Annotated in this window: 58 protein-coding genes and 1 other annotated feature (2 of these 59 cut by a window edge); of the genes, 36 read left to right on the forward strand and 22 right to left on the reverse strand. The window is 41.6% G+C overall.

The window, feature by feature from the left end:
* Positions 1 to 198, reverse strand: the 5' portion of a protein-coding gene (locus tag JJ692_RS07530; RefSeq protein ID WP_024424875.1) for an NCS2 family permease. Its footprint begins 1,101 nt before the window's first position; only the first 198 of its 1,299 coding nucleotides appear in the window; the start codon lies at positions 196 to 198; its stop codon lies off the left edge, out of view.
* Between the two features lie 94 nt (positions 199 to 292).
* Here JJ692_RS07530 and pepV point away from each other — a divergent pair, with 94 nt between their 5' ends.
* Complete coding sequence (pepV, locus tag JJ692_RS07535) at positions 293 to 1,693, forward strand: dipeptidase PepV (RefSeq protein ID WP_206534379.1); 1,401 nt, start codon at positions 293 to 295, stop codon at positions 1,691 to 1,693.
* Positions 1,694 to 1,721: 28 nt separating this feature from the next.
* Complete coding sequence (locus tag JJ692_RS07540) at positions 1,722 to 2,348, forward strand: Type 1 glutamine amidotransferase-like domain-containing protein (RefSeq protein WP_073207043.1); 627 nt, start codon at positions 1,722 to 1,724, stop codon at positions 2,346 to 2,348.
* 48 nt (positions 2,349 to 2,396) lie between these two features.
* Here the strand turns inward: JJ692_RS07540 and cysK are convergent, their stop codons facing one another.
* Complete coding sequence (cysK, locus tag JJ692_RS07545) at positions 2,397 to 3,326, reverse strand: cysteine synthase A (protein ID WP_073207040.1); 930 nt, start codon at positions 3,324 to 3,326, stop codon at positions 2,397 to 2,399.
* Between the two features lie 94 nt (positions 3,327 to 3,420).
* Here cysK and thpR point away from each other — a divergent pair, with 94 nt between their 5' ends.
* The 4 genes from thpR to JJ692_RS07565 all read left to right on the forward strand — a co-directional run bounded on the left by thpR (position 3,421) and on the right by JJ692_RS07565 (position 6,996).
* Positions 3,421 to 3,972, forward strand: a complete 552-nt coding sequence (thpR, locus tag JJ692_RS07550) for an RNA 2',3'-cyclic phosphodiesterase (protein WP_073207037.1) — start codon at positions 3,421 to 3,423, stop codon at positions 3,970 to 3,972.
* 25 nt (positions 3,973 to 3,997) lie between these two features.
* Positions 3,998 to 4,933: a hypothetical protein gene (locus tag JJ692_RS07555; RefSeq protein ID WP_044332394.1), complete on the forward strand. Its 936-nt coding sequence runs from the start codon at positions 3,998 to 4,000 to the stop codon at positions 4,931 to 4,933.
* Positions 4,934 to 4,981: 48 nt separating this feature from the next.
* Complete coding sequence (locus JJ692_RS07560) at positions 4,982 to 5,911, forward strand: YegS/Rv2252/BmrU family lipid kinase (RefSeq protein ID WP_073207035.1); 930 nt, start codon at positions 4,982 to 4,984, stop codon at positions 5,909 to 5,911.
* 284 nt (positions 5,912 to 6,195) lie between these two features.
* A complete protein-coding gene (locus JJ692_RS07565) occupies positions 6,196 to 6,996 on the forward strand; it encodes a phosphotransferase family protein (RefSeq protein WP_024424868.1) in 801 nt (266 codons plus the stop codon).
* On the opposite strand, the gene JJ692_RS07570 is transcribed toward JJ692_RS07565, so the two are convergent.
* Complete coding sequence (locus JJ692_RS07570; protein ID WP_025092409.1) at positions 6,993 to 7,268, reverse strand: YtzH-like family protein; 276 nt, start codon at positions 7,266 to 7,268, stop codon at positions 6,993 to 6,995. The genes JJ692_RS07565 and JJ692_RS07570 overlap by 4 nt on opposite strands.
* 188 nt (positions 7,269 to 7,456) lie before the next feature.
* Between JJ692_RS07570 and trmB the strand changes: the two genes are divergently transcribed.
* The 3 genes from trmB to JJ692_RS07585 all read left to right on the forward strand — a co-directional run bounded on the left by trmB (position 7,457) and on the right by JJ692_RS07585 (position 10,835).
* Positions 7,457 to 8,098 carry a tRNA (guanosine(46)-N7)-methyltransferase TrmB gene (gene trmB, locus JJ692_RS07575; protein ID WP_025092410.1) on the forward strand — a complete coding sequence of 214 codons (642 nt, stop codon included), beginning with the start codon at positions 7,457 to 7,459 and terminating at the stop codon, positions 8,096 to 8,098.
* A 116-nt stretch (positions 8,099 to 8,214) separates the two neighbouring features.
* Positions 8,215 to 9,063 (forward strand): YtnP family quorum-quenching lactonase, encoded by an 849-nt coding sequence (locus JJ692_RS07580; protein ID WP_073207031.1) that lies wholly within the window; start codon positions 8,215 to 8,217, stop codon positions 9,061 to 9,063.
* 74 nt (positions 9,064 to 9,137) lie between these two features.
* Positions 9,138 to 10,835, forward strand: a complete 1,698-nt coding sequence (locus JJ692_RS07585; protein WP_073207028.1) for an NAD-dependent malic enzyme — start codon at positions 9,138 to 9,140, stop codon at positions 10,833 to 10,835.
* 41 nt (positions 10,836 to 10,876) lie between these two features.
* On the opposite strand, the gene JJ692_RS07590 is transcribed toward JJ692_RS07585, so the two are convergent.
* Positions 10,877 to 11,191: a PepSY domain-containing protein gene (locus tag JJ692_RS07590; RefSeq protein ID WP_003217759.1), complete on the reverse strand. Its 315-nt coding sequence runs from the start codon at positions 11,189 to 11,191 to the stop codon at positions 10,877 to 10,879.
* Positions 11,192 to 11,390: 199 nt separating this feature from the next.
* Between JJ692_RS07590 and JJ692_RS07595 the strand changes: the two genes are divergently transcribed.
* Positions 11,391 to 12,464 (forward strand): M42 family metallopeptidase, encoded by a 1,074-nt coding sequence (locus JJ692_RS07595; protein WP_024424863.1) that lies wholly within the window; start codon positions 11,391 to 11,393, stop codon positions 12,462 to 12,464.
* Between the two features lie 250 nt (positions 12,465 to 12,714).
* On the opposite strand, the gene JJ692_RS07600 is transcribed toward JJ692_RS07595, so the two are convergent.
* On the reverse strand, positions 12,715 to 13,161 hold the full coding sequence (locus JJ692_RS07600; RefSeq protein ID WP_024426182.1) for a YtoQ family protein: 447 nt from the start codon (positions 13,159 to 13,161) through the stop codon (positions 12,715 to 12,717).
* 200 nt (positions 13,162 to 13,361) lie between these two features.
* Between JJ692_RS07600 and JJ692_RS07605 the strand changes: the two genes are divergently transcribed.
* The 11 genes from JJ692_RS07605 to ccpA all read left to right on the forward strand — a co-directional run bounded on the left by JJ692_RS07605 (position 13,362) and on the right by ccpA (position 24,931).
* Entirely contained in the window at positions 13,362 to 14,390 is a 1,029-nt protein-coding gene (locus JJ692_RS07605; protein ID WP_044332407.1) for a PTS sugar transporter subunit IIC, read from the forward strand.
* Entirely contained in the window at positions 14,377 to 14,697 is a 321-nt protein-coding gene (locus JJ692_RS07610) for a thioredoxin family protein (RefSeq protein WP_024424860.1), read from the forward strand. Before JJ692_RS07605 ends, JJ692_RS07610 begins: the two co-directional genes overlap by 14 nt.
* 20 nt (positions 14,698 to 14,717) lie before the next feature.
* Positions 14,718 to 15,530, forward strand: a complete 813-nt coding sequence (locus tag JJ692_RS07615) for a DUF1444 domain-containing protein (RefSeq protein WP_024426180.1) — start codon at positions 14,718 to 14,720, stop codon at positions 15,528 to 15,530.
* Between the two features lie 16 nt (positions 15,531 to 15,546).
* Positions 15,547 to 16,152: a YtpR family tRNA-binding protein gene (gene ytpR / locus JJ692_RS07620; protein WP_206534380.1), complete on the forward strand. Its 606-nt coding sequence runs from the start codon at positions 15,547 to 15,549 to the stop codon at positions 16,150 to 16,152.
* Between the two features lie 196 nt (positions 16,153 to 16,348).
* The gene (locus JJ692_RS07625) at positions 16,349 to 19,081 is read left to right on the forward strand and encodes a DNA translocase FtsK (RefSeq protein WP_080780802.1); all 2,733 of its coding nucleotides are present in this window, start codon (positions 16,349 to 16,351) and stop codon (positions 19,079 to 19,081) included.
* A gap of 302 nt (positions 19,082 to 19,383) precedes the next feature.
* Positions 19,384 to 20,682 (forward strand): UDP-N-acetylmuramate--L-alanine ligase, encoded by a 1,299-nt coding sequence (gene murC, locus JJ692_RS07630; protein ID WP_025092288.1) that lies wholly within the window; start codon positions 19,384 to 19,386, stop codon positions 20,680 to 20,682.
* Between the two features lie 222 nt (positions 20,683 to 20,904).
* The gene (locus JJ692_RS07635; RefSeq protein ID WP_012010919.1) at positions 20,905 to 21,324 is read left to right on the forward strand and encodes a DUF948 domain-containing protein; all 420 of its coding nucleotides are present in this window, start codon (positions 20,905 to 20,907) and stop codon (positions 21,322 to 21,324) included.
* Positions 21,325 to 21,350: 26 nt separating this feature from the next.
* Positions 21,351 to 21,821: a YtxH domain-containing protein gene (locus JJ692_RS07640; protein WP_060697648.1), complete on the forward strand. Its 471-nt coding sequence runs from the start codon at positions 21,351 to 21,353 to the stop codon at positions 21,819 to 21,821.
* Positions 21,822 to 21,854: 33 nt separating this feature from the next.
* Positions 21,855 to 22,178 (forward strand): bacillithiol system redox-active protein YtxJ, encoded by a 324-nt coding sequence (ytxJ, locus tag JJ692_RS07645; RefSeq protein ID WP_206534381.1) that lies wholly within the window; start codon positions 21,855 to 21,857, stop codon positions 22,176 to 22,178.
* 222 nt (positions 22,179 to 22,400) lie between these two features.
* The gene (locus JJ692_RS07650) at positions 22,401 to 23,477 is read left to right on the forward strand and encodes a bifunctional 3-deoxy-7-phosphoheptulonate synthase/chorismate mutase (RefSeq protein WP_034279528.1); all 1,077 of its coding nucleotides are present in this window, start codon (positions 22,401 to 22,403) and stop codon (positions 23,475 to 23,477) included.
* A gap of 452 nt (positions 23,478 to 23,929) precedes the next feature.
* Positions 23,930 to 24,931 carry a catabolite control protein A gene (ccpA, locus tag JJ692_RS07655; protein ID WP_024424851.1) on the forward strand — a complete coding sequence of 334 codons (1,002 nt, stop codon included), beginning with the start codon at positions 23,930 to 23,932 and terminating at the stop codon, positions 24,929 to 24,931.
* 45 nt (positions 24,932 to 24,976) lie between these two features.
* Here ccpA and JJ692_RS07660 read toward each other — a convergent pair whose 3' ends face one another.
* Genes JJ692_RS07660 through JJ692_RS07670 form a run of 3 tightly spaced genes read right to left on the reverse strand, consistent with a single transcriptional unit; the run spans position 24,977 to position 27,447 of the window.
* Positions 24,977 to 26,137 carry an acetoin utilization protein AcuC gene (locus tag JJ692_RS07660; RefSeq protein WP_149126376.1) on the reverse strand — a complete coding sequence of 387 codons (1,161 nt, stop codon included), beginning with the start codon at positions 26,135 to 26,137 and terminating at the stop codon, positions 24,977 to 24,979.
* The gene (locus JJ692_RS07665) at positions 26,134 to 26,775 is read right to left on the reverse strand and encodes a CBS and ACT domain-containing protein (RefSeq protein WP_024424849.1); all 642 of its coding nucleotides are present in this window, start codon (positions 26,773 to 26,775) and stop codon (positions 26,134 to 26,136) included. The genes JJ692_RS07660 and JJ692_RS07665 overlap by 4 nt, the downstream gene beginning before the upstream one ends.
* A 39-nt stretch (positions 26,776 to 26,814) precedes the next feature.
* Positions 26,815 to 27,447 (reverse strand): GNAT family N-acetyltransferase, encoded by a 633-nt coding sequence (locus JJ692_RS07670; protein WP_024424848.1) that lies wholly within the window; start codon positions 27,445 to 27,447, stop codon positions 26,815 to 26,817.
* Positions 27,448 to 27,602: 155 nt separating this feature from the next.
* Between JJ692_RS07670 and acsA the strand changes: the two genes are divergently transcribed.
* A complete protein-coding gene (acsA, locus tag JJ692_RS07675) occupies positions 27,603 to 29,327 on the forward strand; it encodes an acetate--CoA ligase (protein ID WP_024424847.1) in 1,725 nt (574 codons plus the stop codon).
* A gap of 58 nt (positions 29,328 to 29,385) precedes the next feature.
* Positions 29,386 to 29,617 (forward strand) — a binding site (T-box leader).
* 52 nt (positions 29,618 to 29,669) lie between these two features.
* Positions 29,670 to 30,938, forward strand: a complete 1,269-nt coding sequence (gene tyrS / locus JJ692_RS07680; protein ID WP_025092286.1) for a tyrosine--tRNA ligase — start codon at positions 29,670 to 29,672, stop codon at positions 30,936 to 30,938.
* 83 nt (positions 30,939 to 31,021) lie between these two features.
* On the opposite strand, the gene JJ692_RS07685 is transcribed toward tyrS, so the two are convergent.
* The gene (locus JJ692_RS07685; protein ID WP_122631869.1) at positions 31,022 to 31,378 is read right to left on the reverse strand and encodes an antibiotic biosynthesis monooxygenase family protein; all 357 of its coding nucleotides are present in this window, start codon (positions 31,376 to 31,378) and stop codon (positions 31,022 to 31,024) included.
* Positions 31,379 to 31,585: 207 nt separating this feature from the next.
* Here JJ692_RS07685 and JJ692_RS07690 point away from each other — a divergent pair, with 207 nt between their 5' ends.
* The 3 genes from JJ692_RS07690 to JJ692_RS07700 all read left to right on the forward strand — a co-directional run bounded on the left by JJ692_RS07690 (position 31,586) and on the right by JJ692_RS07700 (position 34,127).
* Positions 31,586 to 32,227 carry an esterase/lipase family protein gene (locus tag JJ692_RS07690; RefSeq protein WP_024424844.1) on the forward strand — a complete coding sequence of 214 codons (642 nt, stop codon included), beginning with the start codon at positions 31,586 to 31,588 and terminating at the stop codon, positions 32,225 to 32,227.
* A gap of 397 nt (positions 32,228 to 32,624) precedes the next feature.
* A complete protein-coding gene (locus JJ692_RS07695) occupies positions 32,625 to 33,173 on the forward strand; it encodes a hypothetical protein (RefSeq protein ID WP_024424843.1) in 549 nt (182 codons plus the stop codon).
* 387 nt (positions 33,174 to 33,560) lie between these two features.
* Positions 33,561 to 34,127, forward strand: coding sequence for a cysteine hydrolase family protein (locus JJ692_RS07700; protein ID WP_103132354.1), 567 nt, complete (start codon positions 33,561 to 33,563; stop codon positions 34,125 to 34,127).
* 26 nt (positions 34,128 to 34,153) lie between these two features.
* Here the strand turns inward: JJ692_RS07700 and JJ692_RS07705 are convergent, their stop codons facing one another.
* From JJ692_RS07705 to JJ692_RS07715, 3 genes are all read right to left on the reverse strand, one after another.
* Positions 34,154 to 34,714 carry a hypothetical protein gene (locus JJ692_RS07705; RefSeq protein WP_206534382.1) on the reverse strand — a complete coding sequence of 187 codons (561 nt, stop codon included), beginning with the start codon at positions 34,712 to 34,714 and terminating at the stop codon, positions 34,154 to 34,156.
* Positions 34,715 to 35,011: 297 nt separating this feature from the next.
* A complete protein-coding gene (gene rpsD / locus JJ692_RS07710; RefSeq protein ID WP_024424838.1) occupies positions 35,012 to 35,614 on the reverse strand; it encodes a 30S ribosomal protein S4 in 603 nt (200 codons plus the stop codon).
* Between the two features lie 303 nt (positions 35,615 to 35,917).
* A complete protein-coding gene (locus JJ692_RS07715; protein WP_024424837.1) occupies positions 35,918 to 36,415 on the reverse strand; it encodes a GAF domain-containing protein in 498 nt (165 codons plus the stop codon).
* 126 nt (positions 36,416 to 36,541) lie between these two features.
* On the opposite strand from JJ692_RS07715, the gene refZ reads away from it, so the two are divergent.
* On the forward strand, positions 36,542 to 37,207 hold the full coding sequence (gene refZ / locus JJ692_RS07720) for a forespore capture DNA-binding protein RefZ (protein WP_034624245.1): 666 nt from the start codon (positions 36,542 to 36,544) through the stop codon (positions 37,205 to 37,207).
* On the opposite strand, the gene hisJ is transcribed toward refZ, so the two are convergent.
* On the reverse strand, positions 37,177 to 37,992 hold the full coding sequence (gene hisJ / locus JJ692_RS07725; RefSeq protein ID WP_206534383.1) for a histidinol-phosphatase HisJ: 816 nt from the start codon (positions 37,990 to 37,992) through the stop codon (positions 37,177 to 37,179). The two genes, refZ and hisJ, sit on opposite strands and share 31 nt — an antisense overlap.
* Positions 37,993 to 38,332: 340 nt before the next feature.
* Here hisJ and ezrA point away from each other — a divergent pair, with 340 nt between their 5' ends.
* Complete coding sequence (gene ezrA / locus JJ692_RS07730; protein ID WP_206534384.1) at positions 38,333 to 40,036, forward strand: septation ring formation regulator EzrA; 1,704 nt, start codon at positions 38,333 to 38,335, stop codon at positions 40,034 to 40,036.
* 40 nt (positions 40,037 to 40,076) lie between these two features.
* Here ezrA and brnQ (JJ692_RS07735) read toward each other — a convergent pair whose 3' ends face one another.
* Positions 40,077 to 41,420 carry a branched-chain amino acid transport system II carrier protein gene (brnQ, locus tag JJ692_RS07735; protein WP_073206996.1) on the reverse strand — a complete coding sequence of 448 codons (1,344 nt, stop codon included), beginning with the start codon at positions 41,418 to 41,420 and terminating at the stop codon, positions 40,077 to 40,079.
* Positions 41,421 to 41,634: 214 nt separating this feature from the next.
* Positions 41,635 to 42,978: a branched-chain amino acid transport system II carrier protein gene (gene brnQ, locus JJ692_RS07740; protein WP_024424832.1), complete on the reverse strand. Its 1,344-nt coding sequence runs from the start codon at positions 42,976 to 42,978 to the stop codon at positions 41,635 to 41,637.
* Positions 42,979 to 43,184: 206 nt separating this feature from the next.
* Between brnQ (JJ692_RS07740) and JJ692_RS07745 the strand changes: the two genes are divergently transcribed.
* The 8 genes from JJ692_RS07745 to JJ692_RS07780 all read left to right on the forward strand — a co-directional run bounded on the left by JJ692_RS07745 (position 43,185) and on the right by JJ692_RS07780 (position 51,121).
* The gene (locus JJ692_RS07745) at positions 43,185 to 44,327 is read left to right on the forward strand and encodes a cysteine desulfurase family protein (protein WP_044335693.1); all 1,143 of its coding nucleotides are present in this window, start codon (positions 43,185 to 43,187) and stop codon (positions 44,325 to 44,327) included.
* Positions 44,328 to 44,331: 4 nt separating this feature from the next.
* Positions 44,332 to 45,537, forward strand: a complete 1,206-nt coding sequence (gene thiI / locus JJ692_RS07750; protein WP_206534385.1) for a tRNA uracil 4-sulfurtransferase ThiI — start codon at positions 44,332 to 44,334, stop codon at positions 45,535 to 45,537.
* Positions 45,538 to 45,626: 89 nt separating this feature from the next.
* A complete protein-coding gene (locus JJ692_RS07755; RefSeq protein ID WP_024424829.1) occupies positions 45,627 to 45,839 on the forward strand; it encodes an alpha/beta-type small acid-soluble spore protein in 213 nt (70 codons plus the stop codon).
* A gap of 226 nt (positions 45,840 to 46,065) precedes the next feature.
* The gene (mbcS, locus tag JJ692_RS07760; protein ID WP_206534386.1) at positions 46,066 to 47,646 is read left to right on the forward strand and encodes an acyl-CoA synthetase MbcS; all 1,581 of its coding nucleotides are present in this window, start codon (positions 46,066 to 46,068) and stop codon (positions 47,644 to 47,646) included.
* Between the two features lie 132 nt (positions 47,647 to 47,778).
* Positions 47,779 to 48,393, forward strand: a complete 615-nt coding sequence (locus JJ692_RS07765; protein ID WP_034624225.1) for a LysE/ArgO family amino acid transporter — start codon at positions 47,779 to 47,781, stop codon at positions 48,391 to 48,393.
* Positions 48,394 to 48,646: 253 nt separating this feature from the next.
* Entirely contained in the window at positions 48,647 to 49,399 is a 753-nt protein-coding gene (locus JJ692_RS07770) for a hypothetical protein (RefSeq protein ID WP_044334904.1), read from the forward strand.
* Between the two features lie 16 nt (positions 49,400 to 49,415).
* Positions 49,416 to 49,592 (forward strand): hypothetical protein, encoded by a 177-nt coding sequence (locus JJ692_RS07775; protein WP_166644691.1) that lies wholly within the window; start codon positions 49,416 to 49,418, stop codon positions 49,590 to 49,592.
* A gap of 176 nt (positions 49,593 to 49,768) precedes the next feature.
* On the forward strand, positions 49,769 to 51,121 hold the full coding sequence (locus JJ692_RS07780; RefSeq protein ID WP_044334905.1) for an amidohydrolase family protein: 1,353 nt from the start codon (positions 49,769 to 49,771) through the stop codon (positions 51,119 to 51,121).
* Positions 51,122 to 51,159: 38 nt separating this feature from the next.
* Here JJ692_RS07780 and JJ692_RS07785 read toward each other — a convergent pair whose 3' ends face one another.
* From JJ692_RS07785 to JJ692_RS07815, 7 genes are all read right to left on the reverse strand, one after another.
* Positions 51,160 to 53,097, reverse strand: coding sequence for an ABC transporter permease (locus tag JJ692_RS07785; protein WP_206534387.1), 1,938 nt, complete (start codon positions 53,095 to 53,097; stop codon positions 51,160 to 51,162).
* Positions 53,087 to 53,848 carry an ABC transporter ATP-binding protein gene (locus JJ692_RS07790; protein WP_024426158.1) on the reverse strand — a complete coding sequence of 254 codons (762 nt, stop codon included), beginning with the start codon at positions 53,846 to 53,848 and terminating at the stop codon, positions 53,087 to 53,089. Before JJ692_RS07790 ends, JJ692_RS07785 begins: the two co-directional genes overlap by 11 nt.
* Positions 53,849 to 53,953: 105 nt before the next feature.
* Positions 53,954 to 54,958, reverse strand: coding sequence for a sensor histidine kinase (locus JJ692_RS07795; protein WP_073206979.1), 1,005 nt, complete (start codon positions 54,956 to 54,958; stop codon positions 53,954 to 53,956).
* Positions 54,958 to 55,647, reverse strand: coding sequence for a response regulator transcription factor (locus tag JJ692_RS07800; protein WP_056768201.1), 690 nt, complete (start codon positions 55,645 to 55,647; stop codon positions 54,958 to 54,960). Before JJ692_RS07800 ends, JJ692_RS07795 begins: the two co-directional genes overlap by 1 nt.
* 109 nt (positions 55,648 to 55,756) lie before the next feature.
* Complete coding sequence (locus tag JJ692_RS07805) at positions 55,757 to 56,677, reverse strand: iron-hydroxamate ABC transporter substrate-binding protein (RefSeq protein ID WP_024424819.1); 921 nt, start codon at positions 56,675 to 56,677, stop codon at positions 55,757 to 55,759.
* Between the two features lie 196 nt (positions 56,678 to 56,873).
* Positions 56,874 to 57,473, reverse strand: a complete 600-nt coding sequence (locus tag JJ692_RS07810) for a response regulator transcription factor (protein WP_024424818.1) — start codon at positions 57,471 to 57,473, stop codon at positions 56,874 to 56,876.
* Positions 57,470 to 57,671, reverse strand: the final stretch of a protein-coding gene (locus tag JJ692_RS07815; protein WP_024424817.1) for a sensor histidine kinase. 935 nt of this gene lie beyond the right edge of the window; only the last 202 of its 1,137 coding nucleotides appear in the window; the start codon falls outside the window, past its right edge — the gene reads right to left on this strand; its stop codon occupies positions 57,470 to 57,472. Before JJ692_RS07815 ends, JJ692_RS07810 begins: the two co-directional genes overlap by 4 nt.

The raw sequence follows: 57,671 nt of genomic DNA on the forward strand, positions 1-57,671 counted from the left end.
ATTTGCAAATAGTGCCATCCAGAGCGTACCGACAACAGCAGCGATGATTGTTGCAGTAAAGACTTGGTCAAAAGGAATACCTGCTTTTGAAAGAATTCCCGGGTTGACGGCAACAATATAGACCATAGTAAAGAATGTCGTCATACCAGCGATTATTTCTTTCTTTATGTTGGTTTGATTTTCTTTTAACTGAAACATAAAATCCTCCATTTACGAACATTATTACAAAACAATTAATATAATATTCGTTTTAAGGGTGGATTGCAACCTTTTTTCAAGGAGGAATGGAAAAATGAATTGGGAAGCTGAAGTAATACGAAAAAAAGACGACTTGATTCAGGACACACAATCTTTTTTACAAATTGAAAGTGTCCTTGATGAAGAAGGCGGCAAAGAAGGAAAGCCATTTGGTGAAAAAGTCGATGATGCCCTCAAGTATATGCTGAAAAAAGGGGAAGACGAAGGCTTCACAGTCAAGAATGTCGATGGCTATGCGGGTCATATTGAATATGGGGAAGGCGAAGACATTGTAGGTGTGCTGTGCCATGTGGATGTGGTGCCTGCTGGTGATGGCTGGACAACCCCGCCATTTTCAGCTGACATCAGAGAAAATAAAATCTTTGCACGCGGGGCTATTGATGACAAAGGCCCAACCATGGCGGCATTTTATGCGCTGAAGATCTTAAAAGATACTGGTTTGCAGCTGTCGAAAAAAATTCGAATGATCATTGGAACAGATGAAGAAAGCGATTGGCGCTGTGTGGACCATTATTTCAAGCATGAGACGATGCCGCAAATCGGATTTGCACCAGACGCCGATTTTCCGATTATTCATGCGGAAAAAGGGATTATTGATGCCACCCTGTCATTTACATATCAACAAACAGCGAATCATCAGCGCTATACGCTGAAGCAATTTACATCGGGTATGAGGCTCAATATGGTGCCAGATGAGGCAGCTGCTACTGTGACTGCTGCACAGGAACACGATGCTGAATTAATAAAAACAGCTTTCGAAGCCTATCTTGCTGATCATCAATTATCTGGTGAAGTAAAAAGCGCAGCGGATGGACTGCATTTTACATTAAAAGGGGTATCTGTTCATGCCATGGAGCCGGCGCATGGGACAAATGCGGGCATTCATATGGCGAATTTCTTATGCGGACACGAATTAGATGAGCAGGGACTTGCCTTTACTTCCCAAATCAACGCTTTATTTGATCAGGATACAAGAGGACAAAAGCTGGGAATTGCTTGCAAAGATGAGATTAGTGGAGATTTGACGTTAAATGTTGGGACAATCCGCTATAAACAGAATGAGGAAGCAAAGCTAGGGTTAAATGTCCGCTATCCAGTGACAGCAGACGGCAAGGACGTCAAAAAAGGAATTGAAAGCATCAAAGGGGCGGTCCTTCTAAAATTCGAAGACAGTCCTCCGCATCACGTCTCAAAAGATCATCCGCTTGTGAAAACCTTGCAGCGGGTATATGAGGAACAAACGGGAGATCCTGCAACCCTTATTGCCATTGGGGGAGGAACGTATGCGAGATCTTTAGAAGCAGGCGTTGCCTTCGGACCTTTATTTCCTGGCAGACCTGACTGCGCCCATCAAAAGGATGAATATATTGAAATTGATGACTTACTAAGAGCAACAGCTCTTTACGCACAAGCCATGTATGAATTAGCAAAATAGAAATTGGAAAAGAGAAGAGGGATTCACAGTGAAAAAAATGTTCTTATGCTCTTCATTCAAAGACAGCTATTCTCTCTTATCTGACTTTGCGGGTGAATCTTTAAAAGGAAAGCGTGTGACTTTCTTTCCAACGGCAAGTGCTGTAGAAGAAGTCACGCACTATATAGAGGCAGCGAAGGAAGCCTTTCAGCAATTAGGGATGCAGATTGAGACTGTGCAGATAGATGAACAGTCCGCTGAAGAGATCGCACAGATGATCAAACAAAATGATGTGATCTACGTTTCAGGAGGCAACACTTTTTATTTATTGCAGGAGTTAAGAAAGCATCGTCTCGATGACGTGTTGAAAGAAGAAATCCACAACGGCAAGCTGTACATCGGAGAATCTGCGGGGAGTATCATCATGGCGCCAAGCATTGAATACATCTCCCTGATGGATGAACAAAAGAAGGCGCCGGAGCTTTCATCATTTCAAGGTGCCAATGAAATAAGCTGCTATCCGGTACCGCATATGCATAATGCCTATTTAGGCGAGGCTGCGCAGCAAATCACAGAGAAGTATCAGCAGACGCTCGATTTATGTCCGCTTACTGATGAACAGGCTTTACTGATCAGAGGGGAACAGGCTGAGGTGAAATCAGTCAAAATATCTTAACCGTGAAATGAAGAAAAAGGAACAGGGATTCATCGCCCTGTTCCTTTTTTAATCTTGAAAAACATCACTTGATAAGTATCGTTCGCCCGTATCTGCTGTCATACAGATCACAATTTGATCTGCCGGCAATTGCTTGGCTGTTTCAATGGCTGCATAGCAAGCCGCCCCAGAGGATGGGCCTACTAAAATTCCTTCAAGCTTAGCAAGCTGCCGTGTGATGTGATAAGCATCTTCGTCACTTACTTGCACGATGTCATCATAGACGTGCTCGTTTAAAATATGGGGGATAAATCCTGGGCTTGTGCCAACGAGTTTATGCTTCCCAGGTTTCCCGCCAGATAAGACAGGGGAACCCTTCGGCTCTGCCACACGGATGGTTAAATGAGGGAATGCCTTTTTTAATTCCTCTCCAGTTCCTGTAATAGTACCGCCAGTTCCAGCAGTTGCGACAAAGGCTCCAAGGGGCTGTCCAAGTTGTTTCACAGCTTCCATAATTTCGACTGCTGTTGTGCCTCTATGTGCATCTGGGTTCGCTCTATTGTCAAACTGCATGGGAATAAAGCTATGAGGAATTTGAGCAGCCAGTTCCTCAGCCTTTCGGATGCAGCCTGGCATTTTTTCTTCTCCTGGGGTTAAGACGACCTGCGCCCCGTATGCCTTCAAAATATTGATTCTTTCCTTTGTCATCGTATCAGGCATGACAAGGATGGCTTTGTAGCCTCTTGCGGCAGCATTCATGGCTAAACCAATCCCTGTATTCCCGCTCGTAGGCTCAATAATGGTTGCTCCTTTTGTGAGCTTCCCTTGTTTTTCTGCTTCGATGAGCATATTGTAAGCCGCGCGGTCTTTTACACTTCCGCTGGGATTAAATGATTCTAGCTTTAAGTAAACAGCCGCCGCATTTTCTGGCTGAAGCCGCTGTAATTTAACAAGCGGTGTATCGCCAATCAGCTCCGCTATATTTTGTGCAACTTTCATCAGATGACACCCTTTCTTCTCATTCCGCATTTCTTTAGTTATACTATCATCAATGGGGATTCGTAAAGTTTGTTAAAAAAGGACAGGTGATATTGTGTCAGAAAACCGTCATTATTTTATAGGGATTCACATCCCTGAACAACTTGCGCATCAAATCAAACAAGACATTGATCAAAGGAGCGGCCTGTTCTTTCAAAAATGGACAGCACCACATGATTATCATGTGACCCTTATCTTTTTAGGCGCCATTCCAGAAGAGCGTTTAAAAAAGATCATCCAGCTGCTTGACATCCTTTCAAATGAAGCGTCTGCATTTCCACTAGAGCTGAATGAGGTAGGGCAGTTTGGTGCGAAGGAACGCCCGAGAGTCTTTTTTGCAAAGCCTCAGGAAAGTGAGCCGCTCATGCATTTAAGAGAAAAGGTAAAGGAAGCCGTCTTGGCAGCAGGACACCCTGTTGAAAAGAGACCGTTTCATCCGCATATGACGATTGCGCGCAAATGGAATGCGGATGACCCTTATGAAAAGCAAGCACCTTTACGCAAAGAGCCATATGTGATGGAGGTTTCTCGTATCACTTTATTTGAAATACGTCCGAAGGAAACCCCTCGTTATCACGCAATCAGACAATTTACACTACATAAATGATTCTAGAAGTTGGAGTGAGCAGCAGATGGCGCAAATAATCAAAATTCAAGATTATATATCACGATATGAACAAGACCCGCATCACTATATCAATCAATTCAATCGGTTGAAAAAACAAAGATGGGACGAGTTAAAAAAGGCTTCAAAAGAGGAGGCGCAGCAACCGTTTGATCAAATTCTTCAACAAGCGCCAGAACAAGAGGAAGAAAAGAGAAAGAAATTCTCCTTAAAGAGAAAGCAAAAAGAAGCCGATATGAAAAAGGAACGGGACCTGAGTCTTTTTAACGAGCCGACAGATATAGAGCAAGGGGTTTTCAGAAACGTTCCTACCGATGAAACAAAGCTGATTCACTTTTTTAAGGATCATCTCTTTGAAGTGCAATTAAAATGGGCGAGTTCAACGATTTCACATATTTCAACCGTTTCCCATCATATTCGGTATGATGAAAAGCTGCGGATGCTTGCAAGGCAGCTTCCGGATTCTTATTTTGTGATGTACAAGCCGGTGCTGCTCATTCAAAAAGCTGAGATGGAATTATGTCCGATACTCATCACGCCGCTCGAAGTGATCTGTTTATCCTTCTTAGAGGCCGAGCCAGACAGCGTCTATATTGGAACGAAGGAACGTTTTTGGGAAAAACGGGCGACTGGGAAAGCTGTACAGTCTGTCTTGAATCCTTGTGCAAGCCTTTTGCGCTCTGGCACCGTCGTGTCAAAGATCTTACAGCAAAGTGGTGTAGACCTTCCTGTGAAAAAAATCCTCATCAGCCGAACCTCTTATATTGATTTACCTGAAGTTCCATATGGGATGGAGGTTATCGATAAGAAGAAGGCAGAAGAGTGGTTTGAAAAGCAGCGGAAAAATACGGCGCCGACAAAGCATCAGCAATTTAAGGCGACAAAGGCATTGCTTGCTTATGGTGAATCAGACAGCAAAAGAAGACAGGAATGGCTCGATTAAAGGCATGATGGAAGGTCACGAAAAATGAGACCTGAGTGGAGCTAATATATGAATGAATGGTACTTTATCGTTAATCCAGAAGCAGGACATGGAAAAGGACTCCGCACATGGAGGAGCATAGAGAAAGAATTACAAAAGGTGGAGGTCTCTTATCGATCATTTCTCACCCAGCATGAAGGCCATGCCGAAGTTTTGGCAAGACAAATCAGTGCCATGCTGGATGACAGGCTGAAGCGCTTGATTGTTATTGGCGGTGACGGCACCATTCATGAAGTACTGAATGGCTTAAAGGAAATCGATCATGTGCAGCTTAGTTTTGTCCCTGCTGGTCATTGGAATGATGCTGCGAAGGGTCTCGGTATCCATCGTCATGATGTCCTAAAAGAAGTGAGAAAGCAAAAGAGAATGCTCACCAAAACATTTTCTCTCGGCTCCTTTCAAGATCATGCCGAAAGTCCGCAATCTGTTCTCTTTCTCAATCATATCGGTGTGGGGTTTGACGCACATGTGCTGAGGAAAACGGTGCATTTTAGAGGGAAGAAGTGGCTGAAACGGCTGGGGCTTGGCTTTATCATCTACCCTCTGTCATTTCTCCATTCTCTATGGTCGTTTAAGCCGTTTGATCTTGCGCTATTTATTGAAAATGAGAAGAAAGTCTTTCGCCAAGTGTGGTTTGTGATCGTATGTAATCACCCGTATTACGGGGGAGGGCTGGAAGCAGCGCCGGAAGTGAGTGCGAGGCAGCCAGGTTTTCAAACGATGGTTGTCACAGATTTGAATCCATTCAAAGTCCTTTTGTTTCTAAGTGCGATGGTGTTTCGAAAGCACCTTGGGATGAAGGGGGTTACCCTGTTTCAGCATGAGGAAGCGTACTTAGAAGCAGATGAAAAAATCTTATTTCACGCAGATGGAGAAGTGATCGGCGCAACGCCTGTCTTTGTAAAGGCCAGTGAACGATCCTTAAAATTACGTGCTTAAATAACTTGCGGTATATCCGCAGGCAAAGAACCGTGAAAAAAGCCTTCTTTTTCGTAAGGTTCTTGTCCTGATTTTTTAGTTTTGCTTGACGAGTATAAGAAGGTAACGATAAAATCTATAGGACGGCTATTGTTTAGCATCTCATTCTCAATAGCTGTCCTTTTTGTTTTTATGATCATATAAATAAAAAAAGAAACAGCCAATTGATCCTCAATCGGCTGAATTTTGTCGACTAAAAAAGCAAGATTTAAAATATTTTAAGAAATGATGGGTTGAAAATTGATATGAACTGGTTGGGACAAATATTAGGTAGCGAATGGCACATCTCTCCGGCTGGAGGCGCTACGGGAGATGCGTACTTCGCAACACACAATGACCAAAAGCTATTTTTAAAACGCAATACGTCACCGTTTCTTGCGGTTTTGTCAGCTGAAGGCATTGTGCCGAAGCTTGTCTGGACAAAACGGATGGAAAATGGAGATGTGATTACTGCACAGCATTGGCTGAGCGGCAGAGAGCTGAAGCCAAAGGACATGAATGATCGTCCTGTAGCAGAGCAGCTAAGAAAAATTCATACATCAAAAGAATTGCTCGATATGCTGAAACGATTAGAGAAGCACTCTCTAGACCCAGAATCCATTCTGATGCATTTGAAACAGTCCATATTAAACGAGCAAATTGATTCACAAGACATTTCGCGTGCCATCCAGTATTTAGAGAAGCATGTGGAGGCTGTCCATTTTGAGGACAAGGTCGTCTGTCATTGCGATCTCAATCATAATAATTGGCTGCTGACAGATGAAAACCAGCTCTATTTGATCGATTGGGATGGGGCGATGATTGCAGACCCAGCGATTGATCTTGGACCGCTTTTATACCATTATGTTGAGGAAGAGAACTGGGAAAGCTGGCTCTCTATGTACGGCGCCCCGCTGACGGACAATTTGCGAAAGCGCATGGCGTGGTACGTGCTCGCTGAAACCGTATCGTTTGTCGTTTGGCATAAACGAAAAGGGAATGAAAAGGCGCAAAAAGAAGTGCAAGCGGAGCTAAATGCACTCTTAAAACGGTTAAACATCCATTAAGACAGTGGAATGTTCTCGACCCACTCAGACAGATGTGATTGATGCTCCTCAATATGTGCATCAATTGAACTGACAGAGGTGCCCTTTTGGCTGTAATCATAAATATCTGTTAACAGCTGACGAATGTCGGGATCCAGATCTTCTTTTGCCAGCATTAATTGAATCACGCGTCCCACCTGTTCATATTCTGCAACAGTCCCGCAGCAATCCAGCTGGTGATCGGTTAAAATATCTTTGATTAATTGAAGCTGATGTTGACGGTTTAAACCCATACAAATGCTCCTTTCCTGCGTGTCATTTATGAGGTTAAACTGTGCATTCAGCGCCCAATTTATACATGCGGCAGACCAGCTCAAGCGAAGGGCTGGTCTTTTTATATGGACATAGAAGATGCTTTCTTGCGGGTCTTTATGTTTCATGGTATCTTGATAAAATGTAAAGAAAATAGAGGTGTATCAAATTGAGAATGCGACATAAACCATGGGCTGATGATTACTTAGCTGAGAATGCTCATATTGCTTTAGCGAGTCCCGAGCAATATAGAGGGAAATGGCATGAGCTGTTTGGAAATGATCATCCAATCCATATCGAAGTTGGGACAGGAAAAGGGAGCTTTATTGCTGGAATGGGCAAGCTTCATCCTGATATCAACTATATTGGCATTGAATTATTTAAAAGTGTCATTGTGACAGCAGTAGATAAAATCAAAGAGACAGATGTTGAAAATGTAAAGCTTTTGAACATCAATGCTGAGACGCTGACAGATGTGTTTGCGGAAAATGAGATTGACCGGGTGTATTTGAATTTCTCTGATCCGTGGCCAAAAGCAAGACACGAAAAGCGCAGATTGACGTTTAAAACCTTTTTAGAGCGATATGAACATATTCTTCGTCCAGGCGGTGAATTACATTTCAAAACAGATAACCGCGGGTTATTTGAATATTCCTTAAAAAGTTTTTCTGCCTACGGTCTTCTTTTAACGTATGTCAGCCTAGATTTACATGAGGACGGCTTAGAAGGAAACGTGATGACTGAATATGAAGAGAAATTCTCGTCTATGGGACAACCGATCTATCGATCAGAAGTCAAATTCCCAGAATAACAAGTGACATCAAGCTGGCTGCAAAGAAAAATGGCAGCCAGCTTTTTTTATGAAAAGATTGGTGCATGCGATTTTTGGCTGTATTTGCTACGATAGAAAAAGGAGGGATGACAGCAATGGAGACAATGAAAATAGGTGAAATGGAACTGTTTTGGTTAAACGGGGGAGATACGCACATGGACGGCGGTGCGATGTTCGGTGTCGTGCCAAAGCCATTATGGTCAAAAAAGTACCCGGTAAATGACCGCAATCAAATTGAATTACGATGTGATCCAATTCTTATTCGGTGGAAGGGTCTTCATCTGTTAGTGGATTCCGGCATCGGATCAGGGAAGCTGACAGATAAACAAAAACGCAATTACGGCGTGACAGAGGAAACCAAATTGGAAGAATCTCTAGCGGCGCTTGGCCTGCGCCCATCAGATATTGATTACGTATTAATGACACATCTGCACTTCGATCATGCCAGCGGATTAACAAAACGTGAAGGCGATAAGCTTGTGTCTGTTTTTCAGCAGGCAAAAATCATCACCTCGAAAATCGAATGGGATGAAATGAGAGCGCCGAACATTCGCTCAAGAAATACATATTGGAAAGAAAACTGGGAGCCTGTAGCAGACCAAGTGGTCACATTTGAAGAAAGCATCGAAGTGACAGAAGGCATCGAGCTGCATCATACAGGCGGCCACAGTAATGGTCATAGCATTTTAACGTTCACAAGTGAGGGTGAAACAGCGATTCATTTAGCTGATATCATGCCAACACATGCTCATAAAAATCCACTTTGGGTTTTGGCATATGATGATTACCCAATGACCTCGATTCCAGCCAAGCAAAAGTGGCAGGCATTTGCAGAAGAAAAAAATGCGTGGTACTTGTTTTATCATGATGCCATTTATCGTGCTGTAAAATGGGACGAAGACGGGCAGATCACACACGAAATCAAAAGAGAAACAGGAAGATAAAAGATCATCTGTATGTTTTTTTCGCCTTTCACACAAAATAACGACAAAATGAACTTGTGAAAGGAAGAGTGCAGGTGAACCAATTTTATCGTGTACATGGTGATGTGATCGAAACACCATTAAGAGGGATGGAAGTCATGTCAGTCCCTTATTTAAATAAAGGGGTTGCATTTACAAAGGAAGAGCGGGAGGAGCTCGGGTTAAAGGGATTTCTTCCGCCTAAGGTCTTAACCTTAGAGGATCAGGCAAAGCGTGCATATGAGCAGTTCAAGGCACAGCCGGATGATCTAGGGAAAAATGTGTATTTAACATCACTTCATGATAGAAATGAAGTGCTTTTTTACAAATTACTTAATGAGCACTTGGCGGAAATGCTTCCGATTGTCTACACGCCGACTGTAGGAACGGCTATTCAGCGTTATAGCCATGAGTATCGAAAGCCAAGAGGGCTCTATTTATCGATTGATGATCTGGAAGGCATGGAGGAGATTTTTGCCTCTTATGGTGTCGATGAATCAATCGACTTAATCGTTGCAACTGATGCAGAAGGCATTTTAGGTATTGGAGACTGGGGCGTTGGCGGGATTGCCATTTCAGTTGGGAAACTTGCTGTTTATACAGCTGCAGCAGGCATTGATCCCAGCCGCGTGCTGGCAGTAGTGCTTGATGCCGGAACGAACCAGGAAAGTCTATTGAATGATCCGCTTTATGTTGGAAATCAGCACTCCCGCGTTCGAGGAGAGCGCTATGATCAGTTCATTGATCAATATGTCGAGCTTGCCCGCGCTACTTTCCCAAACGCCCTCCTTCACTGGGAAGACTTTGGGACAAAGAATGCCCGTGCGATATTGGAAAAATATAAGGATCGTATTTGTACATTTAACGATGACATTCAAGGGACTGGCGCCGTTTCACTTGCTGCAGTGCTAGCATGTGCAAAAGCTTCGAAAGTTCCGCTGAAAGATCACCGTATTGTCATTTTTGGAGCGGGTACGGCAGGTATTGGCATAGCCGAGCAAATCCGTGATGCGATCGTCAGAGACGGAGTCAAAGAAGAGGAGTCCTACGATCATTTCTGGTGTATTGATAAAACGGGGCTGCTCACAGATGATTCACCTGACATTCAGCCATTTCAAAAGCCGTATGCAAGACGTTCTGACGAAGTAAAGGATTATGCCCGTAATGGTCCAAAGCATTCGATTGATCTATTAGAGGTCGTCAAGCAGGCGAAACCAACGATCTTAATTGGCACCTCGACTGTCGGAGGCGCTTTTACAGAGGAAATTGTAAAAGAAATGGCGTCACACGTGGAGCGCCCTGCGATTTTACCGATGTCGAATCCGACCCCTCTTTCAGAAGCAAAGCCGCAAGATCTGATCGAGTGGACTGAAGGACGTGCCCTTGTGACAACGGGAAGTCCATTTGCTCCTGTCGAGTATGGCGGTGTCACATATGAAATTGGACAAGCGAATAATGCCCTTGTCTTCCCAGGACTTGGTCTAGGCACAATTGTGTCAAAAGCTAGGTTGATGACAGACAGTATGTTTGTTGCGAGTGCTGAAGCCATTGCAAGCATGGTCAATGTTGGGAAGCCGGGTGCAGCGATGCTGCCAAGTGTCGATCAGCTTCGAACCGTTTCAGCGACAGTGGCCGTCCGTGTGGCGCAGGCAGCAATTGATGAAGGAATAGCAGAAGAAACGCCTGATGATCTTATTCAGGCTGTGCAGGACGCTATGTGGCATCCTGTGTACAAAAAAATCAAAGCCATATAAAAAAAGCTTCGCAAGGACACGTCTTTGCGAAGCTTTCTTGATCAAGCAACAGAATCAATGACATCCACGATCATGCCAGTTTTGGCATCAATCATTACTTCATACTGTTCAAGCTCGCCAAAGGCAGAGCGGGTAATGCCAGATTTGTACACATCAATCGTTTCACCATTTACGGTATACGGTTCTGGTACAGTATAAATCCAAGAGCCATCAATAGGGCCGCGCTGTTTAAAAGCAGATTTCACAATTTTTAATGCTTTTTCAGATGAGATATACGTAGGGAAAAATACTTTCTTTGCAACAATTGCAGCGGCTACGCCAATACTCGCACCAATCAGAACATGTTTTAACTTCAACGTGCTGCACCTCCGTATTGCTGTTTTTTCCATTATACAAAACTTGTCCATTGATGTTAAGGAATCCGAATACTTGAAAGCATATTCAAAATTTCTGGAGAGATACTTGGAAAACCGAAAGAATTCTTATAGTATAAAGTGAGTGTTATTTTTATAGGAATATATATGGTCATTACATAGAAACGAGGTAAACTGTAGAATGAACGAAGAAACATTGTCGCTTTTCCGAAATTTAACAGAATTACAGGGAACTCCAGGAAATGAGCACCATGTGCGTGCTTTTATGAAAAAGGAACTTGAGAAATATTCTGATGAACTCATTCAAGACCGTCTTGGCGGAGTGTTTGGCGTACGCAAGGGGCAGGAAAACGCACCGAAAATTATGGTAGCGGGTCATATGGATGAAGTCGGATTCATGGTCTCATCGATTACGAAAAACGGGATGATTCGTTTTCAAACACTTGGCGGCTGGTGGAGTCAAGTCATGCTGGCGCAGCGTGTGGACGTCCATACCGATCACGGGCCAATTCCTGGTGTCGTCTCTAGTACACCTCCTCACCTTCTGACGCCAGAACAAAAAAGCAAACCTGTGAAGCCGTCAGATATGCTCATTGATATTGGTGCAGACAGTGAAGAAGAGGCAAAAGAGCTTGGCGTTCGTCCAGGACAGCAAATCGTTCCTGCAACGGTTTTTACCCCAATGGCGAATCCAAAAAAGATTTTAGCGAAGGCTTGGGATAACCGCTATGGCTGCGGCCTTGCAATTGAATTATTAAAAGAATTAAAAGACGAAACACTTTCATGTCAGCTGTACTCAGGAGCAACTGTTCAAGAGGAAGTTGGGCTTAGAGGGGCTGAGGTAGCTGCGAATATGATTCAGCCAGATCTTTTCTTCGCTTTAGATGCGAGTCCTGCAAACGATGTGACAGGTGACAAAACACAGTTCGGCCAGCTTGGAAAAGGTGCACTTCTGCGTATTTTTGATCGGACAATGATTACGCACCGCGGAATGAGAGACTTTGTGCTTGATACTGCTGAGACAAACAACATTCCATATCAATATTTCGTATCACCGGGTGGTACGGACGCTGGACGTGTTCATATTTCAAACCAAGGTGTGCCTTCTGCCGTCATTGGGGTTTGCGCACGCTACATTCATACAAGTCATTCTGTTTTGCATGTGGATGATTACGCAGCGGCTAAAGAGTTAATTGTCCGCCTTGTCAAAAATTGTGATCAAAGTACAGTGGATTCTATTTATCAACAAGTATAAATAGAATAGAAAAAGGCTGCTTCTTCAATGAGAGCAGCTTCAGCGTGTAGACAAACCCTCGCATTCTTTGTCAGTCCTGCGTGCCGGTGCTCACGAATGTACAATTCGCTCCGCTCCGGTACTCGTCCTTCTTAGACTGCAAAGGTTTTCTATCACGCTGAAAAGAAGACAAAGGGCTAAAATAAACATCATTTTAGCCCTTTGTCAACTATCTGAAAGGCTGCCTCTTCAATGAGAGCAGCCTTCTTTATTATTGCTGTTCAAACACATAAGATAACGCCTTGATCGCTTGGTTTACGGTTTCCACAGTGATATTTGCTTTGTTTGAGAGTTCTTTTAACGGATGGTGCAGCTCTTTTGGACGGATTAAAATAAGAGGTTTCCCTTTTGCAATCGCAGCAGATGCATCCATGGCTGTGTTCCACTGTTTATATTTCTCACCAAAGCGTGCAATGACGACATCTGCTTTGTTTAATAAAATTTCAGTACGAAAATTGTTCAAATCAGAAGCTGCATCATCTTTGAAAATGGCATTCGGCTGCTCACCTAAAATATCCTCACCGATGTTATCTGAGCGGTCATGATTCTCCATTGGACCGACAAATGTCACTGGCAGCTTCAAAGATTGGCTTTTCTCCTTGATTTCATCACGCCACTGGCTATGAATTTCTCCAGCTAAATAGACAGTTAATTGCATAACGATCTCCTCCTTTTGTACAAACTTAGTAAAGGTTTGTCCTGTTTCTTTTCATGTTACACAAGAAGTGCTTGATAAAGCAAAAAAAATATGATTATGATATTCATGGTAGAGACTATTTTTCATCGTAAGAATACTACATATAATGGGAAGGACAGGCCTCTTCGTCTTTCCTATGAGAAAGCAGGAAGACGACGTTGATGACTTATTTGAAAAGAAAGGGGATCTCCCTTTCACTAAAGGTGTATTTCATTGATGCACTTTCTTATATGGCTTTAGGTCTATTTGCTACATTAGTGGTAGGTCTGATTTTAAAAACAGCAGGCGGTCTGTTATCACTTTCTCTCATTGTGAAAATGGGAACGCTTGCTATGGGACTGATGGGACCGGCAATTGGCGTAGCAGTTGCTTATCGCTTAAATGCTTCTCCATTAATCATTTTTGCAAGTGTTGTCTCAGGTGCTGCTGGAGCAGAGCTTGGGGGTCCTGCTGGAAGCTTTGCCGCAGCATTAATTGGTGTGGAACTCGGCAAGCTGGTCAGTGGTGAGACAAGAATTGATATTATTTTAACGCCGCTTGTCACCATTATCACTGGCTTTTTCACCGCTGCTTTCATCGGACCTGGGATTGAAGCCATGATGACAGGGCTCGGCAGGCTCATTATGTGGGGGACAGACCAAAGCCCGCTGATCATGGGCATGCTGGTAGCGACCATTGTTGGACTTGCCCTCAGTTCTCCGATCTCAAGTGCTGCACTTGCGCTTATGCTTGACTTAAGCGGAACCGCTGCTGGTGCTGCAACGATTGGCTGCTGTGCTCAAATGGTTGGCTTTGCTGCTGCAGGCTTTAGAGAAAATCGCTTTGGCGGTCTTGCGGCTGTCGGCATTGGAACGTCAAAATTGCAGCTTTCGAACATTGTGAAAAATCCCCTCATCCTGATTCCGCCGACGATTGCTGGTCTGATTCTCGCGCCAATTGGTATTATTGGCTTTGGGATGGTCAATAATGCGGCAGGAGCGGGAATGGGAACGAGCGGCCTTGTTGGACAGCTCATGACCCTGACCGTCATGGGGTTTCATCCATCTGTGTTTCTGGCGATAGCTCTCTTGCATATCGTTGGCCCGGCAGTGATTAGTTTGGTAGTATCAGAATGGATGAGAAAGAAAGGCTATATACAATACGGAGATTTAACCATACAAACTGGAGGAATGAAACATGAAAAAAATTGAATCAAACGAAGAATTACAAAAAGTGATTCAAGAAGACTTAACGGTATTGCTATTTTCAGCTGACTGGTGCCCGGACTGCACATTTATTGAGCCATTCTTGCCAGAGCTTGAAGCAAACTACCCAGAATTTGAGTACTTCTATGTTGATAGAGACAAGTTCATTGACACTTGTGCAGAGTGGGAAATTTACGGCATTCCAAGCTTTTTAGTCTTTAAAAACGGACAAGAGATTAACCGCTTTGTCAGCAAAGATCGTAAGACAAAGGAAGAGATTGAAGCATTTTTAACAGATTCTCTTTCTAAATAACGAAAGGAGAGTCTAAAACGATGGCAAAAATGACATCAAGACAGCTTGCGAATGAACTCAAAAGCCGTCTAACGAACGACAGCTGGTCACACCAGTTTGACCGGGAAAAAGATACGCTTCGTATTGAAGATAAACAAACAGGCAAAGGCATCACACTAGAGCTCCCGCCAATTATTGCAAAATGGGAAGTAAAGCCTGATGAAACCATCGATGAGATCGTTTATTATGTGAAAGAAGCGCTGAGTGCGATGAAAGGCGAAGCGCAGCACATTTCAGGAAAAGAAAAGCAGATCTATCCAGTCATTCGTTCCACTTCCTTTCCTGAGGCATCAAGTGATGGAATTCCCCTCGTGTTTGATGAACATACAGCAGAAACGAGAATCTACTATGCACTTGATCTTGGAAGCACCTATCGATTAATTGATGAAAAGATGCTTCAAAAGGAAAACTGGACAAAAGAGCGAATTAGAGAAACCGCCAGCTTCAATGTCCGTTCGCTAGAAACTGTAGTGAAAATGGATGAAGTGGCAGGCAACCGGTTTTATTTCTTCCGTGCAAATGACGGATATGACGCCAGCAGACTTTTAAATGAATCGTTATTACAAGAATACGCGCAAAAAATAGAAGGACAAATGGCGATTTCTGTTCCCCATCAAGATGTATTCATCATTGCTGATGTTCGCAATGATTCAGGCTATGATATTTTAGGACAGATGTCGATGAGCTTCTTCGCCAGCGGTACGGTTCCGATTACCGCATTATCATTTTTATATGATGAGGGGAAGCTTGAACCGATCTTTATACTTGCAAAAAGCAGACCAAAACAGCAGTAGAAGGGAATTTTGAAGAATGAACGTTTTTTATAATGCAGAAGGTGTAGGCGACACACTCCTTATTTCATTGAAAGATGTGACGAGAGAAGAAGTAGGTCATGAGACGTTTGGAGATGTTGTACGAATCTTCAATCAAGAAACAAAAGAAACAACAGGCTTTAATATCTTCAATGCATCCACTTACATGAAAATTGAAGAAAACGGATCTGTCCCGCTTTCTGAAACCATTGTTCAAGATATCAATGAAATTTTAAACCGCAACGGTGTCAGTGAAACGTTGACTGTGGATCTATCACCAAAATTTGTTGTCGGCTATGTGAAGGAAAAAGAAAAGCATCCGAACGCGGATAAATTAAACATTTGCCAAGTTGATGTAGGCGATGAAACCTTACAAATCGTATGCGGTGCACCAAACGTTGACCAAGGCCAATATGTCGTGGTGGCGAAGGTCGGTGCAGTGATGCCAAACGGTATGGTCATCAAAGATGCTGAGCTTAGAGGTGTTCCATCAAGCGGCATGATCTGTTCAGCGAAAGAGTTAGATCTTCCAGACGCACCTGCTGAAAAAGGGATTCTTGTTTTAGATGGAAGCCATCAAGCTGGCGAACCCTTTAAAGCGTAACCTCCCATAAACGGACACATAGGAGCGAAGAATGTGTTATACCAAAAGTCACTAAGTACGTACTTAGTGACTTTTTTTCATCTACAGACAGCATGAACAGCAAAAAGCGGCACTTTTCTCGCTTTTCTGCATGAAAAAGCAATGGTATACTAAAAATCGCCCAAGAAAACGTAAGGGGAGTTAAAGTGAGTGATAAATGATGAGTTGGTTAGATAAATTTTTTAGTGTATTTTTAGGAGAAGAAAAGAAAGAAGAAAAAGCTGCAAGACCTGAAGAAGATCTAGCTGCACCAAAGCAGCCAGCTTTTGAACCGCATAAAGAATATAAAAAAATCGAAGATACGAAAGTGTATTATGAATATCCAAAAGGGAACTTTCGCTTTCCGCTCGTTCCAGATGAACCTCAGCGCGATGGAGTGAAGCCGGAGAGAAGACGCGCCAAACCAAGCCAGTCAAAGACCAGACAGACAACCTATCAGCCTAAACAAACGCTTCAGCCTGATATGAATAAAAAGCCATTCAAACCAGAGCAAATTCCATCACCGATCTATGGCTATCATCAGGATATGCGTCCAAAACGGGCAGATGCAAAAGAAGAAACAGCTTCAGTTCAAAGGAAAGCAGCAGAAGAAACGGCGCAGCGTGTCACACTGTTATCAGAAGAGGCAGAGCGTGAACGGAATGTCAGACAGCAAATGAACATCCCGTCAATACAGAAAGAAAAACGTATCGAGGAAATGGTTTCAGCGTCAGCAGAAGAGAGAGCAGATAAGGAGCCAGCAGTAACCCCGCATACATTACAAGAGGAACTCGCTTATCAAGATCATGTTCAATCGACGATGGAACGTTTAACTGACGAGTCTTTCATCGAGCCAGAAGAAAACGAGCCAGAAGATCATCATGAAGCTGATTTACATAAGCAGCAAGCCGAAGTCTATCAGGAGCAGCCGGTAGAGTCTGAGCCAGAACAGGCTGCCTCAAGCAATGACGAAGAAATAAAAGACGAGCCTGTCAATCAGTTTGAAGAGCATACTGAGGAAATAGAGATGTTGACCTTCGAAACACCGGAACCTTCGCAGCCAGCGATTGAAATGGAAGTAGACATTCCAGCAGAAGAAGCGGCGTTAACAGAAAACATTTCAGCAGAACCGGTGGAAGAAGTAGAAGCTGATCCAATAGAAGACAAACAAGAAGAAGCGCCAGCGGCAGCATTTGAAGAAGCTGAGCCAGTCAAACATGACCTGCCGGAAGATCAGCTGGTTCAAGAAGCTGAAATTGAAGAAGATCAAGCGGTGCCAGTAGAGCAAGTAAGAGAGGAACAAACTGCATCTGAACCGGCAGAAACGGTCATAGAACTGACAGAGCAGCAAGAACAAACGCAGGAAGTCAAGAAAGAAGAACCAAAACAGACATCTCCGCAGCCACAACGCACAAGCGGTCAAACCTCCACGGTTCCTTTTAATGTCATGATGTTAAAAAGCGACCAGCGCGTGCAAGGGCAAAAGAAAGCAGCCGATACACAAGGATATGTTTTTCCAAGTCTCGCCCTTTTAGACGTACCGCCAGCTCAAAAAGAAGAGGACGGGACATGGGTGAAAGAGCGGGCTGAGCTGCTCAATGCGACACTTAAAAATTTCAACGTAAGAGCAAGTGTGGTTCATGTCACACAGGGACCTTCTGTAACAAGGTTTGAAGTACATCCAGAACCAGGTGTCAAAGTGAACAAAATCACGAACCTGTCAGATGATATTAAACTTAGTTTGTCCGCAAAGGATATTCGAATTGAAGCCCCGATTCCAGGAAAGAACACAATCGGGATCGAAGTGCCAAACCTGCACAGTAAAATGGTGTTCTTAAGAGAAATGATCAGAAGCAGTGCGTTTAGAGACAATCCATCTCCTTTAACAGCGGCACTCGGATTAGATATTTCAGGCCAGCCTGTCGTGGTTGATCTGCAAAAAATGCCCCATGGCTTAATTGCCGGAGCCACTGGTTCAGGAAAAAGCGTCTGCATTAATACGATTTTAGTGAGCTTAATGTTTAAAGCATCACCAGATGAAGTGAAAATGCTCTTAATTGACCCTAAAATGGTTGAATTAGCGCCGTATAATCACATTCCGCATCTTGTGAGTCCCGTCATTACCGATGCCAAGACAGCAACAGCTGCTCTGAAATGGGTAGTGGATGAAATGGAAAGACGCTATGAACTATTTGCACACTCTGGCGTGAGAGAAATTAAACGATTCAATGAGCTTGTGAAAGAAAAACAAATGGGTGAAAAACTGCCTTATCTCGTCGTGGTGATCGATGAGCTGGCTGATTTAATGATGGTCGCACCAAATGAAGTCGAAGAAAGCATCTGCCGAATTGCACAGAAAGCAAGAGCATGCGGCATTCACTTATTGATTGCGACACAAAGACCTTCTGTTGATGTCATTACAGGTCTCATTAAAGCCAATATCCCAACAAGAATTGCGTTTTCTGTTTCAAGTCAGGTGGATTCAAGAACGATCATTGACATGGCAGGTGCAGAAAAGCTTCTCGGAAAAGGGGACATGCTCTTCTTAGAAAATGGCTCTGGCAAGCCGACAAGGCTTCAAGGGAACTTTGTATCAGACCGTGAGATTGATCAAGTGGTGGCACATGTGAGAAAGCAGCGCAAGCCCGTGTTCCTTTTTGAACAGGAGGAACTAATGCTGCAAGGCTCTGCGATTACAGACGAAGATGAATTGTTTATGGATGCCTGCCGTTTTGCCATCGAGCAGAATAGCGCTAGTACATCAAGTTTGCAGCGAAGATTTAGAATTGGCTACAATCGTGCAGCCAGGTTGATTGACATGATGGAGCGCGAGGGCATGATCTCTGGTGCGAAAGGCAGTAAGCCAAGAGAAGTGCTCATGACACTGAGTGACTTAGAACAGTTGATCTAAACAAACCACTTCATTTTTTTCGTAAACATGGTATGATAGCACATAGGTGCAATTTTGTAATTGGACGCTTTTCGCATGTCTGCCAGAACGCTTTTTTATGTAAAATAAGCGGAAACAGGTGTTAGAAATGGGAAAGTTGTCGGATACTAATCATAGTTAATATTGATTAGAATAGGAAGATCGGAAAAAAATCTTATTTGGAGCTGCGATCTGTGATCAGCTAGAGGCAAAAATCACAAGTTGCAAATTGAAATGAGCGTCATATACTGTAAGTCAGATAGACGTTTGTTGGAGGTACAATTATGACTGTTTATCATTTTGTTGGAATAAAAGGGACAGGTATGAGTCCACTGGCCCAAATTCTTCATGATACTGGGTATACTGTCCAAGGATCGGATATCGAAAAACATATCTTTACACAAAAAGCATTAGAAGAACGAAATATTAAAATTCTACCTTTTGACCCTGATAATATTCAGCCAGGGATGACGGTCATCGCAGGAAATGCATTCCCTGATACACACCCTGAGATTGAACGTGCCCTTTCTGAAGGGATTCCTGTCATTCGTTACCATAAATTCCTTGGAGAATACATGGATTCATTCACAAACGTTGCGATTACTGGTGCTCATGGAAAAACATCGACAACAGGACTGCTTGCTCACGTCATGCAGGCAGCCAAACCTACTTCGTACTTAATCGGTGATGGATCTGGAATGGGGAAAGAAAACAGCGAGTATTTTGTCTTTGAAGCATGCGAATACCGCAGACACTTCCTCAGCTATCATCCAGATTATGCGATCATGACCAATATTGATTTTGATCACCCTGATTATTTCTCGGATATTGATGACGTATTTGATGCGTTTCAAAACATGGCGCTTCAAGTGAAAAAAGCCATTATTGCCTGTGGTGATGATGAGCATCTGCCAAAGATTCAAGCGAAGGTACCTGTTGTGTACTACGGTTTCAACGAAGAAAATGATTTCCAAGCTCGCAATGTTGTGAAAAATACGGAAGGCACTACATTTGATGTATTTGTACGCAATACGTTTTATGATACCTTCTACATTCCTGCCTACGGAAATCATAATGTCCTCAACTCGTTAGCTGTCATTGCATTATGTCACTATGAGTCCATTGATGTAGAGCTTATCAAAGGCGCATTAACGACATTTGGCGGTGTGAAACGACGCTTTAATGAAAAAGTGGTCGGTGAGCAGGTCTTAATTGACGATTATGCACATCATCCAACTGAAATTGAAGTCACGATTGAAGCAGCTCGCCAAAAATATCCGGACCGTGATATTGTAGCTGTCTTCCAGCCTCATACGTTCACACGTACACAGCAATTCTTAAGTGAATTTGCTGACAGTCTAAAGAAAGCCGACTATGTCTACCTTTGTGATATTTTCGGTTCAGCCCGTGAAAACATTGGGAAGCTGAGCATTGAAGATTTACGAGAAAAAATCCCGCAGGCCCAATTAATTGAGGAAGAAGATACATCTGTGCTGAAAACGCACGAAGATGCGATTCTGATCTTTATGGGAGCAGGAGACATTCAGAAATATTTGCGTGCTTATGAAAAAGTTGCTGTATAAATGCTTAAAAAAGTGCCGTTTCACACGGCACTTTTTTTATTTTGAATAAAATGTGACAAAAGGGCTAAATGTGTCAACATGCGGCGCTTTTTTTCGTTCGCTGTGGACAGGAATTAGCGAATAAGTGTAGAATTATTATTCAATCGGTCATTCTAGGCGATGTTTGAATGATACAACGAGAGGGTAATGAATTGAATATGCCCGCAGCAAAGGAGGTATCAGATGATTATTATTCTATATCTAAGCGTTGCACTGATCGCAATTGCTTTCCTCATTCTTGTCATCTATTTGTCCAAAACATTAAAATCCTTACAGCTGACATTAAAGAATGTTGCATCAACTTTAGAAGGTCTTGAAGGTCAGATGCAAGGCATCACCACAGAGACAGCACAGTTGCTACATAAGACGAATCAGCTTGCTGAAGATATTCAAGACAAATCAGCAAAACTAGGCACAGTTGTGGATGCGGTGCAGGGAATTGGCGGCTCGATCAACCAATTTAATACAAGCATAAAGCAGGCAGCTGGTGCGGTTTCTTCATCCGTTGAAAGAAATCAAGAAAAAGTGACGGATGTGGTTAGCTGGAGTAACGCAGCACTTGAAATTTATAAAAAATGGAAACAGCGTAAACACCAAAAATAAACCATATTCGCATAGGAGGAATAATCATGAGCAAAGACGGAATCAATAGCAAAGACTTTTTGATCGGAACACTTATTGGTGGAATTGTTGGTGCAACAACAGCATTATTTTTAGCACCGAAGTCAGGGAAAGAGCTTCGCGATGATTTGAACACCCAAGCGAATGTTTTAAAAGAAAAAACAGATCGACTCGCAACAGATGCAAAAGAAAGAGGCACTGAATATGTGACGATTGCGAAAGATAAAACGTCTGAATTGTCTCAGCTTGTAGCAGAGCAGTCAAATCAGATTTTAGACAAAGTGAAAGACATAAAAGACCGTGCGGCTGGTAAAGCTAATCATGTGAAAAGTGAAGCAGAAGATGCGGCAGCTGATTTAGCAAGCGAAGCATCAGATGTAGCTGATGAAGCAAAAGTACGAGCACAAGAAGCAAAATCAGAAATTGAAGACGGCATCAAGGATGTCAAAGAAAAAGTAGAACAATCTACTAAAGGCTAACGCTCACTGCTCGAAGTGAAGAAGGAGGACATCATGTCAAAACAACTCATTGAAACAGAAGAACAGTTTGATCAACTAACGAATCAAGATGGGACGTTTGTCTTTTTTAAGCACAGTTTGACATGTCCGATCAGCCAAGCGGCTTTTCAAGAGTTTGAAGCATTTACGTCTGCACATGAAGACGTGCCAACGTATTTCTTGCAAATTCAAAATACGAGAGAGCTTTCATCCTACGTGGCTGAAAAATCGGGTGTAAAGCACGAAAGTCCTCAAGCACTCGTCATGAGTGGTGGCAAAGTGAAGTGGCATGCATCCCACTCAAGCATTACAAAAGAAGCGCTTGAACATAATCTGTAAAAGAAAGAAACGTCAGCAGCGGCTGACGTTTTTTTTATAAAAAAAGGTTTACTTGAACGAAAAGTATGCTATAATCTTACATACAATACTTTACCGCTTAAAAGCGTTTTGGTAATAAAGAAAATTTTCGTGACAATTCCGAAATCTTTGTTTATAATAAACCCTATCATGCAAGAATGAAAAAATAAAAAGCGAGAACAGGCAGAGGAAAGGATGACAAAAATGAGCAACAATGAACTAGAAAAATTGAGGCAGCAAGCAGATGAACTAAATCTTCAAATCTTAAAACTGATCAATGAAAGAGGAAACATTGTCAAAGAAATTGGAAAAGCGAAAGAAGCGCAAGGTGTCAACCGTTATGATCCTGTCAGAGAGCGCACAATGCTGAACCAAATTCTTGAAGAAAATGATGGACCATTTGAAAACTCAACGATTCAGCATATTTTCAAAGAGATTTTCAAAGCGGGTCTAGAGCTTCAAGAAGATGACCACAGCAAAGCGCTTCTTGTTTCTCGTAAGAAAAAACCAGAAAACACAATCGTGAACATCAATGGGGAAGCGATCGGTGATGGAAAGCAGCGCTTCATCGTTGGACCATGTGCTGTTGAAAGCTACGAGCAAGTTGCAGAAGTAGCTGCAGCAGCGAAACAACAAGGGTTAAAACTACTACGCGGAGGCGCATTTAAACCTCGTACAAGTCCATACGATTTCCAAGGACTTGGTGTAGACGGTCTTAAGATTCTAAAGCGTGTAGCGGATGAATACGGTCTTGCTGTCATTAGTGAAATTGTTAATCCTGCTCATATTGAAGAAGCGATTGAGCATATTGATGTCATCCAAATTGGGGCACGTAACATGCAAAACTTCGAACTATTAAAAGAAGCCGGTTCCGTGAAGAAACCAGTTCTTTTAAAACGCGGTCTTGCAGCGACCATTTCTGAATTCATCAATGCAGCTGAATACATCATCGCCCAAGGAAATGATCAAATCATCCTTTGCGAGCGCGGTATCCGCACATACGAAACAGCGACAAGAAATACACTAGATATCTCGGCAGTGCCAATCTTGAAACAAGAGACACATTTACCAGTCTTCGTTGATGTGACGCATTCAACTGGACGTAGAGATCTTCTCCTTCCAACAGCAAAAGCAGCTCTTGCGATTGGAGCAGACGGTGTCATGGCAGAAGTACATCCAGATCCATCTGTTGCTCTATCTGATTCAGCGCAGCAAATGGACATTCCACAATTCGAAAAATGGTTAGATGCGTTAAGACCACTTGTCAACATTCACGCGTAATCATAGATAGAAATAGCCGCCGGATGACTGCCCGGCGGTTTTTTTATGGAAAAAATACCATGAGGTTTGGGAATGAAAGGAAGAAAGCACATTGCAAGCCCAAAAAGTGCTTGTTCACAATGTTTTCATTTTTAAAATTCGATAGAATCTGCTAAGATCATTGTCATAGCTGGCGTTCTCGATGCTTTTTTATGAAATATGATTCAAATTACAGGTAACAAGCTGATTAAAGTTTGTTTAATTTAGTTATAAAAAGAAAGGGAACGTTTTCATATGACAAAAAAACGTGTATAATTTCATAAAAGAATGTCATTTTGATGTAGATTGAAAAATTATGTGTCTCTTTTCATCGTTTTAATGACAAATAGGATATTATTTTCCTCGTATCTGACATGTCTCTATCCAATTGGTGAATGCTATAGATATGAAGTGTATTTGAAGGAGTGATTTATGTGAATAATGTTACAATATATGATGTAGCAAGAGAAGCAAATGTAAGTATGGCAACGGTATCACGCGTAGTAAATGGTAATCCAAACGTAAAACCAACAACAAGAAAAAAGGTGCTTGAAGCGATTGATCGCCTTGGCTATCGTCCAAATGCAGTGGCACGAGGCCTTGCAAGTAAAAAAACAACGACAGTTGGGGTCATCATCCCTGATATTTCTAGTATCTTCTATTCAGAATTAGCACGCGGTATTGAAGATATCGCCACGATGTATAAATACAACATCATTTTAAGCAACTCAGATCAAAATACGGATAAAGAGCTTCATTTGTTAAATACGATGCTTGGCAAACAAGTAGACGGAATTGTCTTTATGGGCGGAAACATCACAGATGTGCATGTGGAAGAATTTAAGCGCTCTCCTGTACCGATTGTGCTTGCAGCATCTGTTGAAGAACAGGCTCAAACACCATCTGTTAACATCAACTATGAGCAGGCGATTTATGATTCCGTTCAGCTGTTAGTTGAAAAAGGACATAAACGAATTGCGTTTGTTTCTGGTCCAATGTCAGAACCAATTAATTCCGTGAGAAAGCTTGCAGGTTATAAGCGTGCGCTTGAAGAAGCGGGTATCGCGTTTGACGATGCACTTGTCGCTGAAGGCGATTACTCTTATGACTCTGGGATTGAAGCACTTGCTCATCTGCTTGAGCAGTCTGACAAGCCGACAGCTGTTATCGCAGCTACAGATGAAATGGCGCTAGGTGTCATTCACGGAGCACAAGACAGAGGGGTCTCCATTCCTGAAGATTTAGAAGTGATTGGCTTTGATAATACAAGACTTTCTCTCATGGTGCGTCCTCAGCTGACAACAGTTGTTCAGCCGACATATGATATTGGTGCTGTTGCCATGAGACTGCTCACAAAACTGATGAACAAAGAACAAGTGGACGATCAAATTGTTGAGCTTCCGCACAGAATTGAAGAAAGACAATCAACAAAATAAAATCAAAAAAAGCAGGCTTACCTTATGAGGGAAAGCCTGCTTTTTTTATGCCTTTTTCTTTTCTCTTCTAACAGGCATGAGTGCTTTTTCTACTGTTTGAGCATTTTTTTCTGTGATTTCTGCTTTTCTTGGGATCGGTGGATATAAATCGTCAGGATCTTTCCATGTAGGTGGAAGGGTAACAGGCGATTGCTTATTCCATGACTGAATCCAGTCCTGAGGGAGCTCGTCTGGCGGTGTAATGCCTTTCATCTCAAGCCAAATGCGGCTCCACGCTCTTGGAACGACGCGCCAAATATCATATCCTCCTCCGCCAACAGCGATCCACTTGCCGTCACAATATTGATGCGCAAGCTCATGAGCAAGTCTAGGAATTTCTTCATATATTTTCATGGTGGCAGATAAATGAGTTAACGGGTCATAGTAGTGTGCATCTGCCCCATTTTGCGTTAAAATCACATCTGGTTTAAAAAAAGCAGCAATCTCAGTCACTGCTGTTCGGTATGCTTCGAGGAACGATTCATCTTCCGTAAATGCATCTAGCGGAATATTATAGGCGTAGCCATAGCCTTTATCGTGGCCTCTTTCCTGTACTTGTCCGGTTCCAGGGAACAAGTAGCGTCCCGTTTCATGAATGGAGACTGTACATACCTCTGGGTCGTCATAGAAGCTGAACTGGACACCATCGCCGTGATGAGCATCCGTATCAATATATAAAATTCTAGCGCCATATGTCTTTTGAATATATTGAATAGCCACAGAGCTGTCATTATAAATACAAAAGCCAGATGCACGCCCTTTGAATCCGTGGTGAAGCCCGCCGCCAAGATTGAGGGCATGCTGTGAATGACCGAGCATCACTTGATCAACCGCTGTTAATGTTCCGCCAACAAGAAGAGATGCCGCCTCATGCATGCCTGCGAACATTGGTGTATCCTCAGTGCCAAGACCGTAGCGTTCACCCTCTGCTGTAGACAGCTTTCCTTCACTTGCCCGCTGCACAGCCTGGATATAATCTGCTGTATGGACGAGCTTTAATTCCTCCAGAGTAGCCATACGCGGTGCGACGATCTCATCCTCTGTTAACGCCTTCATTTTTTGAAGAAGATCATAAGTTAAGTAGACCCGAAGCTGATTGAAGGGATGATCTTGGTTAAATTGGTACGTTTGAAAAGATGGTGAAAAAACAAAGGTCGCTTCCTTCATTTGATCGTCTGCTCCATAGGCCAGAGCACTTTATAGCCTTTTGCGCGAATCAGCTTCGTCACATGATCTGCATGAATGGTTTGAAGGCGGAATACGAGTACCTTAGATGCCTCATTGGCATGCGGGTACACAAGCACACTCAGCAATTGAATATGCTGCTCCTTTAAAATGGCCGTAATGTCTGCGAGGCCTTCTGTCATCTGCTCGACTTCAACCTCTAAGTGCGACCCAGGCTGATCTGCACCTGTCAGTCTTACAAACGTACGAAGCAGATCTGTTTTTGTGATAATGCCTACAAGCTTGCCGCGTCTCACCACTGGAAGACAGCCAATTCCGTGCTCAAAAAAGACACTTGATATCTCCTCTACGAAATCAAGCGGGTGAGCCGTGATCGTCTCTAATACCATGATCTCTTCTACCGGCCGCTGAATAAAGAGCTTCCTTTTCTCTGTTTCAAAAATACTTGGACTGGCATTTTTAATATCCCGATCTGTCACCATCCCAATGACAGATCCTTGATCAGATACGATCGGAATATGCCGGATGTGGTGTGCACTCATTTTTTGAATGGCCTCTTCAATCGTATCGGTTTTTCGCAGCGTGATCACATCACGCTCCATAATTTGTTCAATCATCATTGTTTACCAATCCCCTTTGCCAAAAAAACGAATTGAACGTTAATACATAAAGCGCTGATGGAAGCGAAGACGATCGAAACGCTCGATCGAATCAGGACTCACATGTTTCCCAATTCTCGCCATTAAACAATTGGCTGGATGTGAGCTAATCTCTGGCTCGTCTGTTGCAAACCAGACAAGACCGCCTGCGTTCATCATTTTCTCCATCATTTTGCGGTACTCCCAAACGTTTTTCTTTGTCCCCTTTAAATCCCAATGCCAGTAATATTCAGTTGTAATGATGATGTAATTCTCCATTTGCTCATCCATCATGCTCACATCAAGCAAATGCTTGCCAAGTGAGCATCCTCTAAATGGAGGAGCGACCTCAATCGCGCCAAGCTCAATTAAATTGTCCATTTTGCCCTCTGACCAGCGCTCAAGTGGATCAGGATACAAATACGTGACATAGCCTACGACAAGCTCATTCGCTCTTGCAATGATAATACGTCCTTCTGGAAGATCTGCTATTTCAACAAGTGCTTGTTTCTGTTCCTCAGGCGTGCGAAATGCCGTTAGTCCTTCATGAAACGTATAGTTCGCAAGCTCTGATGCAGGTACCGGTCCTTCAATCAGGATGGAACCTGTTTCTCGCTCAATGGTTTTTGAATAATAAGTTTTAGGATGCTCCACGTATCCACCGCCCCTAATTCTAGTGAGTCGTCTCTATTCTATCTTAAATCTTGCAATAATTAAAACGGTTTCATCAGAAGTTTTTTAAAAATTGAGAAAAAAAGTCATCTATACTATAATGGTCATTGTAAACGTATGCAAAGGGGGACTGTTTGATGAAATTGGAAACGCTACCATCAGTAAAAGGGGATTATCATTTAAATGATTATGAGCAGGCATACAAAGATTTTTCATGGGAGGAAGCTAGAAAAAACTTCTCCTGGTATGAAACAGGAAAAATAAATGCAGCCTATGAAGCGATTGACAGACATGCGGACTCGTTTCGTCAGAACAAGGTGGCGCTTCACTACAAAGATTCACAGCGGGATGAAAAGTATACGTTCAGGGATATGAAAATCAACACAAATAAAGCGGGAAATCTATTCAGAGAAAAGGCACATGTAGAAAAAGGGGATCGCGTGTTTATCTTTATGCCAAGATCACCTGAGCTCTATTTTCTTCTGCTTGGTGCAGTTAAAATTGGAGCGATCGTTGGACCGTTATTTGAGGCATTTATGGAAGGTGCTGTCAAAGACCGTTTAGAGAATAGCGAGGCAAAGGTAATCGTGACAACACCTGATCTGCTTGAGCGAATTCCATTTGCAGAGCTTCCGAAGCTTGAATCTGTCGTCATTGTCGGCGGTGAAAACGAAGACGTCGATGGTGTGCGGACAATTCACTATGAAAAGGCGTTTGAGGAGGCAGCAAAGGAGCTTGAGATTGAATGGATGGATGAAAAAGACGGCTTCCTGCTTCATTACACATCAGGATCTACTGGTACGCCAAAAGGTGTGCTTCATGTCCATGGTGCAATGGTCCAGCAAGGCCAGACTGGTAAATGGGTGCTTGACTTGAAAGAAGATGACGTTTACTGGTGTACAGCTGATCCAGGCTGGGTTACAGGCACAGTGTACGGTATTTTTTCACCGTGGTTAAATGGGGCGACGAATGTGATTTTAGGCGGCCGGTTTAATCCTGATACGTGGTATGAAACCATTGAATCACTCGGTGTAACCGTTTGGTACAGTGCCCCGACAGCCTTTAGAATGCTCATGGGGGCAGGGGATGATCTCATTCAAAAATATGACCTCAGCTCGCTCCGTCATGTTTTAAGTGTGGGAGAGCCGCTTAATCCAGAAGTCATCCGCTGGGGAGATGCTGTTTTTGGCAAGCGAATTCACGACACTTGGTGGATGACAGAAACCGGTGCCCAGCTGATTTGTAATTATCCATGCATGGACATCAAGCCAGGCTCGATGGGAAAACCAATTCCAGGCGTAGAAGCGGCAATTGTCGATAATGCAGGAAATGAACTTCCGCCATACCGGATGGGCAACCTTGCGATTAAAAAAGGCTGGCCTTCTATGATGTATACGATCTGGAACAATCCTGAAAAATATGAATCTTACTTTATGCCGGGAGATTGGTATGTTTCAGGAGATTCAGCTTATATGGACGAAGACGGATACTTTTGGTTCCAGGGACGTGTCGATGATGTCATCATGACGTCAGGAGAGCGGGTCGGTCCATTTGAGGTGGAAAGTAAACTGGTCGAACATCCAGCTATTGCGGAGGCTGGTGTCATTGGAAAGCCAGATCCGGTCCGCGGTGAAATTATTAAAGCATTTATAGCGCTTAGAAGCGGATATGAGCCGACAGATGAGCTGAAAGAAGAGATTCGTACATTTGTGAAAAAAGGACTCGCAGCACATGCGGCACCGCGAGAAATTGAGTTTAAAGACAAACTGCCGAAAACGAGAAGCGGAAAAATTATGAGACGTGTGCTAAAGGCGTGGGAGCTGAATTTACCTGCTGGCGACCTTTCGACAATGGAAGATTAATTTTTTCATCAGTTGACTTGATATCAAAAGTGTGTTAAAAATGACATTAGTTGAATATGAAAAGGTTTTGACTGAGATTCAGTAGAATGATCTTTCCCTGTTGAAGAGAGCTGACGGCTGGTGCGAGTCAGTACAAAGAGATATTCGAATTACCCTCACGAACCGCTTTTACGAAAAGGAGCATGCCCTGATTAGTGAAAGAACGGATCTGTCCGTTATCAGTGTAAGTGAAAAGACGAGATTTTTTGTCTTTTAAGCAGGGTGGTACCGCGATATATATCGTCCCTTCGTTCATTCGAAGGGGCGTTTTTTTGTTGAATTGTAAAAAAAGGAGATTTGAAAATGAGTCAATTGATGGAAGAGCTATCGTTCAGAGGATTAATTCAGCAGCAAACAGATGAAGAAGGTTTAACAAAATTATTAGCAGAAGAAAAAATCAAACTATACTCCGGCTTTGATCCGACAGCTGACAGCTTACACATTGGTCATCTATTGCCAATTTTAACATTACGCAGATTCCAAGAAGCAGGTCATCATCCGATTGCTCTTGTTGGCGGCGCAACTGGACTAATCGGCGACCCTAGCTTCAAAAAAGCAGAACGTTCACTCAACCCAGCAGAAATCGTCGAACAGTGGTCAGAAAAAATCAAAGGACAGCTGTCTCAATTTCTTGATTTTGAAGCAGGGGAGAATCCAGCCGTTATCGTGAATAACTACGACTGGATCAGCCAAATGAATGTCATCACGTTCCTTCGTGATGTTGGAAAGAACTTTGGTGTAAACTTCATGCTGGCAAAAGATATCGTGAGCTCACGTATCGAAACAGGGATTTCTTACACAGAATTCAGCTACGTCATCCTGCAGTCTTTAGACTTCTTAAATCTTTACAGAAATGAAAATTGTAAGCTGCAAATCGGCGGAAGTGACCAGTGGGGAAATATCACATCTGGACTTGAGCTGATCCGTAAGTCTGAAGCAGAAGGGGCAAAAGCATTTGGTCTGACGATGCCGCTTGTCACAAAAGCAGACGGCACAAAGTTTGGTAAAACAGAAGGCGGCGCCATCTGGTTAGATAAAGAAAAAACGTCTCCATACGAGTTCTACCAATTCTGGATCAACACAGATGACCGTGATGTCGTGAAATACTTAAAATACTTTACGTTCTTATCAAAAGAAGAGATCGCATCGTACGAAGAAAAAGTGCAAACAGCACCTGAAAAGCGTGAAGCGCAGCGCCGTTTAGCAGAGGAAGTGACAACACTTGTACATGGCCGTGAATCACTAGAACAGGCTGTTAACATCTCAAATGCGCTATTTAAAGGTGAGATCAAATCTCTTACAGCTGAAGAAGTGAAAGTAGGCTTTAAGGATGTTCCATCAATGGAGAAAAGCAGCACAGAAGAATTAACACTAGTCGATATCCTTGTGGAATCAAAGCTGTCTCCATCAAAGCGTCAAGCACGTGAAGATATCACAAATGGTGCTGTCTCCATTAACGGAGAGAGACAAACGGATAAAGATTATGTTCTTTCCGCTGACGACCGAATTGAAAACCAATTTACCGTTTTAAGAAGAGGGAAAAAGAAATACTTCCTCGTAACGTATAAATAAAGTATGAAACAGTAAGCATCATGGAAAAGCACCTCAAATGTTCGTATACATTGAGGTGTTTTTCTTTTTTATGTAGAAGTAGCTCATTCGTCTGCTTCTTGTTCAAGGTGTGAATCTTTGTTTGTATAAGCATGTTCTACCTTACAAATTCGGGTTGTATAGGATTCATACCAATCTTTTTTCCCCTTTTTTTGAACACGCTGATGTGCTGTATGTGCTTTCCATTCTTTGATGGCTTCTAATGAATCCCAGTAAGAGACAGTGATTCCAACACCATGTTCATCTCGTACACTTTCTATTCCAAGAAATCCATCTAGATCTTTCGCTAATTCTTCCATTTTTTGAGCAGCCGCATCGTATTGTTTCTGTTCGACATTTGTTCGTTTTGATGTGAAAATCACGGCATAATAGGGTGGTGCAGGTGTTTGAGTAAATAGCATCTAGTAGAACCTCCTTAGTCTATTGATATTATATATGAAAGAAAGAAGGTCTCGTAGTCTTTTTGTTTGAATTTAAAAAAGTCCAAGGTGCTTTTTGATTATTTATATTTTTGTAAAATCATCTCATAAACATTACCTTGTTCACTTTTCTGACATATTTTTCTTGTATAAAATAGAGTCGTATAAGATGAATAAGGGGGAATGAAAGTGATGTTTGTTAAGAAAAGGAGTTTGCAAATTCTCATTGCGCTTGCATTGGTGATTGGTTCAATGGCTTTTATCCAGCCGAAAGAGGTGAAGGCGGCTGAGCATAATCCGGTTGTGATGGTACACGGCATTGGCGGTGCCTCTTATAACTTTTTTTCTATTAAAAGTTATTTGGCCACACAAGGCTGGGATCGAAACCAATTGTATGCTATCGATTTCATAGACAAAACAGGAAATAACCGCAACAATGGTCCGCGTCTATCCAGATTCGTCAAAGATGTGTTAGATAAAACGGGTGCCAAAAAAGTAGATATTGTGGCTCATAGTATGGGCGGAGCGAACACATTATACTATATTAAGAATCTAGATGGCGGCGATAAAATTGAAAACGTTGTCACAATTGGTGGAGCAAACGGACTCGTTTCAAGCAGAGCATTACCAGGCACAGATCCAAATCAAAAAATTCTTTACACATCCGTCTACAGCTCAGCTGATCTCATCGTCGTCAACAGCCTCTCTCGTTTAATTGGCGCAAGAAACGTTCTGATCCATGGCGTTGGCCATATCGGTCTATTAACCTCAAGCCAAGTGAAAGGGTATATTAAAGAAGGACTGAACGGCGGAGGACAGAATACGAATTAAAAAAACGAAAAAGACAGCGGCATATGCTGTCTTTTTTTTGTTAACGGTGAAAAAAGATTGTTTTTTATATTTAATATGAATCTAGAGGGAGATTAAAGTCCCGCTTTGTAATAACAATATCATTATAATAGTAGTTGTTTTGACTAGTGATTAATAACTAGTATGTTTAATAAATAATATGTACGAGGTGCTCTATACTTGCTGATTGGTTTAATTTTAGTATGAGCATATAAATATGAAAATAATACATTATAGAATAAAACTTTTATCTCAATAAATGAATGGAAAAGGATGTTATAGTATGTAGATGTTAGGGGGGAAGCGAATGTTTCATCTAAGAAGTTCACTCCTTAGATTACATATAGATTTTTAAATATTGCATTTCAAGGGGGATATAATGAGAAACAAATTATTCTTTAAAAAAACAACTTTTATTATGATAGCATTATTTTTGGGTTTTTCCGTTATTGCTTCACCAATCGCAGCTGCCAAATCAAACTCTAATGAAGAAAGTGTGAATTTACTGGCTAAAGATTTAAAATTTTTAATGGAGACAGCTAGTATATATGATCAAAATAATCAGTTGGTTGGCTTTAATTTTGAAAAATTAAGAGAGAGATTTGGAGATACAAAAGAATTTACAATCTTAGAAAATGAAATAAAACAAAGTGGAATTCAATTAGAAAAGTCTTCAGATTTAAAAACTCAGGATGCTAAAGGAACTTGGGGCGATTGTATGATTGATTCATTAAAGGATCATTTTGGGGTGGCAATGATAGAAGTGGCTTTAACTGGTGGTCTTTGGAGCTATCTTGAAAAGAAGGCTTATAAAGAAGCTGCTAAGCTTTTATTGAAGATTGGCATTGGGGGAAATGTTATCGGTTTAGTAGCCTTCCTTACTTGGTATTCAGCTAAATGCATGGAGGGAAGAGGTCCATGGGCATAATTAACCGGCTTAATATAATAGGAGGAAGACAATGATGCAAAAACTAAAGTTATATTTCTTAGGTTATTTCCTTTATTTTCCTTTATCTTTTTTCATCATCTATTTCATATGGATGTTTATGGTCAAATCAGATAAACTATTTGATGTTTTTTCTAACAGTACATCAATCATTGGAATATATTATATAATTGTCAGTGTATTTTTTGTTTTTTACTTCGTTCCAAATTTAAAGATGCTAATAGAATAAATTAAATTCATTGAAAAAGAAGCTGGTAAGTCTGCAAATGACTTCTAGGTTCTTTTTTCAATTTAATAAAAACATGTACAAAACGTCCGCTATTCCTTACACTACATGTAGTGAATGTGAATATTCGGAGGTGGGCGTTTGTGAAAACGAATCAAAAGGCTTTCATCATTGTAGATGTACAAAAAGCGTTCGAGCATGAAAAGTGGGGAGAACGCAATAACCTAGAGGCAGAGGAAAATATCAGCCGGCTATTGACGTTTTGGCGAGAGAAAGGCTGGAAAGTGATTCATATTCAGCATACATCCGACAAACCGAACTCTGTATTTCATCCGGCAAATGAAGGGCACCTTTTCAAAGATATGGCTAACCCGCTAGAGGGAGAAACAGTAATACAAAAGAAAGTCAACAGCAGCTTTATTGGTACTAACTTAGAGGAACATCTAAGATCCAACCAGATTGACACGGTCGTAATTGCAGGACTCACAACGCCTCACTGCGTATCAACGACCACAAGAATGAGCGGAAATCTTGGCTTTGATACGTACTTGATCTCAGATGCAACAGCCGCCTTTGGACTAACAGATCAAAACGGTACATATTTTGACCCAGAAACGATCCACCGGCTTTCACTTGCAACCCTGCATGATGAATTTGCGACTGTTATGACAACAGAGCAGCTTATCACAAAATGGACAAGTCAAGAATGAACGATTGAAAGCTCCTAGAAAGATATCTAGGAGCTTTTTTGCGTATTAAGCGATTGTTTTCGTTGTTTCTTACGTGAGTAAACGAGATCAATCTCAATAAATAAAAAACTGACAAAGAATGATAAAATCAATACGCCGTCATCCCCTATCGATACATTCATAAAGTTTAAGTAAAGGACATACTTGATGGAGAGATGTAAAACGATCCAAGAACTCACCCATTCCAAAGCATAAGTGAGCCATACAGGAAGTTTAAGGAGATAAGCCAGTCCTTTTCCTATGAATAGAAGGACAGGTGACCAAAAAACGACGATAACACTCACGAACAAAGAGAAAGAGATCAAAGAAAAAAACGAATCATACGTGATGGTTTCTCCAAAAAGAAAATTCACGCCTAAAACAGTGATGTATAGCAATACACTTGGAACCGCAATCACAAAGCAGATAGAAAAAAAGAGCAGGAAGATAAACAGACATGCAGCAAATCTATTGGGCGGCTCATCGATAACCTGTTTTTTTCTTAAAAGAGAATAGGCGATCACTGATAAGATTAAAAGTAAGAATAGAATGATTATGATACTAAACATGGAACTCCTCCATCTAAGTACTATAGAAGACCATACGACTGATATGTCATTCATCATTATTGTACCAATAGAAAATAGGCAATTCAATGAATTATTTCCTATATTTGTATTTAAAAATCAAGACAGGTTTGATCGAAGTAAGAATGGAGCAGGCAGCCGGGGAAAATAAGTGTTGAAAATGGAAGATGACTTCAAATGATTTCATGTATAATTGAGAACATACAAAAAAACCCTAGAAATCCTTGAACAATCAAGGGATCTAGGGTTTGTTTGCTCTCTCTTAGAGAAGTAATGAAATTAACGAGAGTAGAACTCAACGATTAGTTGTTCGCTGATTTCAGGCGCTAATTCAGAACGCTCTGGAAGACGAGTGAAAGTTCCTTCAAGCTTTTCAGCATCGAAAGAAAGGTATTCAGGAACGAAGTTGTTTACTTCAACTGATTCTTTCACTACTGCAAGGTTTTGAGATTTCTCACGAAGAGCAATCGTTTGACCTGGTTTCACAGAGAAAGATGGGATGTCTACACGGCTTCCATCAACAAGGATGTGACCATGGTTTACTAGCTGACGCGCTTGGCGGCGAGTACGAGCAAGGCCAAGACGGTATACTAGGTTGTCAAGGCGAGTTTCAAGAAGGATCATGAAGTTTTCACCTTGTTTACCAGGAAGTTTAGCAGCTTTGTCATATAGTGTACGGAATTGACGTTCGTTGACACCGTACATGTGACGAAGCTTTTGCTTCTCTTGTAATTGTAAACCGTATTCAGATAGTTTTTTGCGTTGTCCTGGACCATGTGGGCCTGGAGCGTAAGGGCGTTTTTCAAGTTCCTTACCTGTTCCGCTTAATGAAATGCCTAAACGGCGGGAAATCTTCCAACTTGGACCTGTATAGCGAGCCATAATGTGACTCCTCCTTATTGTTTTTATTTGTGAAAAATAAAAACCGTCTGTTCTTCCTCTTTTTCGTCATTATGTTTTCATGCATCCTCGCTCCAGCAGCAGGGAGTTACAAGATGCACCTTCATAATATAGAAGGAACAAAATGATACAAAAAAGCCGAACAAAAAGGCTGCCATATTTCACACAAACTCTATTATATGACGCTGGGTAGGAGAAGTCAACCTATTTAGAGGCAAAGGTGACGTTCTCCATTATACAAAGAAACATAAAAAAGCAGACAATGTGCCTGCTTTTTCAAAATGATTACGCATCCGTAGAGACGGATAACGCCTGTTGGAGAATGTCTGTAAATTGAATAAGGTAGGTCTCATCTACTTCACTGAAGCGGTCTTTCACAGGGCTGTCAATATCGAGTACCCCAATGATCTGTCCATTGACCTTGAGTGGAATGACTATTTCAGATTGCGATGCGGCATCACAGGCAATATGTCCAGGGAATGCATGGACATCAGCGATACGCTGCACTTCACCTGTCGCAAAGGCTGTACCGCAAACGCCTTTTCCTGAAGGGATGCGCACACATGCAGGCAGTCCGTTAAATGGTCCAAGCACAAGCTCGCCGCCCTTTGCTAAATAAAACCCTGCCCAATTGACTTCAGGAAGTGAGTGATAGAGTAGCGCAGCTGCATTTGCCAAGTTGGCAATCAGATCAGGTTCACCATCTGTAATGGCTTCTACCTGTTTGACAAGCAATTGATAGTCTTTTGAAGGATCGCCAGACTGTTTTTCGACATGAAACATGAAAATCTCCTACTTTCTATCTTAAAAATACATAACTTGCGTCTCGCATGTGGGATTTGTCGAGCAATTGTAAAAGGAACTTCCGCCTTCATCTTGAAGTATGTACACATGAAGAGGGGTGAGCGGATGAAAACATCAACAACTGTGCAGACAAAAGACCGTATTATGGATGCTGCCATCAGACTTTTTAACCAAAAAGGATTTTCTGGAACCTCTGTCCGTGAGATTGCGAAGGAAGCAAACGTCAACGTTGCCCACATTTCTTATTACTTTCAAGGAAAAGGAGGGCTGCTTGAGCAGCTCGTATCCGATTTTTATGAAGGCTACATTCACATGATTGAATCACATCTCCATCACATGGAAACCCGTCATGCAAAAGAATGTTTACTACATGTGGTTTTTGATATTTTATCTTATCAGCACAAGCACCGTCAATTAACCCGTTTCGTTTATCGGGAGGTGACGATTGATTCGACACTCATCAGAGAAATCATGTCGACATATTTAACTAAAGAAAAATATTTGTTTCAGCTTATCATTGAAAAAGGAAAAAGCACCCATGTCATTTGTGAGCAGCTGTCACTCGCATCCTTTATGATTCAGCTAAAATCACTTCTCATGATGCCATATTTACAGCCGCAATATTTAACAGAGGTGCTTTATTTGAACCCAAGTGAGCCGTATTTCTATCAAATGTACTTTAAGGAGCTGAGCCGCTCGCTTCATCATCTGTTAGAACCAAAAGAGCCGGCACTAGATTCTCATCTGAACCTCATGATGTCCTCGAATTGATCATACGCATATCCGAGATCTTCCGCTTGATGGGCATCAGAGCCGAATATGAGCGGAATTTTTTTCTTTTTGGCAAGGTCAATCATCCATTGATCTAAATAGATACTTCTGGCATATGTTTTACGAAGACCTGATGTATTAAAATCTAAGGACATGCCTTTTTTTGCCGTTTCTTCAAGACAAAGGGTGACCTTTTGACAAAGTTCAGGTGACATTTCATATGGAAAAAGCTGTTTGAATTTCTGGACAAGGGTGATATGACCGATTCTCTTTGGCTTATATTGGCCTAAAGATGATAGAATAGAAGAATGAATTTGGTCATAGTAGCTTTGATAGACCTGTTCGATGCTGCCATAGATGCTTATTAGCTGCTGGAAGGCATGCTCGTCAAAATCAAGGCAAATATAATCATCGCCAGCAGGAAGAAAGTGAACAGATAAAATGGCGTCGTCTAGTTCTGGACCGTAGCAGTCTAAAAAGGTTCTTGTTTCCTCTTCATACATTTTGATATAGTCAACCTCAAGCCCAGTTTTTACTATTAATTGTCCTTTGTATTCGTGTTTCAGCTGAGCCAGTTTCGTGATATACGCTTCAAGGTCTTGGAGCTTCATGGCACTATCCTGCTCAGGTGTTGGATCTTGAAACGATGGAGGCAGCGGGGCATGCTCGGTAAAAGTTATGGAATCAAATCCCTTTTTGATGGCTTTTTCAATATAAGAATGAAAAGAATCAAGCGAACCGTGCGGGCAAAACGGTGTATGTAGATGTGCATCTTGTTTCAGCATGTCGTCACCTCTTGTCGATATTTTGAAAAACGTGATGTTTATCAGCGAAAATAATGAAAAATCATGACCAAAAATGCTGGTTACATGGTATCATAATAACAATGAAAACGACAGCTTCCGCATACATAAAAGCAGGTCACATTGATACGTGTGATCAAATGATAGAAAGCACACAAATACTTTCTTGAAAAAACATACATAAAACCGTGAATGGATGGTATTGGAAAACATACGATCCTGCTTATAAAAAACAAATGCAAAGCGGACACGAAAGGGTTCTCAGGTCTACTCGGGACACTTTTACCCTGACATCACTTAGATCACAACAAGGGGGCTCATTATGGAGTTAATCATCGGTTTAATTGTCATTTTGCTTGCTTTGTTTTCAGTCGGTTATTTCCTGCGAAAAAATATATATAAAGAGATTGACCGATTGGAAGCATGGAAAATTGAAATTTTAAACAGATCAATTGTAGAAGAAATTTCAAAGATCAAACATTTAAAAATGACCGGAGAAACAGAGCAATTTTTTGAAAGATGGCGTGCAGAGTGGGACGATATCGTCACAGCCCATCTTCCAAAGGTAGAGGAGCTATTATATGATGCAGAAGAGTATTCTGATAAATATCGATTCTCCAAAGCCAAGCAGGTTCTTACGCACATTGAGGACTTGCTGAGTGCTGCTGATTCGAACATTGAAGACATTTTAAAAGAGATTGCAGACCTTGTCACAAGCGAGGAACAAAATCGCAAGGACATTGAAAAGGTCAAAGAACAATATCAAACAGTTCGAAAAAATCTGCTTGCGTACAGTCATTTATACGGCACCCTTTATGACAAAATGGAGCAGGACTTAGATGAAGCCTGGGAAGGGATCAAGCAGTACGAGGAAGAGACAGAAAACGGCAACTACATGAAAGCAAGAAAGATTTTGCTTGAGCAAGACCGCAGACTCGATCAGCTTCAGCTGTATATCAATGATGTACCGAAGCTTATTGCAGACTGCAAACAAACCGTACCAGGCCAGCTGACGAAGCTGAAAGACGGATATAAAGAAATGACAGACAAAGGCTACAAGCTCGAGCACATCCAGATCACTAAAGAGCTTGAGAATTTAAACAAACAGCTGACCCGTGCGGAAAAACTACTGATTGATGAACTCAATCTGGATGAAGCATCAAGCATTTTGCAAATGATTGATGATGCCATTCAGACGTTGTATGATCAGCTGGAAGCGGAAGTAGAAGCAGGTCAGGAAATCAAAAGCAAAATGCCTGAGCTGACGGAAGCGTTTGAAAAGCTAGAGCAGGATCACACCCAAACAAAGGCAGAAACAGCTCTTGTAAAAGAAAGCTACAAACTGACAGCCGGAGAGCTTGATCAACAGAAGGCGTTCGAAAAACGCTTAGAAGAAATTGAAAAGCTCATGAAACAAATTCGCGAGAAGCTTGATCGTGATCATGTCGCATATTCACTATTAATGAATGAAATCAATCAGCTTGAGACCTTTATCGATGATGCAAAAGCATTGCATGATACATTTAAGGATCATCTTCAATCATTAAGAAAAGAAGAGCTGCAAGCGAGAGAAACACTGGCTGAGCTCAAAACGATGCTGACAGATACAGTGCGTCAGCTGCAAAAAAGCAATATTCCAGGTGTACCTGCTGACATGAAAGAGCAGGCTGAAAAGGCGCAGGAGATGATTCAGCAAGTGCACGAGCAGCTGGAGAACCTGCCGCTCAACATGCCAGCCGTGAATGAGCAATTAAAAGAAGCCTCTGACACAGTGAGACATGTTGTGGATGAGACGGAAGAAATGCTCACTAAAGTGGATCAAATTGAACGAATCATTCAATACGGCAATCGTTTTAGAAGCCAAAATCATATTCTTTCAGAACAATTAAAAGAGGCAGAGCGAAGATTTTATGCGTATGATTATAACGGTTCATTTGATGTAGCAGCATCAGCTGTTGAAAAAGCATCACCTGGAGCCGTTCAGAAGCTATTAGCTCAGCAAGAAAAAGAATATCAACATCAATAAAAAAGCTGAAGTCCATTGATAGGACTTCAGCTTTTTTGTATTATGACGCCTGTTTCTGGCGTTCTTCTGAAGCAGAAGAAGTGAAAAGGGAGATCACGAACCCAATTGCGACTCCAAGTATCGCAGGGACAAGCCAGCCAATGCCATGGTCATAAAAAGGGAGCACTGTTTGGAAGAAGTCTTTTACTGGACCGATTGGAAGTTTTGCTGCTGCTAAGCCGTCAAATAAGCTGATGCACCCTGTCAAAATTAATGAGAGGACATATACAGGTCTTCTATGTCCAAGCCATTTATCAGCAAGTGATAGAACGATGATCACAATCGCAAGCGGATAAATCGCTGTTAAGACTGGAACAGAGAAAGCAACAATATGAGCAAGTCCAAAGTTAGAAATAATGAAACTAAACAATGTAACAAGTGTCACGACCATTTTATAAGAAAGCTTAGGAAGTAACTTTGAGAAATACTCTCCGCATGATGTGACAAGACCGATACTTGTTGTTAAACAAGCGACTGTGATGGCAGCACCTAACACAATATTTCCTAGACTGCCGAAAAGGAACTGAGAAGACTGTGCTAAGATTTTGCTTCCATCTCCAACGAATCCAATGGCATGTGTACTAGAAGCACCTAGATACGCAAGTGACAGGTAAACGAAGGCTAATCCAGCAGCTGCAATCAAACCTGCTTTGATACAAGCAGAAGCCAGTGCCTTTTTACTTGTCACACCGCGTCCTTTAATGGCGTTGATGACAACGACCCCAAACACAATAGAAGCAAGAGCGTCCATGGTTTTATAGCCCTCTAGAAATCCTTTGAAAAATGACCCGTTGCTGTAAGAGACATCAGGTGTGCCAATGACGCCCATCGGCGTTAGAATGGCTTTGACAATAATAATGAAAATAATTGTAAATTTAATCGGTGTTAACACTTTCCCTACACGATCCACAATCTTCGTTGGATTTAGAGCAAGATAATAAGTAATACCAAAAAAGACAAGTGTGAATACAAGAAGTGAGAGCCAAGCTGGTACACCTGCTAAAAAGGGTAATGCACCAATTTCATATGAAACCGTTCCTGTACGAGGAATAGCGAAAAGCGGCCCGATAGATAAATATAAAATGACGGTAAACGCTGTTCCAAAAGCCGGGTGGGCTTTATCAGCTAATCCTTTCGCATCTCGACCTGTTAAAGCGATCGCAATAATCCCTAGAAGAGGTAAACCGACGCCTGTTAATAAAAATCCGCCCATTGCTTTCCACACATTTTGCCCAGCATATTGTCCAAGTTCTGGTGGATAAATCATGTTACCGGCGCCGAAGAATAGAGCAAACAGCATAAAACCTATGATAATCGTATCTTTCGTCGACAAAGTTGCCTTCATTGCATTTAAAGCCTCCATTGTTATGTTGAAATATTCTGTTAATTACTTGCTAAGTAACCGTTCATCATTAACATTCACTAATTATAAAGGATGTACGCCTGATGTCAACATGTGTTTTCGTACAAAAGTCATGAATTTTTCTATTTTAGTATATGAAGAACAATAAAAAAACATCCCCTTCCACAGAAGAAGAGGATGTTTTGGTTCACGATAACTAGGAGGCGAGCTGTTTCGGCGGATTGGTAAACATGGAAATAAGTAAACCAATCACAGCTCCGAGAATAGCTGGTACGATCCAGCCAATCCCTAAATCGTAAAACGGAACGATTGAACCTAAAATCTTAGGGAAGCCCCCTAGATTGACTTCGGCTGCTAATAATCCATCAATGATGGCGAAGAAACCAGTAAAGATGAGAGATACGATATAAATGAGTCTTCTACCGTTAATCCAGCGGTCAAGGAATGACAATAAAATAATGACAATGGCCAATGGATAGATGGTCACAAGAACTGGAACAGATAGAGAAATAATTTGTGCCAATCCAAGGTTTGCAACCAGTGTACTAAATAAAGAAACAATTAGAACGACTGTACGGTACGAAAAGCTAGGGAAAAGCTTTGAAAAATATTCCCCGCAAGATGAAATAAGTCCAACACTCGTCGTTAAACAAGCAAATAAAATGGCTGCGCCAAGAACAATGTTACCAGCAGAACCGAATAAAAAGTTGGCAGAAAGTGAAAGAAGCTTGCCACCTTCATTGGCTCCAACCATGCCCGTCGCATCAGGGCTTGAAGCACCGACATAAGCAAGTGAAATGTACACGAGTGCCAGTCCAATAGCAGCCACGAATCCTGCTTTAATACAAGCTGCTGCAAGAGATTTACGCTCCGTAATGCCTCTGTCTTTAACAGCTGTTACCACGACGATCCCAAAAACGATAGAAGCAAGAGCATCCATTGTTTTATAGCCTTCTAAAAAGCCAGTGAAGAGCGGGTTTGCTTTATATGTTGCATCAGGAGCACCGATCATTCCCATTGGCGTAGCAATGGCTTTAATGACAATAATGGCAATAACCGTTAATAAGATCGGTGTTAAAATTTTACCAATTCGATCAACCAGCTTTGAAGGATTTAACGCGAGCAGATATGAAATGGCGAAAAACACAACGGTAAAGATGAATAGCGGTACCCATGAAGTAGATTGGGCACTTGACAGGAAAGGAGCTAATCCTATCTCATACGAAACCGTACCTGTTCTCGGAATAGCGAAAAATGGTCCAATGGACAAATACAGGATGACGGTGAAAATGGTGCCAAATTTAGGATGAGCTTTATCAGCAAGTCCTTTTGCACCGGTACCTGTCAGTGCGACTGCAATTACCCCTAGAAGCGGAAGACCTACTCCTGTGAGTAAAAATCCACCAATGGCGAGCCATACATTCTCACCAGCATATTGTCCAAGAACAGGTGGGAAAATCATATTTCCTGCGCCGAAGAATAATGCAAAAAGCATTAGACCAATGGCTAGTGTCTCTTTTATGCTTAAACTATTTTTCAAAATAGTCCCTCCTCAATCTCAATCAGTGTAGTGTGTCAAATTAAAATATTCTGACAATTTAAATGTTTATGTGACAATTGCACTATGGATGATATAGTGAAAATGAAAAGTTGTCAACTGCCATTTTCAGAAAATTCTCTGTCTGACTTCATTATGGTAACATATAAATGCATTTATTTTTTAAGCTTTTTGTAAGGAGTTACAATATGATCTATCTTGATAATAGTGCAACAACTAAACCTTATCCAGATGTTTTACAAGTATATCAGCAAGTGAGTGAGCGTTATTTTGGAAATCCATCTTCACTTCATCAGCTCGGGATAGATGCAAGCCGGCTGTTAAATGAAACGAGGAAACAAATGCTTCACTACACGGGCTTGAAACAATATGAGATTATTTTTACTTCTGGTGCAACAGAAGCGAATAACATTGCCATTAAAGGAGCAGCACTTGCCAAAATGAACCGGGGCAAGCATATTGTGACCACAGAAATAGAGCATCCTTCTGTTATTGAATCGTTTGAACAGCTGAAGGCGTTATTTGGCTTTGACATCTCCTATATTCAAGTAAATGAGCATGGCCATGCAGATATGACTCATTTAAAAGAAGTGCTTCGCCGTGATACAGTGCTTGTCAGCATGATGCACGTCAATAACGAAACCGGTGCCATCCAGCCGATTGAAGAAGCCGCTGGCATCATTCGTGAGCATGCCGAAAACGCACTTTTTCATGTCGACGGCGTGCAGGGAATGTGCAAGGTCGCACTCAATAAACAGCTGGATGTAGACCTTTTGACGATGTCAGGCCATAAAATTCATGGATTAAAAGGTACAGGAGCACTCTTTTTAAAGAAAGATGTCACTCTCGCCCCTTTCATTACTGGAGGAGAGCAGGAATTAGGGCTTCGTTCAGGTACTGAAAACCCTGCTGGAGCTGTCAGCTTAGCAAAAGCCATGAAACAATCATTTGAACAGCTTGACAAGTATCATAATGAGATGCTGAACTTAAAAACGCAGCTGCAAAAACAGCTTGGAGAGATAGAAGGTATTGTGATGAATACACCGAGGGCGCAAAGTGCGCCGCACATTGTGAATTTTTCAGTACCGGGTATTCAAATTGAGGTCCTCCTCCATATGCTTGAAAAAGAAGGCATATATGTTTCTACAACCTCTGCCTGCTCAGCCAAGAAAAAAGAGCCAAGCCGTGTACTGCTGGCAATGGGAAAACCAGAGGAAGTAGCCAAAAGCAGTATGAGAATCAGCTTGACGTATGGACAAGGACCAGAGCTTGCAACGCAAATCATCACATCAATCGCACAAAGTGTGAAAAAATTAAAAGGAATGAGATAACAGCATGAAATATGATCATATTTTAGTCCGTTTTGGTGAAATCTCAACAAAAGGGAAGAATAGAAAGAAATTTATTGAAAAACTAAGAAAGCACATTCGGTTCGTCTTAAAGGATTTTGAAGCATTAAAACTTGCATCTGATAGAGACCGCATCACGATTATGCTAAACGGAGAAGACCCTGAACCGATTTCAGAACAGCTCAAAAGTGTATTTGGTATTCAGAGCTTTAGTCTTGCGGTTAAATGTGAGACGAATCTAGATGCGATTAAAGAAGCAGCACTAACAGCGTTACAGGAAGTATATGAACAAGGAAATACATTTAAAGTCTCAACGAAACGCTCTTATAAACAATTTGAACTTGATTCAAATGAAATGAACCGCGAAATTGGCGGACATGTTCTAAGGAATACGGAAAACCTAACAGTCAATGTGAAACAGCCGGATGTACATTTACGTATCGAAATCAGAGAGCAAGCAACGTACATTACATTTAAAGATGTCAAAGGTGCAGGCGGCCTGCCGGTCGGTTCTAGCGGAAGAGCGATGCTCATGCTTTCAGGCGGCTTCGACAGCCCAGTTGCCGGCTATCAAGCGATGAAACGCGGAATTGAAATTGAAGCTGTGCATTTCTTTAGCCCGCCGTATACAAGTGAACGTGCCAAACAAAAGGTCATTGATCTTGCAGAATGCCTGGCAGCATATGGAGGCAAAGTGAAGCTTCACATCGTACCTTTTACAAAAATTCAAGAGCTGATTCATAAACAAGTACCTGAAAACTATACGATGACATCAACAAGAAGAATGATGCTGAAAATAGCTGACAAAATAAGAGAAAAGCGCGATGCCCTTGCGATTATTACCGGAGAAAGCCTTGGTCAAGTGGCAAGCCAGACACTTGAAAGCATGTATGCTATTAACCATGTGACCAATACACCAATCATTCGCCCGCTCATTGCTGTCGATAAAAATGACATTATTGATGAAGCGAGACGAATTGGCACATACGATACAAGCATTCAGCCTTTCGAGGATTGCTGTACGATTTTTACGCCGCCGTCTCCTAAAACAAAACCAAAGCTTGAGAAGGTAGAACGCTACGAAAGCTTTGCTGATTTTGAGCCGATGCTGAACGAGGCAGTAGAGCAAATTGAAACAATTATTGTGACAAATGAAAAGAAAGCAGCAGACGAATTCGCTGATTTATTCTAAAACGAAAATTTCATAATAATTACCATAAAATCAATCGCATGAAGTCATGTGTTTCTACACATTCTATATTCACAAGGAGGTGAGAACACATGGCTCAACAAAACAGACAAAGCAGTTCTAACCAATTACTAGTACCAGGCGCTGCACAAGCTATCGACCAAATGAAGTACGAAATCGCTTCTGAATTTGGTGTAAACCTTGGTGCAGAAACTACATCTCGCGCTAACGGATCAGTTGGTGGAGAAATTACTAAGCGTCTTGTATCTTACGCTCAACAACATATGGGTGGCGGATCTTTCTAAGACACACAATTTAAAAGCTATGGCTTATGAGCGGGATCCTTCCCGCTCTTTTCTTTTTGTACATATAAATAGTTAGAATATTTTTAAAAAAGAAGACGGATTTAAAAAATTATGGCATAATACTAGGAGTAGGTCCTAATTCAAGCATTTTTCAGTTATGAGTGTTAGAATAGGTAAATTGAAACATGTTTCGTTTCATAAGAAAGAGGCTAAAAGGAGCTGTACCATGAAAAGAGAAGACTTAATTGCACCAGAACAATATAACTTAGTCAGTGAGATTGAAGCGTTCAGTCATGACAAGGAGAAAATGGCCCTGCACTGGCAGGATGGCAATGGCCACGAAGCACATGTGACGTATGCAGCATTAGTGGAAGAGGCAAATAAAATCGGACATGTTTTATTAAAAGCAGGCTTCAAAAAAGGCGATAAAATCATTGTGATGGTGCCGCGCATGCTCGAGGCATACAGCATTTATTTAGCAATTTTGAAAACAGGAATGGTCGTGATTCCTTGTTCTGAAATGCTGCGTGCGAAAGATTTAGATTACCGAATTGAACACGCAGAAGCAATAGGAGCGATCGTCTACTCTTCATTCATTCAATCGTTCGACGGAACCAAAAAACCAAACGATTTTAAAACATTCTCAATCGGCGAAAATGATCATGGCTGGACAAACATTCTAGCGCAAAAGGAAGAGCAATCAAACGAGCTTGAATTGGCAGAGACAAAGCGCACAGACATGGCGTTTTTATCCTATACATCAGGTACAACAGGGAACCCTAAAGGGGTTGTTCATACACACGGATGGGCGTATGCACATTTACGCACAGCTGCCAAAGCATGGCTCTCCATTAATGAAGGAGATAAAGTATGGGCGACAGCAGGACCAGGCTGGCAAAAATGGGTGTGGAGCCCCCTCTTATCTGTGTTAGGAAGTGGAGCAGAAGGCTTTGTATATGGAGGGAAATTCAATCCAAATACATACTTAGAGCTGCTTCAAAATAATGAAATCAATGTCCTATGCTGTACACCGACAGAATACCGCTTTATGGCAAAAGTAGATGATTTAAGTCAGTACGAGCTGCCGAAGCTGCATAGTGCTGTTTCTGCGGGAGAGCCGCTGAACCGTGAAGTTATTGATACATTCAAAAAGCATTTCGATATAGAAGTACGAGACGGCTATGGCCAAACTGAAAGCACACTGCTCGTAGGGGTGTTAAAAGGAATGGACATCAAACCAGGCAGTATGGGAAAACCAACCCCTGGCAACGAAGTAGATATCATTGATGAGGATGGAAACGTCTGCGCACCTGGAGAAATTGGTGACATTGCGGTCCATCTTGAAACGCCGGCTTTATTTAAGGAATACTATAAAGACGAAGAGCGTACAAAAGCGCAGCGCCGTGGCAATTACTTTATTACGGGTGACCGCGCGAAAAAAGACGAAGATGGGTACTTCTGGTTTGAAAGCCGCAGAGATGACATCATTGTCAGCTCAGGCTATACAATTGGACCGTTTGAAGTAGAAGATGCGCTGATTAAGCATCCAGCAGTGAAGGAATGTGCAGTTGTGGCGAGCCCAGATGAAATCAGAGGATCAATCGTCAAAGCTTACGTTGTCCTTCGTGATGGAACTGATCAAAGTGATGAACTGATCAAAGAGCTGCAAACACATGTGAAAAACACAACAGCACCGTACAAATACCCAAGAGAAATCGAATTCATTGACGAACTGCCAAAAACACCGTCAGCGAAAATTCGCCGTGTAGAGCTGAGAGAAAGAGAGCTTGCACGAAAAGGTCAATAATAAAGAAGCGAGAAGCGTTCGGATGGAAGCATCCGGCGCTTTTTTTGTACGGAAAATGAAATTCATTGAAAGCAGGCAGGGTGCTTTGTGTTAAAATATGTAGGAATTTCTGAAAAAGGAGAATGTTAGTAGATGTCCATTGCGATCATTCATGGAATTGTGCTTGCCTTTGGTCTCATTTTACCTTTGGGTGCACAAAATGTATTTGTGTTTCAACAAGGAGCGCTGCAGCCTCGATTATATCGAGCAATGCCTGTCGTCATCACGGCTGCTCTTTGTGACACACTTTTAATTGCTTTAGCTGTCATAGGTGTTTCTGTTGTTGTGTTTACCATTCCAGTGCTGCAAATTGGTCTTTATATCATTGGTTTTTGTTTTTTAGTGTATATGGGATGGTCTGTATGGAACACAAGCTCATCATCAGGTGATCAAGAGAAGCAGAAATTAATGCCTGCAAGAAAACAAATTGTATTTGCCTGTTCAGTTTCTCTTTTAAATCCCCATGCGATTCTCGATACAATTGGTGTCATTGGTACGAATTCGCTGCAATATAGCGGGGCAGAAAAGCTGGCGTTTACACTTGCCTGTATCATCGTGTCCTGGTTATGGTTTATGGGGCTCGCCCTTTTAGGGAAGATGTTAGGAAAGTTAGATACAAACGGCAAATGGATGAACCGTATTAATAAGGCTTCGGCGGTCATGATCTGGCTGGTTGCGTTATACATTGCGTATCAATTGATTGTGTAAAGGTACATAGAGAATGAAACAAAGAAGCGTTTGGACGTAATGATCCAGCGCTTTTTTTGTGTATTGGACAGGCTTTCCAGCCAGTGTCAGTACGATCTTAAGAGGTAAATCAGATGCAATTGCCTGGAGGAAATGATAAAGAGTAGGCTTTATGCTACATTATCACTAGTGGGTTTTATTGGTAATTTAGTCTATTACATTATTTCCCTTGAAAGATTATAATCTTTATTAAATTTACTAAAGGAGTCTATTGATGAAGATAAGAAAAATGTTTTGTGTGTTATTGTTCATATCACTTTTATTAGGACAATATCCGGTTGGAAACGCTGTTACCGTAAAGGAGGACGAGCCTTTTAAAAAGATACAAAATGATAAAGCAGCAGAAAAACTCATAAAAAAGGCAAAAAAAAGCTCTCAATTTTTAGAGGCAAAAGAATTAGCCCAAAAGAAAGGATATCTATTAAATGGAGAAAGTGCAGCTGTTCATTTGAAAGCTGCTAAAATGGATGTTGTTTATTTTTATCTGAAAAAAAAGAAGTCAGATAATCAGCTGCTTAACAATGTTTCCTTCATTTCAGTTTCACTGAGCCAAATAAAAGCTCACTATATTCAACTTGCGGAATACGATGAGAAAGGGAATTTGCACTCATATTTCTTTCAAAATGGAAAATTGAAAAATAAGTTCCATATCAACCAAAAAGGGGAGTTTTTAAAAGGATCTTTTACCTATGGTGAAAATGCTGTAAAGCAAGATATGATGGAATTAAATAAAAAAATTGTCCAAATAGATGATTCGGAAATTCAAACGAGTTTTAACTGGAACAAGTTTTGGGACTGCTTAAAAAAGAAAAGCGGTCCGAATGAATCTCTTCCATTACGTTCAATGGTTCTAGGAGCGTGTTATTATATTTGTTTTACGGGACCTGCTAGCTGTATTGCATGCGCAGTGATTAATGGAGGTATATCAGCGGGATTGGCCGGTTATTGTGTGAAAAAAGTTTGGTGAATAGGGGGGATTTAGAATGGCTCATAAAGAACAGCGTAAAGGAGTAGTTCTTGCTGTTTTAGATACGTTAACATTTGGAATACCAGTGTTGCTATGGAATTTATATAAGAATACGAATAAAACATTGAAATTAATGATCCCGATCATTCCGATTGTTGGTTTCATAACGTATCTTTTAGCATCCCTTCACTAATAAGATAAAAAATCCTTAGTATGAGCGTAACGCTCATGCTTTTTTCATTTATTTCAGAAACGCCAGCTCTTCATATATTGAGATAAGTCACTTTCCTTCTAATTTGATCCTGTTCTGTTTTAAAATGACATTGAGGCGGGGGCACTCATCCTCGTCATTTGAAAAGGGGGATATGGATGAAGAAAACATTGTTTAAAGATGCAGCTCTCTTAACATTGGATCCAACTGTAGGTTTTCTTGAAAAGGGAGATTTATTAATTGAAGGGAAATACATTTTAGAAGTAGGACCTTCAATTGAAGTAAGTGATGCAGACATCGTTGATGCATCTGATATGGTCATCATGCCAGGTCTTGTAGATACACATCGGCATGTGTGGCAGTCTGTCATCCGGGGGATAGGAACAGATTGGTCTTTGCAGACATATTTGAGCAAAATCTATTATGGCAACTATGGAGCGATGAGACGCCCATCCGACGATCGAATCGCCAATTATTTAGGGGCATTAGAAGCTTTAGATGCAGGTGTGACCACGTTTTTAGACTGGACGATGATCAATTCATTGGATCATACAGAAGAGCTTATTGGAGGATTAAAAGATGCGGGCATACGAGCTGTTTTTGCTTTTGGTTCTTCTGGAGATGCTGAGTATTGGGATAGAGAGAGTACGCTCACTAATATGGAGGACGCAGCACGTGTGAAAAAAGCGCATTTTCAATCATCAGATCAGCTTTTAACAATGGGACTTGCGATTCGTGGTCCAGAGTTTTCTTCATGGGAGACGTCGCTATTTGAAATTGAAACAGCCCGGTCTCTAGATGCTCTATGTAGTATGCACATCGGCTTTGGGAATTGGGGAGCGGAGGATCGATCGATTGAGCGGCTTCATAAAGCAGGGTTACTCGGACCGGATTTGAACATGGTGCATATTAATGCAATTGATGCGGATCAAATGAAGATGCTGGCAGACAGCGGAAGCTCTATATCCATTACCCCTGAAATTGAAATGATGATGGGTCACGGTTATCCTGTCACAGGACTTGCGATTGAACAAGGTGTTCTTCCAACGCTCGGTGTAGACGTAGTGACAGCGACAGGAGGAGATTTGTTTGCCCAAATGAAATTCGGGCTTCAAGCAGAGCGCGCGATCCAAAATCAATCGTTGTTAATGGATGGGATCATGCCGGGGCCTGAACTTGGGCTGTCTGCTCATCAAATGCTTGAGGCTGCGACGATCAATGGGGCTCGTGCATTACAGCTCGATCATAAAATTGGGTCGCTTATACCTGGGAAAGAAGCTGATTTCATCCTAATCGACCGGACAAGCATGAATCTTCTGCCGATGACAGATCCGGCTGGCGCGGTTGTCCAAACGGCACACCCTTCAAATGTTGATTCTGTTTATGTGGCTGGAAAAGCAGTGAAACGAAACGGAAAGCTTGTTGATGTGAACCTAGAAGAGGTCAAACGAAAAGCTTATGCAGCAAGAGACCATATTTTATCACACAAGTTTGAATCGACACCTTCGTAAATAAAATAACCCCATAGGCGATGCCTATGGGGAATTGTTTACAAGGATTCTTTGATGACCTTTTTATAATATTGGACAGACAGGAATCCGAAGACAGAATAGAGGGCAGTGTAAATCGCCATGACGATAAGCATTGGAGTCCACAATTCTCCGCCGAACAAAAACCAGCCTGATTGTACAGCAAAGTAGCTGTGCAGCAATCCGATGATGAGCGGAATCCCAAAGTTAAACAGCTGTTTAAGCCGGATGCCTTTTAATAGATCCTTCTCAGTAAAACCAAGCTTACGCAAGATCGTGTAGGAGCTTTGTTCCTCTTCACTTTCATTCATTTGTTTAAAGTATAAAATACAGCCTGATGTGACAAGGAAGCTGAGACCTAAAAACCCGACCACAAACATCATTAGTCCTATTGTTTGTTTTTGCTGCTGAGCTGAAGATAATTGAGACATGCTGTTGTCACTTAGTTTTAAAGATGTAAACACGCGATTTGCTTGTTCAAGATTTTGATCATCTTTTATATTGACTGCGTTATATTGGCTATTCTTAAGCTGCAGCTTTGGATCTTTCTGTTTGTCGAGCTGCTCAAAAACATGTTGACTCACGACGGCAACAGGCAGACCGCCAAAAGTGAAGTTGTATGAAATGAGATAATCTTTCTTCATATCCATGACTTTCAAATCAATAGGCTCCTTGATGAGAAGCTTCACATCGCCTGAGCTTTGAATCGGCATGAATTTTTTTAATAGATCACTGTAGCCGCTTAAAATAACTTCGTTGTTCTCTACATGAATATTTGGTGCGTTTTTCTCACTGATCACAGGCAGTGTCAATACGCCTGGATCATTATTCATATTTTTCAACTCTGAATCCATGATTTTTTTCGCATCAAATTTCGCTTGAATCACTTTGACCTGCTTTTGATCATAAGCAATATGTTTGTCAGAAAGTGCACGAGTGAAGGTGGCTGCTTCTTTTTCTGAGCCCATGACGAAATGAGCTGGAATTTGCTGCTCAGCGGTTTTTTCTGCTGAGTAATAGGAAATGTAGCTAAGAGCCAGCAAACCGATGGCCAGTGCAGATACGGTTGTAATAATTGTTAAAAGCAGTGCATTTGATTTTAGCCTGAACATAATGGATGACAAAGATAACACTTCATGAATGGCGAGATAGCCATTTTTTCTTTTACGTACGATATTGGCAATGAAAGAAACAGAGCCTTTATAAAAAAGAAAGGTACCTATGATGACAGAGGCTAGAATATAAATCATGGCTAAAAGTAACTCAAACATCGACGTATATGAGCCGGTAAAAAGCTTAGAAGAAATATAATAGCCTGAGCTGATCAAGACAATACCGAAAACACCAATGATGATTTCAAAGATAGAGATCTTTTTCACACGCTGTTCTGTCGAAGATGTTGTTCTAAACAAAGATAAAATCGTCTGTTTTTTAATAAAACGCCTATTTCTCAGCATAATCAATCCATAGATAATGAAAAAGACAAAAAGTGTTTGCAGAAGGGCCATGCCTGAAAAATGCAGATTGGCAATGGCGTTAACACCAGTCACTTTAAATAACACCATCAGCATCAGCTTTGAACCGATAAAGCCGGCAATGATGCCGATAACCATGGCTGTCACGTACAGGATAAAGTTTTCTGCATTGAGCAGTCTAGCAATTTTTTGTTTCGTCATGCCGATGAGCTGAAGGAGACCTATTTCTTTTCCTCTACGTTTAATAAAAATGCTATTCGCATATAGCAGGAAAATACCGACGATCGCAATGAGCAGAACCGAAGCGGCTTTAATTGAAGCGCCGCCTTTAATGGAGCCTTTTACACCATCAAGTGCTGGCGAATACTGCAAGGTGACAAAGGAAAAATAGAGTGCAACACTAAACACGAGAGCAAACACATATAAATAGTAATTCTTCAAATTTTTCTTCAAGTTACGGAAGATGAGCTGATTAATGTTCATGCTTCACACCGCCTAAGACACCTTGCGTTTTCATAATATCCTCGAAAAACATTTTTCTTTCTAAAGCGCCTTTATTCAACTGTGTATAAATCTGTCCATCCTTGATAAAAATGACGCGGCTTGAATAGCTGGCTGCGACAGGATCATGAGTTACCATCACAATGGTCGCTTTTCGTTTACGGTTGAAATCTTGCAGCTTGTTGAGCAGGTCAGATGCCGATTTGGAATCAAGTGCCCCTGTAGGTTCATCAGCGAAAATAAGACTTGGTTCATGAATGAAGGCACGAACCGCCGATGTCCGCTGCTTTTGTCCGCCAGAGAGTTCATTCGGATATTTATCTCTTAGTTCATAAATGCCCATGTCTTCTGCGAGCTGCTGAAAACGTTCAAAAGCTTCTTTTTTTGGCGTTTTGGAGATGGATAAAGGCAAAAGGATGTTTTCTTTGACTGTGAGTGTATCAAGTAAATTATAATCTTGAAAAACAAAGCCAAGCTGCTTTTTTCTAAATTCCGCGAGCTGCTGATCCTTCATTTGCGTCATCTCAGCATCTGCAATACGAATGGATCCGCTGGACACATGATCGATAGAGGACAATACGTTCAGAAGGGTTGTTTTCCCCGAGCCTGATGGCCCCATGATACTAACAAATTCCCCGGCTTCAATGGTCAAATCAATGCCGCTGAGCACCTCTTGTTTGTTGAATTTATTTCCATAGCTTTTATAAATTTTGCGAGCTTCTAAAATGTTCATTTGCTGAACCCCTTTTTCTTTTAATTGATATCTCTAGTATAAAAAGAAGGCTGCCAAACGTCCTTCGATTTGGCGAACAAAACAGACGAGCATGTGACATTGTTGTCACATGCTCGCAATATGAACAAAATCATTCTTTTTCGGAAAGATGAAGGTGAAGGTTGTCCCTTGATCTATCGTGGAGTTGACCTCGAGCGTCATATGAAGAGCGTCTGCTCCTTTTTTCGTTAAATAGAGCCCCATTCCTGTTGAGGCGGTGTCATTGTGATGTCTAGTTGAGGTAAAGCCTTTTTCAAAAATACGAGAGATGTCTCTTGGATCAATTCCTCTGCCTTGATCTGTGATCGTCAGCATGACTTGGTCATTTATTTGCTTGCTTTCAATGACAATATCGGAAGAATGGCTGTATTTGACTGCATTTGTGAGTACCTGTCTGATCATAAAGGATAACCATTTTATATCACTTAATACGGTACGTTCCTCCAGCGTCAGCTCAAAGCCGATTCCTTTTTGCATACACCAGGATTGGAGCGCTTTGATTTCTTTTGCTATGATGCTTTGCAGGTCCAGCTTTTCAATGAATAAATCATTTTCAATATGACGTACTCTGCTTTGGTGCAGCTGGGCATCAAGTAATAAATGTATTCTGAGCCACTCATACGTCATATTTGATTTCAGCTGCTGATCTGTTAAGCGGTCAATCATTAAGCGCATCGCTGTAAGGGGAGTTTTGACCTCATGTATCCAAGAGAGCAATTCATCTTTTTCTTCTTCGAGAGCGATTTTCTGCTCTGCTGCCATCTGCCGGTAGCGTGCGATTTGCTCTGACGTTGCATCATGGATGAGCTGCTCAAATGGGGAAGAGGGGGTTAGCCGTATTTGATGTTCAATGTCATCATCCCATTCTTTCAACCTCTCATAATAAGCCGTTTCTTTTCGGTATCGGAAAAAGAGAAAGACAATCATGAGAAACGTAGACAATAGCACAATATAAAAAAGAGAAGCGATTGGAATGGTCGTATCCAAATAAGCAACAAACAGAATGAGGAGCTGCAAACTAAGAAAGAAAAGAATCCAGCTTCTTCGTTCTTTTAAAAATGCTTGCAGCATCATTGATCATCCTTTTCCTTTGCAAGATAGCCCTGACCCACTTTTGTCTCAATGAAGGCGCCAAGGGAGATCTCGTCTAGTTTTTTTCTGAGGCGGTTGACGTTTACAGTCAGTGTGTTGTCACTGACAAACCGTTCATCCTCCCACAATGCTTGAATGAGTGATTCACGGCTTACGATATGATTTTTATGCTGAATCAATTCCTTGAGAATAAATAACTCATTTTTTGTTAATTCAACCTCACCATGATCATTTGTTACGGTATTTTTTTCTAGGTCAATCGCAGCGCCGCACCATACCTTTAGGCTGGCCGGTTCTGCACTATAATCATGCACGCGGCGAAGAACAGCACTTATTTTGGCAATGAGCACGTCAAAATGGAAGGGCTTTTGCACAAAATCATCGGCACCGAGCTGCATTGACATGACCATATCAGCTGGATGGTCTCTTGAGGAGAGGAAGATGATTGGAACATTTGAATGATGCCGAATCATCCGGCACCAGTGAAAGCCATCGTATTTTGGCAGCTGTATATCTATAATGACGAGATCAGGCTGGACAGACGTGAATTCCTGAAGCACCTGATGAAAATTTTGAATCCCATAGACATCATAGGACCAGTTAACTAGACGTTCTTTGATTTCCTGGAAGAGGGTTGTATCATCTTCAATTAGTAAAATCTTAAACAAAATCAGCACCACACTTTTTGTATTCGCTTGTTGTCATTGTAGCGGAAAAAAGGACCTGCCGCTAGAACCAGACAAGAAAAAAGCAAGGGAAGAGGTCCCTTGCTTCAGCTTATTTACCTAAAAAGTGCTTTTTAAAGAATGATAGTTGGAATTCAAGTGTGAGTGGGTCATTAAAATAGAATTCCTCTGCATTGGCTTCATACACACGATGTTTTTTGACAGCTGGGATGGACTTGTAAATTTCACTGTTTTGATAGGAATTGTCCATTTCGCTGTTTTTACTAATGATCATATAGTCTCCAGCAAATTCAGGAATGACTTCCTGTGAAACCGCGTAGTAGCCGGCTTTTAATGCTTTTTCTTTCACTTTCTCAGGCATTTTCAGTTTCATTGCTTGATAGAGAATTTCTGTTCCGCGGCCCCATGCATCTCCAAAAACGTAAAGATCTTTTGTGCCGCTTTCAAAGACAGACACTGTTGCATCTTTACCGATTTTTGCTTTGATTTCTTTTCCAGCTTCAGCTGCGCGTTTTTTGAAATCTTTTACCCAAGCTTTTGCTTCTTTTTCTTTGTTTAAAACTTTTCCAATTTCAATGTGCTGCTGAAGGTAATCAACTTTGTTATACGTAAACAAAACGGTTGGTGCGATTTTTTTGAGTTTTTCTACATTTTTAGTATTGCTTAAGCCAATGATGACATCAGGCTTTAGCTTCATGATTTTCTCTACATTTGCATCAGATACTTCTTCCACATTTTTTAATTTCTTTTGGAAGCGCGGATTCTTTTTGGACCAAGAGTCAACGCCGACAAGGTTCACACCAAGTGACATGACATTCCCTGTGTAAGAACCGAGCACAACAACACGTTTTGGATGCGCTGGCAGCTTCACAGGCCCATTTTCAGATTGATATGTAATTTTGTCTGATGATGCTGATTGATTTCCTTTATTTGAGGAAGAGCTGCTGCTATTGCCACATGCGCTCAATGCAAGTACAAAGATGAGCATCAGAGGGAACAATATTTTCTTCATGAATGTAGACTCCTTTGAAATCGGCGCATAAGCCGGATATTGGTTGTATTAGTGATAATGATAATTATTATCACTTGGATATCATATCATAGGACTGTAGGCTGTTGTCAATGACATTTTGATAGCTGGTAATAAAAAATAAAAGGGGATTTTCAATAAAAAAAGATCAAGGCAGCATGTGTCCTGATCTTTTTTCTTATTTAAACCAGCCTTTTTCTTTTGAGCGTGTAATGGCCTCGATGCGGTTTTTCACTTCCAGCTTATCTAAAATAATGGAAATGTAGTTCCGGACAGTGCCGCTTTTGATGCTGAGTTCTTTTGCAATTTCTTTTGTGTTTTTACCGTCTGCGACGAGTTCAAGGACCGATTTCTCTCGCTCCGTTAAAGGATTTTCATCACTATATAAGTCTTCCATCAATTCAGGGGCATACACCTTTTTCCCTTTCATCACACTGCGAATCGCACTTGCCAGCTCCTCGCTTGGACTGTCTTTCAGCATGTAGCCGCTGACGCCCGCTTTTAGCGCCCTTTGGAAATAACCGGAGCGGGCAAAGGTCGTTAAAATAATGATTTTCACATCTGATCCTTTGAGCTCTTCCGCTGCATCAAGTCCGGATTTTCCCGGCATTTCAATATCCATTAAGCAAATATCAACAGGATGTGTTTTGGCAAAATCGATGGCATCTTGGCCATTTGTACCTTTTCCAACAACCGTCATATCGTCTTCTAAATCGAGAAGTGAACCGAGTGCACCAAGCAGCATTTGCTGATCTTCTGCGATAAAGATGTTGATCATTTCATACCCTCCTTTTCTTTTGCTGCTGAATCATTTGGAATGCTCATAATGAGCTTTGTCCCGTCTTTTGTTTCAATCCGCAGGCGGCCATTTGCAAATTCCAATCTTTCTCTTATTCCTAAAAGGCCGTGACCCTTCGTTTGAGAGGATGGATAGTCGCCTTTAAATGTTCCGTCGTCCTCAACGGTGATGATGGCT

Source organism: Bacillus sp. 3a, from assembly GCF_017161885.1.
Taxonomy (GTDB): domain Bacteria; phylum Bacillota; class Bacilli; order Bacillales; family Bacillaceae; genus Bacillus; species Bacillus safensis.

What these genes read in the sequence shown, in the direction of transcription:
- mbcS (WP_206534386.1), top strand. Translation starts at nt 46,066, where the DNA reads ATGAAAAGAGAAGACTTAATTGCACCAGAACAATATAACTTAGTCAGT.
- JJ692_RS07635 (WP_012010919.1), top strand. Translation starts at nt 20,905, where the DNA reads ATGATTATTATTCTATATCTAAGCGTTGCACTGATCGCAATTGCTTTC.
- JJ692_RS07745 (WP_044335693.1), top strand. Translation starts at nt 43,185, where the DNA reads ATGATCTATCTTGATAATAGTGCAACAACTAAACCTTATCCAGATGTT.
- JJ692_RS07610 (WP_024424860.1), top strand. Translation starts at nt 14,377, where the DNA reads ATGAAAAAAATTGAATCAAACGAAGAATTACAAAAAGTGATTCAAGAA.
- JJ692_RS07705 (WP_206534382.1), bottom strand. Translation starts at nt 34,714, where the DNA reads ATGTTTAGTATCATAATCATTCTATTCTTACTTTTAATCTTATCAGTG.
- JJ692_RS07605 (WP_044332407.1), top strand. Translation starts at nt 13,362, where the DNA reads ATGACTTATTTGAAAAGAAAGGGGATCTCCCTTTCACTAAAGGTGTAT.
- JJ692_RS07580 (WP_073207031.1), top strand. Translation starts at nt 8,215, where the DNA reads ATGGAGACAATGAAAATAGGTGAAATGGAACTGTTTTGGTTAAACGGG.
- JJ692_RS07695 (WP_024424843.1), top strand. Translation starts at nt 32,625, where the DNA reads ATGAGAAACAAATTATTCTTTAAAAAAACAACTTTTATTATGATAGCA.
- acsA (WP_024424847.1), top strand. Translation starts at nt 27,603, where the DNA reads ATGAAATTGGAAACGCTACCATCAGTAAAAGGGGATTATCATTTAAAT.
- JJ692_RS07665 (WP_024424849.1), bottom strand. Translation starts at nt 26,775, where the DNA reads ATGATGATTGAACAAATTATGGAGCGTGATGTGATCACGCTGCGAAAA.
- brnQ (WP_073206996.1), bottom strand. Translation starts at nt 41,420, where the DNA reads ATGAAGGCAACTTTGTCGACGAAAGATACGATTATCATAGGTTTTATG.
- ezrA (WP_206534384.1), top strand. Translation starts at nt 38,333, where the DNA reads ATGGAGTTAATCATCGGTTTAATTGTCATTTTGCTTGCTTTGTTTTCA.
- thiI (WP_206534385.1), top strand. Translation starts at nt 44,332, where the DNA reads ATGAAATATGATCATATTTTAGTCCGTTTTGGTGAAATCTCAACAAAA.
- JJ692_RS07555 (WP_044332394.1), top strand. Translation starts at nt 3,998, where the DNA reads ATGGCGCAAATAATCAAAATTCAAGATTATATATCACGATATGAACAA.
- JJ692_RS07650 (WP_034279528.1), top strand. Translation starts at nt 22,401, where the DNA reads ATGAGCAACAATGAACTAGAAAAATTGAGGCAGCAAGCAGATGAACTA.
- tyrS (WP_025092286.1), top strand. Translation starts at nt 29,670, where the DNA reads ATGAGTCAATTGATGGAAGAGCTATCGTTCAGAGGATTAATTCAGCAG.
- hisJ (WP_206534383.1), bottom strand. Translation starts at nt 37,992, where the DNA reads ATGCTGAAACAAGATGCACATCTACATACACCGTTTTGCCCGCACGGT.
- refZ (WP_034624245.1), top strand. Translation starts at nt 36,542, where the DNA reads ATGAAAACATCAACAACTGTGCAGACAAAAGACCGTATTATGGATGCT.
- JJ692_RS07600 (WP_024426182.1), bottom strand. Translation starts at nt 13,161, where the DNA reads ATGCAATTAACTGTCTATTTAGCTGGAGAAATTCATAGCCAGTGGCGT.
- JJ692_RS07775 (WP_166644691.1), top strand. Translation starts at nt 49,416, where the DNA reads ATGGCTCATAAAGAACAGCGTAAAGGAGTAGTTCTTGCTGTTTTAGAT.
- JJ692_RS07755 (WP_024424829.1), top strand. Translation starts at nt 45,627, where the DNA reads ATGGCTCAACAAAACAGACAAAGCAGTTCTAACCAATTACTAGTACCA.
- murC (WP_025092288.1), top strand. Translation starts at nt 19,384, where the DNA reads ATGACTGTTTATCATTTTGTTGGAATAAAAGGGACAGGTATGAGTCCA.
- rpsD (WP_024424838.1), bottom strand. Translation starts at nt 35,614, where the DNA reads ATGGCTCGCTATACAGGTCCAAGTTGGAAGATTTCCCGCCGTTTAGGC.
- JJ692_RS07790 (WP_024426158.1), bottom strand. Translation starts at nt 53,848, where the DNA reads ATGAACATTTTAGAAGCTCGCAAAATTTATAAAAGCTATGGAAATAAA.
- JJ692_RS07560 (WP_073207035.1), top strand. Translation starts at nt 4,982, where the DNA reads ATGAATGAATGGTACTTTATCGTTAATCCAGAAGCAGGACATGGAAAA.
- JJ692_RS07780 (WP_044334905.1), top strand. Translation starts at nt 49,769, where the DNA reads ATGAAGAAAACATTGTTTAAAGATGCAGCTCTCTTAACATTGGATCCA.
- JJ692_RS07595 (WP_024424863.1), top strand. Translation starts at nt 11,391, where the DNA reads ATGAACGAAGAAACATTGTCGCTTTTCCGAAATTTAACAGAATTACAG.
- ytxJ (WP_206534381.1), top strand. Translation starts at nt 21,855, where the DNA reads ATGTCAAAACAACTCATTGAAACAGAAGAACAGTTTGATCAACTAACG.
- JJ692_RS07770 (WP_044334904.1), top strand. Translation starts at nt 48,647, where the DNA reads ATGAAGATAAGAAAAATGTTTTGTGTGTTATTGTTCATATCACTTTTA.
- JJ692_RS07565 (WP_024424868.1), top strand. Translation starts at nt 6,196, where the DNA reads ATGAACTGGTTGGGACAAATATTAGGTAGCGAATGGCACATCTCTCCG.
- JJ692_RS07805 (WP_024424819.1), bottom strand. Translation starts at nt 56,677, where the DNA reads ATGAAGAAAATATTGTTCCCTCTGATGCTCATCTTTGTACTTGCATTG.
- JJ692_RS07715 (WP_024424837.1), bottom strand. Translation starts at nt 36,415, where the DNA reads ATGTTTCATGTCGAAAAACAGTCTGGCGATCCTTCAAAAGACTATCAA.
- JJ692_RS07660 (WP_149126376.1), bottom strand. Translation starts at nt 26,137, where the DNA reads ATGAAGGAAGCGACCTTTGTTTTTTCACCATCTTTTCAAACGTACCAA.
- JJ692_RS07615 (WP_024426180.1), top strand. Translation starts at nt 14,718, where the DNA reads ATGGCAAAAATGACATCAAGACAGCTTGCGAATGAACTCAAAAGCCGT.
- JJ692_RS07570 (WP_025092409.1), bottom strand. Translation starts at nt 7,268, where the DNA reads ATGGGTTTAAACCGTCAACATCAGCTTCAATTAATCAAAGATATTTTA.
- cysK (WP_073207040.1), bottom strand. Translation starts at nt 3,326, where the DNA reads ATGAAAGTTGCACAAAATATAGCGGAGCTGATTGGCGATACACCGCTT.
- JJ692_RS07810 (WP_024424818.1), bottom strand. Translation starts at nt 57,473, where the DNA reads ATGATCAACATCTTTATCGCAGAAGATCAGCAAATGCTGCTTGGTGCA.
- JJ692_RS07625 (WP_080780802.1), top strand. Translation starts at nt 16,349, where the DNA reads ATGATGAGTTGGTTAGATAAATTTTTTAGTGTATTTTTAGGAGAAGAA.
- pepV (WP_206534379.1), top strand. Translation starts at nt 293, where the DNA reads ATGAATTGGGAAGCTGAAGTAATACGAAAAAAAGACGACTTGATTCAG.
- JJ692_RS07765 (WP_034624225.1), top strand. Translation starts at nt 47,779, where the DNA reads ATGTCCATTGCGATCATTCATGGAATTGTGCTTGCCTTTGGTCTCATT.
- ytpR (WP_206534380.1), top strand. Translation starts at nt 15,547, where the DNA reads ATGAACGTTTTTTATAATGCAGAAGGTGTAGGCGACACACTCCTTATT.
- JJ692_RS07785 (WP_206534387.1), bottom strand. Translation starts at nt 53,097, where the DNA reads ATGAACATTAATCAGCTCATCTTCCGTAACTTGAAGAAAAATTTGAAG.
- JJ692_RS07685 (WP_122631869.1), bottom strand. Translation starts at nt 31,378, where the DNA reads ATGCTATTTACTCAAACACCTGCACCACCCTATTATGCCGTGATTTTC.
- JJ692_RS07640 (WP_060697648.1), top strand. Translation starts at nt 21,351, where the DNA reads ATGAGCAAAGACGGAATCAATAGCAAAGACTTTTTGATCGGAACACTT.
- JJ692_RS07795 (WP_073206979.1), bottom strand. Translation starts at nt 54,958, where the DNA reads ATGCTGCAAGCATTTTTAAAAGAACGAAGAAGCTGGATTCTTTTCTTT.